Annotated in this window: 54 protein-coding genes and 1 tRNA gene (2 of these 55 only partly in view); 29 read left to right on the top strand and 26 right to left on the bottom strand. The window is 72.1% G+C overall.

The features are described from left to right. Together ACWC2T_RS23050 and ACWC2T_RS23045 are read left to right on the top strand one after the other, a co-directional pair. On the top strand, positions 1-178 hold the 3' portion of the coding sequence (locus ACWC2T_RS23050) for a hypothetical protein (protein ID WP_450672218.1). Its footprint begins 155 nt before the window's first position; only the last 178 of its 333 coding nucleotides appear in the window; its start codon lies beyond the left edge, outside the window; it ends in the stop codon at positions 176-178. A gap of 93 nt (positions 179-271) precedes the next feature. Further along, entirely contained in the window at positions 272-604 is a 333-nt protein-coding gene (locus ACWC2T_RS23045; RefSeq protein ID WP_450672217.1) for a hypothetical protein, read from the top strand. 138 nt (positions 605-742) lie between these two features. Here ACWC2T_RS23045 and ACWC2T_RS23040 read toward each other — a convergent pair whose 3' ends face one another. Further along, a complete protein-coding gene (locus ACWC2T_RS23040) occupies positions 743-1,036 on the bottom strand; it encodes a hypothetical protein (protein ID WP_450672216.1) in 294 nt (97 codons plus the stop codon). A 286-nt stretch (positions 1,037-1,322) separates the two neighbouring features. Between ACWC2T_RS23040 and ACWC2T_RS23035 the strand changes: the two genes are divergently transcribed. The 7 genes from ACWC2T_RS23035 (at position 1,323) to ACWC2T_RS23005 (ending at position 9,823) form a co-directional block, all read left to right on the top strand. Continuing rightward, complete coding sequence (locus ACWC2T_RS23035) at positions 1,323-2,507, top strand: glycosyltransferase family 4 protein (RefSeq protein WP_450672215.1); 1,185 nt, start codon at positions 1,323-1,325, stop codon at positions 2,505-2,507. Between the two features lie 112 nt (positions 2,508-2,619). Beyond that, positions 2,620-3,960: an O-antigen ligase family protein gene (locus tag ACWC2T_RS23030; RefSeq protein WP_450672214.1), complete on the top strand. Its 1,341-nt coding sequence runs from the start codon at positions 2,620-2,622 to the stop codon at positions 3,958-3,960. Next, a complete protein-coding gene (locus ACWC2T_RS23025) occupies positions 3,957-6,125 on the top strand; it encodes a lipid II flippase MurJ (RefSeq protein ID WP_450672213.1) in 2,169 nt (722 codons plus the stop codon). The genes ACWC2T_RS23030 and ACWC2T_RS23025 overlap by 4 nt, the downstream gene beginning before the upstream one ends. After that, positions 6,115-6,906, top strand: coding sequence for a polysaccharide deacetylase family protein (locus tag ACWC2T_RS23020; protein ID WP_450672212.1), 792 nt, complete (start codon positions 6,115-6,117; stop codon positions 6,904-6,906). The genes ACWC2T_RS23025 and ACWC2T_RS23020 overlap by 11 nt, the downstream gene beginning before the upstream one ends. Positions 6,907-6,916: 10 nt before the next feature. Beyond that, a complete protein-coding gene (locus tag ACWC2T_RS23015; RefSeq protein ID WP_450672211.1) occupies positions 6,917-8,047 on the top strand; it encodes a glycosyltransferase in 1,131 nt (376 codons plus the stop codon). A gap of 7 nt (positions 8,048-8,054) precedes the next feature. Beyond that, a complete protein-coding gene (locus ACWC2T_RS23010; RefSeq protein WP_450672210.1) occupies positions 8,055-8,714 on the top strand; it encodes a lipopolysaccharide biosynthesis protein in 660 nt (219 codons plus the stop codon). Next, positions 8,711-9,823, top strand: a complete 1,113-nt coding sequence (locus ACWC2T_RS23005; protein WP_450672209.1) for a GNAT family N-acetyltransferase — start codon at positions 8,711-8,713, stop codon at positions 9,821-9,823. The genes ACWC2T_RS23010 and ACWC2T_RS23005 overlap by 4 nt, the downstream gene beginning before the upstream one ends. Positions 9,824-9,992: 169 nt before the next feature. Here the strand turns inward: ACWC2T_RS23005 and ACWC2T_RS23000 are convergent, their stop codons facing one another. The 3 genes from ACWC2T_RS23000 to ACWC2T_RS22990 form a co-directional block, all read right to left on the bottom strand. Continuing rightward, positions 9,993-11,246 carry a glycoside hydrolase family 26 protein gene (locus tag ACWC2T_RS23000; protein WP_450672208.1) on the bottom strand — a complete coding sequence of 418 codons (1,254 nt, stop codon included), beginning with the start codon at positions 11,244-11,246 and terminating at the stop codon, positions 9,993-9,995. 150 nt (positions 11,247-11,396) lie between these two features. Then, positions 11,397-12,053 carry an LPXTG cell wall anchor domain-containing protein gene (locus tag ACWC2T_RS22995; RefSeq protein ID WP_450672207.1) on the bottom strand — a complete coding sequence of 219 codons (657 nt, stop codon included), beginning with the start codon at positions 12,051-12,053 and terminating at the stop codon, positions 11,397-11,399. A 281-nt stretch (positions 12,054-12,334) separates the two neighbouring features. Continuing rightward, complete coding sequence (locus tag ACWC2T_RS22990; protein WP_450672206.1) at positions 12,335-14,260, bottom strand: AMP-dependent synthetase/ligase; 1,926 nt, start codon at positions 14,258-14,260, stop codon at positions 12,335-12,337. 206 nt (positions 14,261-14,466) lie between these two features. Between ACWC2T_RS22990 and ACWC2T_RS22985 the strand changes: the two genes are divergently transcribed. The 10 genes from ACWC2T_RS22985 to ACWC2T_RS22940 all read left to right on the top strand — a co-directional run bounded on the left by ACWC2T_RS22985 (position 14,467) and on the right by ACWC2T_RS22940 (position 21,260). Continuing rightward, a complete protein-coding gene (locus ACWC2T_RS22985) occupies positions 14,467-14,982 on the top strand; it encodes a hypothetical protein (protein ID WP_450672205.1) in 516 nt (171 codons plus the stop codon). Between the two features lie 385 nt (positions 14,983-15,367). After that, a complete protein-coding gene (locus ACWC2T_RS22980) occupies positions 15,368-15,643 on the top strand; it encodes a hypothetical protein (RefSeq protein ID WP_450672204.1) in 276 nt (91 codons plus the stop codon). Further along, entirely contained in the window at positions 15,643-16,242 is a 600-nt protein-coding gene (locus ACWC2T_RS22975; protein WP_450672203.1) for a vitamin K epoxide reductase family protein, read from the top strand. Before ACWC2T_RS22980 ends, ACWC2T_RS22975 begins: the two co-directional genes overlap by 1 nt. A 130-nt stretch (positions 16,243-16,372) precedes the next feature. Continuing rightward, on the top strand, positions 16,373-16,870 hold the full coding sequence (locus ACWC2T_RS22970; protein WP_450672202.1) for a tyrosinase family oxidase copper chaperone: 498 nt from the start codon (positions 16,373-16,375) through the stop codon (positions 16,868-16,870). Beyond that, positions 16,854-17,720: a tyrosinase family protein gene (locus tag ACWC2T_RS22965; protein WP_450672201.1), complete on the top strand. Its 867-nt coding sequence runs from the start codon at positions 16,854-16,856 to the stop codon at positions 17,718-17,720. The genes ACWC2T_RS22970 and ACWC2T_RS22965 overlap by 17 nt, the downstream gene beginning before the upstream one ends. 201 nt (positions 17,721-17,921) lie before the next feature. Further along, positions 17,922-19,334, top strand: coding sequence for a condensation domain-containing protein (locus ACWC2T_RS22960; RefSeq protein ID WP_450672200.1), 1,413 nt, complete (start codon positions 17,922-17,924; stop codon positions 19,332-19,334). Positions 19,335-19,582: 248 nt separating this feature from the next. Then, positions 19,583-19,828, top strand: a complete 246-nt coding sequence (locus ACWC2T_RS22955; protein WP_351213002.1) for a hypothetical protein — start codon at positions 19,583-19,585, stop codon at positions 19,826-19,828. Between the two features lie 129 nt (positions 19,829-19,957). Then, positions 19,958-20,296, top strand: coding sequence for a hypothetical protein (locus ACWC2T_RS22950; RefSeq protein WP_450672199.1), 339 nt, complete (start codon positions 19,958-19,960; stop codon positions 20,294-20,296). A gap of 151 nt (positions 20,297-20,447) precedes the next feature. Continuing rightward, positions 20,448-20,702, top strand: a complete 255-nt coding sequence (locus ACWC2T_RS22945; RefSeq protein WP_450672198.1) for a hypothetical protein — start codon at positions 20,448-20,450, stop codon at positions 20,700-20,702. 198 nt (positions 20,703-20,900) lie between these two features. Then, positions 20,901-21,260 (top strand): hypothetical protein, encoded by a 360-nt coding sequence (locus tag ACWC2T_RS22940; RefSeq protein ID WP_450672197.1) that lies wholly within the window; start codon positions 20,901-20,903, stop codon positions 21,258-21,260. A gap of 156 nt (positions 21,261-21,416) precedes the next feature. Here the strand turns inward: ACWC2T_RS22940 and ACWC2T_RS22935 are convergent, their stop codons facing one another. The 3 genes from ACWC2T_RS22935 to ACWC2T_RS22925 all read right to left on the bottom strand — a co-directional run bounded on the left by ACWC2T_RS22935 (position 21,417) and on the right by ACWC2T_RS22925 (position 22,900). Continuing rightward, the gene (locus ACWC2T_RS22935) at positions 21,417-21,710 is read right to left on the bottom strand and encodes a hypothetical protein (RefSeq protein WP_450672196.1); all 294 of its coding nucleotides are present in this window, start codon (positions 21,708-21,710) and stop codon (positions 21,417-21,419) included. 217 nt (positions 21,711-21,927) lie between these two features. Then, positions 21,928-22,221: a hypothetical protein gene (locus tag ACWC2T_RS22930; protein ID WP_055705018.1), complete on the bottom strand. Its 294-nt coding sequence runs from the start codon at positions 22,219-22,221 to the stop codon at positions 21,928-21,930. 217 nt (positions 22,222-22,438) lie between these two features. Continuing rightward, positions 22,439-22,900 carry a hypothetical protein gene (locus tag ACWC2T_RS22925; RefSeq protein ID WP_450672195.1) on the bottom strand — a complete coding sequence of 154 codons (462 nt, stop codon included), beginning with the start codon at positions 22,898-22,900 and terminating at the stop codon, positions 22,439-22,441. Between the two features lie 502 nt (positions 22,901-23,402). Here ACWC2T_RS22925 and ACWC2T_RS22920 point away from each other — a divergent pair. After that, positions 23,403-24,194, top strand: a complete 792-nt coding sequence (locus tag ACWC2T_RS22920; protein WP_450672194.1) for a hypothetical protein — start codon at positions 23,403-23,405, stop codon at positions 24,192-24,194. Between the two features lie 83 nt (positions 24,195-24,277). Then, positions 24,278-24,559 carry a hypothetical protein gene (locus ACWC2T_RS22915; RefSeq protein ID WP_351212988.1) on the top strand — a complete coding sequence of 94 codons (282 nt, stop codon included), beginning with the start codon at positions 24,278-24,280 and terminating at the stop codon, positions 24,557-24,559. 113 nt (positions 24,560-24,672) lie between these two features. On the opposite strand, the gene ACWC2T_RS22910 is transcribed toward ACWC2T_RS22915, so the two are convergent. The 6 genes from ACWC2T_RS22910 to ACWC2T_RS22885 form a co-directional block, all read right to left on the bottom strand. Beyond that, a complete protein-coding gene (locus ACWC2T_RS22910) occupies positions 24,673-25,779 on the bottom strand; it encodes a glycosyltransferase family 4 protein (protein WP_450672193.1) in 1,107 nt (368 codons plus the stop codon). Then, positions 25,769-26,467: a sugar transferase gene (locus ACWC2T_RS22905; RefSeq protein ID WP_450672192.1), complete on the bottom strand. Its 699-nt coding sequence runs from the start codon at positions 26,465-26,467 to the stop codon at positions 25,769-25,771. The genes ACWC2T_RS22910 and ACWC2T_RS22905 overlap by 11 nt, the downstream gene beginning before the upstream one ends. A 173-nt stretch (positions 26,468-26,640) precedes the next feature. Continuing rightward, positions 26,641-26,796 carry a hypothetical protein gene (locus ACWC2T_RS22900; protein WP_450672191.1) on the bottom strand — a complete coding sequence of 52 codons (156 nt, stop codon included), beginning with the start codon at positions 26,794-26,796 and terminating at the stop codon, positions 26,641-26,643. A 399-nt stretch (positions 26,797-27,195) separates the two neighbouring features. Further along, a complete protein-coding gene (locus ACWC2T_RS22895; protein ID WP_450672190.1) occupies positions 27,196-28,116 on the bottom strand; it encodes a glycoside hydrolase family 16 protein in 921 nt (306 codons plus the stop codon). A gap of 356 nt (positions 28,117-28,472) precedes the next feature. Beyond that, positions 28,473-29,432 carry a D-2-hydroxyacid dehydrogenase family protein gene (locus ACWC2T_RS22890; protein WP_450672189.1) on the bottom strand — a complete coding sequence of 320 codons (960 nt, stop codon included), beginning with the start codon at positions 29,430-29,432 and terminating at the stop codon, positions 28,473-28,475. A 258-nt stretch (positions 29,433-29,690) separates the two neighbouring features. Beyond that, positions 29,691-29,763 (bottom strand) — tRNA-Arg (locus ACWC2T_RS22885). Between the two features lie 273 nt (positions 29,764-30,036). Between ACWC2T_RS22885 and ACWC2T_RS22880 the strand changes: the two genes are divergently transcribed. The 4 genes from ACWC2T_RS22880 to ACWC2T_RS22865 all read left to right on the top strand — a co-directional run bounded on the left by ACWC2T_RS22880 (position 30,037) and on the right by ACWC2T_RS22865 (position 36,960). Beyond that, entirely contained in the window at positions 30,037-31,641 is a 1,605-nt protein-coding gene (locus tag ACWC2T_RS22880) for a dynamin family protein (RefSeq protein ID WP_450672188.1), read from the top strand. Between the two features lie 924 nt (positions 31,642-32,565). Next, positions 32,566-34,446, top strand: coding sequence for a GTPase (locus tag ACWC2T_RS22875; protein WP_450672244.1), 1,881 nt, complete (start codon positions 32,566-32,568; stop codon positions 34,444-34,446). 344 nt (positions 34,447-34,790) lie between these two features. Next, positions 34,791-35,273 (top strand): single-stranded DNA-binding protein, encoded by a 483-nt coding sequence (locus tag ACWC2T_RS22870; RefSeq protein ID WP_450672187.1) that lies wholly within the window; start codon positions 34,791-34,793, stop codon positions 35,271-35,273. 274 nt (positions 35,274-35,547) lie between these two features. After that, positions 35,548-36,960, top strand: coding sequence for a Cys-Gln thioester bond-forming surface protein (locus ACWC2T_RS22865; RefSeq protein ID WP_450672186.1), 1,413 nt, complete (start codon positions 35,548-35,550; stop codon positions 36,958-36,960). 12 nt (positions 36,961-36,972) lie between these two features. Here the strand turns inward: ACWC2T_RS22865 and ACWC2T_RS22860 are convergent, their stop codons facing one another. Then, on the bottom strand, positions 36,973-37,221 hold the full coding sequence (locus ACWC2T_RS22860; RefSeq protein WP_450672185.1) for a hypothetical protein: 249 nt from the start codon (positions 37,219-37,221) through the stop codon (positions 36,973-36,975). Positions 37,222-37,407: 186 nt separating this feature from the next. On the opposite strand from ACWC2T_RS22860, the gene ettA reads away from it, so the two are divergent. Genes ettA through ACWC2T_RS22845 form a run of 3 tightly spaced genes read left to right on the top strand, consistent with a single transcriptional unit; the run spans position 37,408 to position 40,169 of the window. Further along, a complete protein-coding gene (gene ettA / locus ACWC2T_RS22855; protein ID WP_351212968.1) occupies positions 37,408-39,072 on the top strand; it encodes an energy-dependent translational throttle protein EttA in 1,665 nt (554 codons plus the stop codon). 6 nt (positions 39,073-39,078) lie between these two features. Beyond that, positions 39,079-39,492, top strand: a complete 414-nt coding sequence (locus ACWC2T_RS22850; RefSeq protein WP_450672184.1) for an acyl-CoA thioesterase — start codon at positions 39,079-39,081, stop codon at positions 39,490-39,492. Further along, positions 39,489-40,169, top strand: coding sequence for a hypothetical protein (locus ACWC2T_RS22845; RefSeq protein ID WP_450672183.1), 681 nt, complete (start codon positions 39,489-39,491; stop codon positions 40,167-40,169). Before ACWC2T_RS22850 ends, ACWC2T_RS22845 begins: the two co-directional genes overlap by 4 nt. 80 nt (positions 40,170-40,249) lie before the next feature. Here the strand turns inward: ACWC2T_RS22845 and ACWC2T_RS22840 are convergent, their stop codons facing one another. Continuing rightward, positions 40,250-40,663: a globin gene (locus tag ACWC2T_RS22840; protein ID WP_450672182.1), complete on the bottom strand. Its 414-nt coding sequence runs from the start codon at positions 40,661-40,663 to the stop codon at positions 40,250-40,252. Between the two features lie 89 nt (positions 40,664-40,752). Here ACWC2T_RS22840 and ACWC2T_RS22835 point away from each other — a divergent pair, with 89 nt between their 5' ends. Continuing rightward, a complete protein-coding gene (locus ACWC2T_RS22835; protein ID WP_450672181.1) occupies positions 40,753-41,730 on the top strand; it encodes a methyltransferase domain-containing protein in 978 nt (325 codons plus the stop codon). 54 nt (positions 41,731-41,784) lie between these two features. Here the strand turns inward: ACWC2T_RS22835 and ACWC2T_RS22830 are convergent, their stop codons facing one another. From ACWC2T_RS22830 to ACWC2T_RS22780, 11 genes are all read right to left on the bottom strand, one after another. Further along, positions 41,785-43,425: an FHA domain-containing protein gene (locus ACWC2T_RS22830; RefSeq protein WP_450672180.1), complete on the bottom strand. Its 1,641-nt coding sequence runs from the start codon at positions 43,423-43,425 to the stop codon at positions 41,785-41,787. A gap of 33 nt (positions 43,426-43,458) precedes the next feature. Continuing rightward, positions 43,459-44,799, bottom strand: coding sequence for a vWA domain-containing protein (locus ACWC2T_RS22825; protein ID WP_450672179.1), 1,341 nt, complete (start codon positions 44,797-44,799; stop codon positions 43,459-43,461). Positions 44,800-44,907: 108 nt separating this feature from the next. Beyond that, positions 44,908-46,248: a PP2C family serine/threonine-protein phosphatase gene (locus tag ACWC2T_RS22820; protein WP_450672178.1), complete on the bottom strand. Its 1,341-nt coding sequence runs from the start codon at positions 46,246-46,248 to the stop codon at positions 44,908-44,910. A gap of 3 nt (positions 46,249-46,251) precedes the next feature. Next, positions 46,252-49,044, bottom strand: coding sequence for a tetratricopeptide repeat protein (locus ACWC2T_RS22815; RefSeq protein ID WP_450672177.1), 2,793 nt, complete (start codon positions 49,042-49,044; stop codon positions 46,252-46,254). Further along, on the bottom strand, positions 49,041-50,318 hold the full coding sequence (locus ACWC2T_RS22810; protein ID WP_450672176.1) for a hypothetical protein: 1,278 nt from the start codon (positions 50,316-50,318) through the stop codon (positions 49,041-49,043). The genes ACWC2T_RS22815 and ACWC2T_RS22810 overlap by 4 nt, the downstream gene beginning before the upstream one ends. A gap of 42 nt (positions 50,319-50,360) precedes the next feature. Next, the gene (locus ACWC2T_RS22805) at positions 50,361-51,395 is read right to left on the bottom strand and encodes a glutamate ABC transporter substrate-binding protein (protein WP_450672175.1); all 1,035 of its coding nucleotides are present in this window, start codon (positions 51,393-51,395) and stop codon (positions 50,361-50,363) included. 14 nt (positions 51,396-51,409) lie between these two features. Beyond that, complete coding sequence (locus tag ACWC2T_RS22800; protein WP_450672174.1) at positions 51,410-52,849, bottom strand: hypothetical protein; 1,440 nt, start codon at positions 52,847-52,849, stop codon at positions 51,410-51,412. Between the two features lie 168 nt (positions 52,850-53,017). Then, complete coding sequence (locus ACWC2T_RS22795; RefSeq protein ID WP_450672173.1) at positions 53,018-54,001, bottom strand: N-acetylglucosamine kinase; 984 nt, start codon at positions 53,999-54,001, stop codon at positions 53,018-53,020. After that, on the bottom strand, positions 53,992-55,257 hold the full coding sequence (locus tag ACWC2T_RS22790; RefSeq protein WP_450672172.1) for a 6-phospho-beta-glucosidase: 1,266 nt from the start codon (positions 55,255-55,257) through the stop codon (positions 53,992-53,994). The genes ACWC2T_RS22795 and ACWC2T_RS22790 overlap by 10 nt, the downstream gene beginning before the upstream one ends. A gap of 7 nt (positions 55,258-55,264) precedes the next feature. Next, positions 55,265-56,161, bottom strand: a complete 897-nt coding sequence (locus ACWC2T_RS22785) for a carbohydrate ABC transporter permease (protein WP_450672171.1) — start codon at positions 56,159-56,161, stop codon at positions 55,265-55,267. Between the two features lie 2 nt (positions 56,162-56,163). Further along, a protein-coding gene (locus ACWC2T_RS22780; protein WP_450672170.1) for a carbohydrate ABC transporter permease crosses the window boundary here: on the bottom strand, positions 56,164-56,181 show its final stretch. It continues 924 nt past the right edge of the window; the window shows 18 of its 942 coding nt (coding positions 925-942); its start codon lies beyond the right edge, outside the window — the gene reads right to left on this strand; its stop codon occupies positions 56,164-56,166.

Raw genomic sequence — 56,181 nt, 5'->3', positions numbered from 1 at the left:
CATCTCCAACGGCACGCTCGTCGACCTGCGCTGCGTCGCGCCCTGGTCCAACGGCGCCGTCGGCGCCGCCATCGGCGGCGCCGCGACCATCGCGCCGAACTCGCACTACGCCGCTTGCAACACGGCGAGCGTCAACCAGGCGCAGAACGCCGGTTACCAGGGCGGCCTGCTCTTCTGAGCCCCCTTTGCGCTCCGAACCATCCGGAGCAGGGCGGGGACGTCCGCTGACGTTCCCGCCCGACCTTCCCCTCCCATCCCGAAAGGCGCATCTATGCGTAAGAAGGTTACGGCCCTGTCCGTCCTGGCCGCGGGTCTCGTCCTGGCGGCCGGTGGCGCCGCTGCGGCCGACGACAACAACACCAACGTCACCGGCGGCAACGGCTTCTCGGAGTCCCCGGTCGTCGTGAACTCCCCTCAGCAGGGCCTCCTTGTCTCCAATGGCTCGCTCGTCGACGGCCGCTGCATCGCGCCGTGGTCGAACGGCGCCGTCGGTGTCCTGGGCGGCGCCGCGACCGTCGCGCCGAACTCGCACTACGCCGCTTGCAACACGGCGGACGTCAACCAGGCGCAGAACGCCCCCTACGTCGGCGGCCTCCTGTTCTGAGCAGTTCACAGCCTGGCGGCCCGTCGATGTTCGGTGGGCCGCCAGCTGCTTTTCCTCCGCACTGCTTTTCCTGCACATGAAGAAGGCCGGCTCCGCGGCAGACGGAGCCGGCCTTTACGGCCCGGCAGGGCATGTCCTCTACTTGAGGGCCGGAAGCGCGGCGGGGGGCTTGCCGTTGAGGGGGTTCGGCAGCATGCCGCCGAAGACGGGGGTCTTGACGACGCCGGACTTCTTCACGCCCTGCGCCGTCTCCTTGACGTTGCCGGCCAGGCCACCCGTCGGGATCTCGGCTGCGTTGGGGAGGGTGCGGGCGACCGACTTCCCGTCCTCGAGGATGCCCTGTCCCGGCAGGTCCGCGGCGACGGCGGGCGCCGCAGCGCCGGCGACGACGAGGGCTCCGGCCATGAGGGCGGCAGCCTTCAGATTCTTCATTGGGTTCCTTTCATCTGGCTTCCGCTGGGCTAACGAGTGAAAGGCGCCGCGGGAAACTCCACGCCGACAAGTTCCCGGAACTCATACATCCTGAATGACTACGCGACCTTCTTATCGGATTAATCCCCTGAATGAGGGCGTGTTTTCGACACGGTTGACGGCTTCCCCAGAAAAAGACGGATAAGCGGCTAGTGTTGCCGACTGAATCCGATGCGTTTATGCCGAACTCGAGTTCACACCGTCTGTGACGGGTTCGGAATGTTTCTTCGGAAGGGAAGCCCTGGTCATGCGCATTCCCCTCGGTTCCGTCCCGCGCCGTGCGACGCGGTCCGCCGCCCGCGAGCCACACGTCCTGCACGTCACCCAGCCCGTGGAGGGCGGTGTCGCCCGGTTCGTGACGGACCTGGCGGCGGCACAGCTCGCCGCGGGGGTGCGTGTCACCGTGGCCTGCCCGCGAGGCGGCACCCTGACGGACGCCCTGCGTGCGGCCGGCTGCAGGGTGCTGCCCTGGGACGCGACCCGCGCACCGGGGCCCCAACTACCCGGCGAAGTGGGGAGGTTGGCGCGGCTCCTGCGCGAGGTGCGGCCCGACGTGGTGCATGCGCACAGCGCGAAGGCCGGGCTCGCGGCACGGCTCGCGGTGCGCGGCCGACTCCCGACCGTCTTCCAGCCGCACGCCTGGTCCTTCGAGGCCGTGGACGGCGTCATGGCCCAAGCCGCCCTGCGCTGGGAGCAGTTCGGGGCACGATGGGCGACGCGCGTCCTGTGCGTGAGCGAGGCGGAGCGGCGTACCGGGGAGCAGAGCGGCATCACCGCCCAGTGGCACGTGATTCCCAACGGCGTCGACACGAGCAGGTTCCGGCCCGAAGGCAGTGTCGCCCGGCCCGGCGCGGGCCCCCTTGTCGTATGCGTGGGACGGTTGTGCCGGCAGAAGGGCCAGGACGTCCTGCTGAAGGCCTGGCCCGCCGTCGTGCACCAGGAGCCCGCCGCCCGGCTGGTGCTGGTCGGCGACGGGCCGGACGCGGACCGACTGCGCGCCTTCGCGCCCGCGTCGGTGGAGTTCGCCGGCCCGGCACCCGACGCCGCCCCCTGGTACCGGTCCGCCGACGTCGTGGTCCTGCCGTCCCGCTGGGAGGGCATGGCACTCGTCCCGCTGGAGGCCATGGCCTGTGCCCGGCCCGTCCTGGTCACGGATGTGGACGGAGCACGCGAGAGCCTGCCGCCCGGGCACCTGCCGCACTGCCTGGTGCCGCCGGAGGACCCCGACCTGCTGGCCCGGGCGCTGACGGCGCTGCTGCGCCGCGGGCCGCTGCGCGCGGCACTGGGTGCGCAGGGCCGTGCGCACGTGCTCGCCGCCCACGACGTACAGCACACCACGGGCGCAGTGATCGACGTGTACCGCGAACTGCTCGGCACCGTCGCCACGCCGGTCCTGGTGCCCAACCAGAGCAGGGAGTCCATCACCACATGACCGCGGCTTCAGCCAGGCCCCCGCGGGTTGCCCGGCGCGCCACCGGATGCGGAGCGGTGCCACCGGGCTCCGAGCGGTCCTGTTCGTACGGCCGACGGGGAGCTGAGTGCCGGTGAGCACGCCCCCGACGGCCTTGCCGCCCGCGGCGAGGCCGCTGGCGCTGCCGGTGCTGCGCCACGTCACGCCGGTCCTGCCCGTCGTGGCGATCGTCCTCATGCTGTGCCTGCCGGCCGCACCGGACAGCAGGGCCACCCCCGCCGACGCGGTGTCGGGGCTGGCCGTGCTGTGGGCCGTCGTACGGACCTCGCGGCGGGCGCTGCGCCCCCTGACGCGGACGGCCGCGGTCGTCCTGGGGCTGCCGGTGGTGGGCATCGCGGTCGCCGCGAGCGGGGCGGCGACGCCCGGTGACGCCCTCACCGGACTGGCCCGGTATCTGCAGGCGTTCGTGCTCGTCCCGGTCGCCGTGGTGCTGCTGGTGCGGGACCGGCGCGACGCCCGGCTGGTGCTCTGGTCACTGGTCGGCCTCGCGCTCTGGCAGGGCACGATCGGGGTGCACCAGTACCTCACCGGGACCGGGGCCTCGCACCAGGGGGCCGACATCCGGGCGGTGGGCACGTTCGGGCCGACGAACGTGATGGACATGGCCACCTCCGTGGCATTCGGGGTGGTGGCCGCGACCGGCCTCGCCCTCGGCGCGCGGGCGCGGCGGCAGCGCATCGTGGCGGCCACGTGTGCGCTGGTGCTGCTCCTGCCGCTCACGGTGTCCTTCAGCCGGGGTTCCTGGATCGCCACCGGCCTCGCGTGCGGGGCGCAACTGCTGTCGACCGGGGCACGGCGCGCGGCGAAGGTGTGCGTGACGGCGGTCGCGGCCGGGGTGGTGCTGGTGGGCGGGTTCGGCGTGGGCATCGCGGCGCTGCAGGAACGGCTCACCAGCATCACCCGGGTCACCGACGCACCGGACCAGTCCGTGACCGACCGCTACAGCCTCTGGGCGGCGGCCGCCGGCATGTGGCGGGAACACCCCGTGACGGGCGTCGGGCTGAAGGCCTTTCCCGCGTACCGGGACGGGCATGCCCCGCTCGCACTGTCGTCGGGCAGCGACACGGAGGGAGCGGGCCGGCGCTACAGGCGCCAGCCGCTGCTCTCGCCGCACAACATGTATCTGCTGATGCTCAGCGAGCAGGGCCTGCTGGGCCTGGTCACCGTGGCGGGCAGCTGGCTGGCGCTGCTGGTCTGCGCGATCGGACGGCTGCGGCGTACGGAACGCGCCCCGGACTGTGCCGTCGCGATCTGCGGACTGCTGCTGTGGCAGCTCGTGGACTACGTGTACGCCGACATCGGCGGCCCCAGCACCGCCCTGACGGCCGTGGTCCTGGGACTCGCCGCCTGGTGGGCCCTGGCACCCGGCGCGACAGCCGCCACGGCCCTGCCCCCACCGGAGACCCCCCGATGAGGCCCACACCCCCGGCGGCCCAGGACCACGTCGCGCCCGACACGGCGCACGGCTACGACCCGGCGGACCCCGGTGCCGCCGCCGCGCACCCGGTACCGGAGCCGGGCGCGGTGTGCGAGTACGTCCCGGCGGATGCCGGTGCCGTCCCGGCGCACCCGGTTCCCGAGCCGACCACAGTGCCGGGCTTCGACCCGCCGGGCATGGCGCACGGCTACGGCCCGCCGGGCGCGGGGCACGAATACGACCCGGCGGATGCCGGGGCTGCCGTCGCCCGTCCTGTGCCCGAGCCGGGCACGGCGCGCGAATACGACCCGGCGGACCCCGGTGCCGCCGTCGCCCACCCGGCGCCGGAGCCGGGCACGGCGCACGGTTGCGATCCGCCGTACACCGGAGCCACCGTCGCCCACCCGGCACCCGAGCCGGGCCCGGTGCACGGCTGCGACCCGGCGGACACCGAGGCCGCGGTCGCCCACCCAGCGCCCGAGCCAAGCAAGGCGCGCGCAACCGACCCGGCGGACACCCAGGCCACGGTCGGTGCCCGCAGCGGCGCCGGGACGGACGCGGTGCCGGAGACGTTTCCGGGGGCGGCCTCGGGGCGGTTTCTCGCGAAGGCGACCCTGATCTCCGCCGTGCTGTCCGTGGCCGGGGCGTTGCTCGGGCTCGGCCGGGACCAGGCCCTGGCCCATTTCTTCGGGGCCGGGGCGGACACCGACGCCTTCCTGGTGGCCTGGACCGTGGCCGAGACGGCGGCGACGCTGCTGATCGACGCCGGGATGGCGTACGTGCTGGTGCCCGCGTTCAGCGTGGCACTGGCCCGGCGGGGCCGCGTGCCGGAAGGGCGCGACCCGGTGCGCGCGCTGGTCGCCGCCTCCCTGCCCCGGCTGTGCCTGGGCCTCGCCGCCGCGGCCCTGGCGATCATGGCGGGCGCACCGCTGCTGGTCTCCCTCCTCGCGCCCAGCCTGCCCGACGCGTCGCTCGCCGCGGACTGCACCCGGCTCACCTCGACCTGCGTGCTGACCTTCGGCCTGGCCGGGTACTGCAGTGCGGCGCTGCGCGCGCACGGCTCGTTCGTCGCTCCGGCGGCCACCTCGCTCGCGCTCAACATCGCGATCATCGCCACGTTGTTCGGCCTCGGCGAACGCTGGGGCGTACGGGGCGCCGCGCTGGGCGTCGCGCTCGGCGGATGCCTGATGATCGCGGTCCAGGTGCCGTCCCTGTGGCGCAGGATCTCCGCGCGGCCCCGCCCGCAGCCGCGGCCCACGGCGGACGGAGACGGCCGGCGTCCGCTGACGCCGGCCCTGGTCACCTCGGTGCTGTTGTTCGTGCTGTGCCGCCAGGCACAGGTGTTCGTCGAGCGCTACCTCGCCTCGGCCCTGCCCGCCGGCGCCATCTCGCACCTCAACTACGCCCAGAAGGTCGCGCAGTTGCCCATGTCGCTGTCGCTGATGGTGTGCGTGGTCACCTTCCCGGTGCTGGCGAGGGCCGTCGCCGAGGGTGACCTGCGGGGGGCCCGGGACCGGATGGAGGGTGACCTCGTCCTGGTGGGCTGTCTGGTGCTGCTGGGCACCGCCGTGATCGAGGCCTGCGCGCCGCAGGTCATCCAACTCCTGTTCCAGCACGGCGCGTTCACTGCGGCGGACACCGCCGCGACCGCCTCCACGATGCGGGTGTACGCCCTCGGGCTGCTCGGCCACGCCCTGGTGGGGGTGCTCGTGCGGTCGTACTTCTCGGCGGGCCGCGCCACCTGGTACCCGCTGGGTGCGATGGCGGTGGGCCTGATCGTCAACATCGTCGGCGGCGCCTGGGCCGTGGGGTTCTGGGGGGCGCGCGGCATTGCGGCCGCCAACGCCGCCGGCATCACCCTCACCGCGCTGCTCCTGCTGCTCGGGATGGGTGCGCACAGCGTCCCCGTGCGCGTCCGCCGGGTCGTCGCCGAACTGACCAAGCCGGTGCGGGCGGCCCTGTGCGCCGCCGGCGCCGGGGCGGTGTGCGCGCGGTCGTTCGCCTCATCCCCGGCCGCCGTCGCCATGGGCTGCGTGAGCGCGACGGCCGTCTTCCTCGCGCTGGTCTGGGCTCTCGACGTGGCGGACGCCCGGACCGTCCTTTCCCGTGCCACATACACCGTCCGACATGTCGTCACTGGAGGGGCCGATCATGGCCGTTGACGTTCCGCCACCCCCACAAGCCACCGAGCCGGACCGCGAACCGGTCGTACGAGAAGGCCGGAGGCGGGGGCCCGCCGCCTGGGTGGCCATGTACCACTCCGTCTCGGACCACCCGGAGGACCCGTACGACATCACCGTCACCCCCGCCCGGCTCGACCGCCAGCTCGCCTGGATGCGCGGCCGCGGCCTGCGCGGGGTCAGCATGCGGGAGCTGCTCGCGGCCCGCGCACGCGGACGGGAGCGCGGCCTCGTCGGGCTCACCTTTGACGACGGCTACGCCGACTTCGTCACCGCGGCGCTGCCGGTCCTGCGCCGCTGGCAGTGCGGGGCCACGGTGTTCGTGCTGGCCGGGCTGCTCGGCGGCGAGAACGACTGGGACCCGCTCGGACCGCGCAAGCGCATCCTCGACGCCGACGGCGTCCGCCGGGCCGCGGCCGCCGGCATGGAGATCGCCTCGCACGGCCTCACCCATGTCGACCTCACCCGGGTCGGCCCGCGCGAACTGGATGCCGAGGTCCGCCGCAGCCGCACCTTACTGTCCGAGCTCATCGATGCCGACGTGCAGGGTTTCTGTTACCCCTACGGCCGGGTCGACGCGGACGCCCTGGCCGCCGTGCGCGGCGCCGGGTACGGCTACGCCTGTGCCATCGCTCCACATCCCGCCCTCGCCGGCGACCTGGCCCTGCCCCGGCTGCACATGGGGCGGGCCGACACCGCCGCCCGCCTGGAGCTGAAGACGCGCCTCGCCCGCATCTGCGGGCGGGGCCTGGAGGCACCGTGAAAGAGGCACAGTGAAAGCCCTGCACGTCATCACCGGTCTCGGCGTCGGCGGCGCCGAGCAGCAACTGCGTCTGCTGCTCGCGCACCTTCCCGTCCGGTGTGACGTGGTGACGCTGGCCAACCCGGGCCCGGTCGCCGACGGGCTGCGGTCCGACGGCGTCCGGGTCACCCACCTCGGCATGGGCGGCAACCGCGACCTGAGCGCCCTGCCCCGCCTGGCCGGGCTGATTCGTGCCGGCGGCTACGACCTCGTGCACACGCACCTGTACCGGGCCTGTCTGTACGGCCGGATCGCGGCGCGCCTGGCCGGGGTGCGGGCGGTGGTGGCCACCGAGCACTCCCTGGGCGAGACCCAGATCGAGGGCCGTCGGCTGACCGCGGGCGTCCGGGCCCTGTACCTGGCCGGCGAGCGCCTCGGCCGGGCCACGATCGCCGTCTCGCCGACGGTGGCCGAACGACTGCGGCGATGGGGTGTGCCCGGTCGTCGCGTCCGGATGATCCCGAACGGCATCGACGCTCCCCGGCTGCGGTACGACGCGGTGCGCCGCGAGGAGGCCCGCGCGTTCTACGGAATTCCCCAGGACGCGTACGTCGTCGGCGGCCTCGGCCGCCTGGACCGGGGCAAGCGCTTCGACCTGCTCGTCCACGCGCTGTCCCAACTCCCTGCGGATGTAAGGCTGTTGCTGGTCGGCGGTGGATGCCAGGAGGCGGCGCTGCGGCGCACCGCCCACGACCTGGGGGTCGCCGACCGCGTGGTGCTGACGGGCGAACGGCCGTATCTGCCGGCCCCCCGGGACCGCGCGCCCGCGCTGGCCTCCCTGCTGTCCGCGATGGACGTGCTCGCCGCCCCCTCGGCGGAGGAGTCCTTCGGCCTGGCCGTGCTGGAGGCGCTCGCGGCCGGGCTGCCCGTGCTCTACACGACCTGCCCCGCCGTCGACGACCTGCCCCCGGACACCGCACCGTCCGCCCGACGTGTCAGCGGCGGCAGCGACGCCTACGTCCGGGAACTACTGCGGCTGCGCGCGGCGGGACCCGGCGAGCGTGCCGTCCCGGACGCCGTGCGGCACTACAGCATCGAGCGAACCGCCCGGCAGCTGATGGACGTGTACACGACCGTGCTGTCCGGCTCAACCTGGAAGTGAGGCCCCGATGTCCGACAGCCCCTCGTCGCCCGTACGACTGCCGCGCCGGATGCTCGCGCGTGCCGGGCGGCTGCTGCGGTGGATCACCCCGGCGGGCGCGCTGGTCGGCGCCGCCGCCGGGGGTGTGTACGGAGCGGTGACACCGGCTCGGTACACGGCCACCAGCTACGTCATCGCCGTACCCGCCGACCGGGCGAAGGCCGACTCCGCGACCGCACTCGGATTCGCGCAGGGGTACGGCCGGGTGGTGACCGAGCCCGGCGTGCTCGGGCAGGCACAGGCGGAGTCGGGGGTACCGGCGGAGAAGCTGCGCGGCAGCGTCCAGGCCGCGACCTCGCCCGACGCGCCGATGATCGCGATCTCGGCGACCTCCGAGCGCCCCGGCCGGGCCGCCGCCATCGCCAACGCCGTGTCCGGCGCACTGGCCCAGCAGGCCAACCGGACCAAAAAGGACACCGGCGTCGTGCTGGTGCGTCTGTCCCGTGCCCTTGGACCCACCGAGCCGTCGTCCGAGTCCCCGGCGCTGACCTCGCTCGTGGGCGCCGGCGCCGGTGGCCTGCCGGGCGGCCTCGCGCTGCTGGCCCGCCCACGCCGGGCGGCGGTGGACGACGACACGGGACGGGCGCAGCTGCCGACGCCGGCTCGCGCCGCCGAGGCCGTGCGATGACCACCGCGTCGGCACCCGCTCTGTCGGTGGAGGTGTGCACCGACGAGGAGGCCTTCGCCGGGCTGGCGGGGGAGTGGGAACGCCTGTACCGGGCCTGCCCGTCCGCGACCACGTTCCAGAGCCACCCCTGGCTGCACTCGTGGTGGCTGTCGTACGGGAAGCCGGGCAGGCTCCGGCTGGTCCTGGTGCGTGCCCACGGTGAGCTGGTGGCGGTGGCACCGCTGATGCGCCTGCCCGGCCCGTTGCCGGTGCTGGCGCCGATCGGCGGCGCCATCACCGACTTCTGCGACGTGCTCCTCGACGAGGCGGCGGCCGAGCAGGGCGCGGCCGCGCTGGCTGACGCCCTGACCGACCTGGCCCGCACCGCCCTGATCGACTTCCGCGAGGTACGGCCCGGCAGCGCGGTGGAACGTGTCTACGCAGCCTGGCGCGGGCCGCGCCGGTGCCTGAGCGACTCCGTGTGCCTGGAAATCCCCGTCCTGCCGATGGAGCAGCTGGTCAGGCGGTTGCCCAAGGCGCGCGCCCAGCGGGTGCGCAACAAACTGAACAAGCTGAGGAAGCTCGGTGCCGAGTGGCGCACCGTGGACCACCTGGAGGCGGGGGCGGCGCTGCGGCGGATGCTGGAACTCCACCGGCTGCAGTGGATGGGCAGGAAGGTCAACCCGGAGCATCTGCGTCCGCGCTTCCTCGACCACCTGGTCCGGTCCGTGATTCCCCTGGTCCGGTGCGGCGAGGCCGTGGTGAAGGAGTTCCTGTTGGACGACGAAATCGCGGCCGTCGATCTGACCTTCCGGTCGGGGAGGTTGGCGGGCAAGTACCTCTACGGCGTCCACCCGCGACTGCGTGAGCGCAAGCTGGACGCGGTGACGATGATGATCGGCGCGGCCGTGGACGACCTCGCAGCCGACGGGATCGCCGTGCTGAGCCTGCTGCGCGGCAGGGAATCGTACAAGTACCGCTGGTTTCCCGAGACCGTCGTCAACCAGCGTCTCCTGCTGGCCCGCCGGCGCACCGCACCGCTGCTGGCGGCCGCCGTCTGCGGCGCCGCGGCGCGGGAGGGCGCGAAGCGGCTCCTGCGCCGGACCACCGCCCCGGCCAGGTCCGCCTAGGCGCCTAGTGCCCCAACAGGCAACGTTCGCCCCGTCGCGACGCCCGGCACGCACTCTCGCCGCACCGGGCACAAGCCCAAGTACATCCAGTACGAGGACTTGCACCCGGCACGCCGAGAGCACGCACCGGACGCCGCTCCTTGACGGGCAAACGTTGCCTGCCGGGGCACTAGCTCGGGTTCCCCGCCCGCCGGCACAGGCCGCAGGGGTGCGGCGGGGGCGTCGGCGTCGTGGGGGCGGGCTGCGGAGGTGTCGGCGCTGCGGGGGCGGGCGGCTGGGGCGTCGGGTCCGGGGTGGGACTCGGCGCCGGGCCGCCGGACAGCAGCGCCCGGTAGATGGCGGACGAGCGGGGGTTGGCGGAGCACAGCCACACGCCGTGCGGGCAGTAGTCGCTGATCGTGTGATAGAGCGGCTTGTGCTCGTCCATCCACGCGAGCATGCGCAGCACGTACCTCGGGTCGTCGCCGTTGCGGAACAGACCCCACTCGGGGTACGAGAACGGCTTGCGGTGCGTCCGCGCGAAGTCGACCTGGTACTGCAGGCCGTAGGGCTCGGACACCTGCTGGTCGAAGGTCACGCCTTCCGGCTGGTCGTAGGAGTCCATGCCGATGATGTCGACGACGTCGTCGCCGGGATAGCACTGCGGCCACGGCACCGCGTCCGCGCCCCGGTTCGGGGTGAAGTCGAACCGGAACTGCTGCCCCGGCACCGAGCGCATGACGGTGACGATGCGCCGCCAGTACGTCTTCCAGTCGGCCGGGTCGGGGCCGCAGCGGTGGGTGTAGGTGATGCCGTTCATCTCCCAGCCGGGCACGAGGATCGTGTCCGGCACCCCCAGGGCGACGAGCCGTTCGGCGAGCACCCGGAAGTGCTGGTCGAACTCGCCTCTCGCGGCGCGCTGCAGCAGTTGTCCGACCTCGGCGTCCGACAGGTGTGCCTCGTTGCGTTCCATCATCGGGACGTTGACCACCAGGAGCCTGTCGTCCTTGGCGCGCCGCCACTGGGCCCACCTGTCGAGGAAGTTGTGCGCGCCCTCGATGTTGCTCCACAGGTCGCCGGGCAGATAGGTGTGGCCCACGCGCACCTCGGCGTGGTCGAGCCAGTCGCTGAGGCCCTGGATCTCCTGCACGCCGAGGGGCCCGTAGTTGAGGTACGCGCCGAACGCGGGCGGCAGCGTCGCCGCCCCCGGGGAGGGACCCGCTGCCCCGTCGGCAGGGCAGGCCGAGGGGAGGGGACCGGCGGGCCGTGCCTGCGGGGACACGGCCGGCGGCATGGACCGCGCCACCGGTGCGCAGGGTCGCGCAAGCAGGTTCGCCGCGGAGTCGTCCTTGAGAACCGGACTGGGAATGAAGGCCGCCGCCGCGCACACGCCGGCGGCGATGAACGCCATTCGCCTCAGGGGCCGGCGGCACTCGGACGTCATTCCCCACTCCTTTGGTGCGGCTGTACCCCAAATGTCAGGGCACAGCCATATATACGCTCATTGCACCAATGGAGTTGAGCGACTCGGCGCCGATCGACCACAAGGGGGAGCGGGGGGTGCCGGGCGCGGAGCGTCCGGCACCCGGGCGCACTACCGACGGGAAGCGGCTCGGCCCCGCCGGTAGAGGACGGTTCCGGCGGCCAGCAGCAGACCGCCGGCGGCCGTGGCCGCGATGGTGTCCTCGGTTCCGGTGTGGGCCATCTCCGGGGGCCGGTGGTGGTGGTGCTTGTGGTGGTGCTTGTGGTGGTGCGGCGGCTTGTGGGGCTTGTGCTCCGGCTTGTGCGGCGGCCGGTTCACGTGGTGGCGGTGCGGCGGCTTCTCCTCCTCGCCGTAGCACCCGCAGTGCTCGTCGTCGCCGTAGCTGCTGCCGTAGGACGACTCGTCGTCGCCGTAACTTCCGGAGTTGCCGTAACCCGTCTTGTCGTCGTCGCCGTAGCTCCCGGTCTTCCCGGGCTTCCCGGAGCTGCCGTGGCTCTGCTCGTCGTCGTCGCCGTAGCTCCGGGAGGGCTTGTGGCTCGGCTCGTCGTCGCCGTAGTCCCCGCCCCCCAAGGAGTGCTGGTGACTCGGTTCGGCCGCGGAGGCCGGGGCCTCCGGGGTCATCGCCGCGGCCTCCCTGTGCGCCATCTGCACGGCGTCCTGGGCCTGCTCGATCGCCCTCATGGCGCTCGCCATGCCCGGGAAGTCCTCGTCGGCGTCGTCCTCGTCGGCCATGTTGGCGGTCAGTGCAGCGGCGCGTGAGCCCGTCACCGTCGAAAACGGATCGGAGTCCGCGAACGCCCATGGTGTGTACAGAGTCAGGGCGCTTGTCGCGGCGGCAGCCACGACCAATCCCTTGCTCAGGGTCTGTCGCACTCTCGTTGTCTTCCTCTCAGGGGGAATCGGAAGCCGGCCACGGAGCCCGGTGGAGGGGGGCTTCACGCGTGCCACGACCTGCAGACTGTGAACGAGATATGGACACCCGAAGAAACCGGAAGAGGGGATATGCCGGTTAATTCACCCGAACGGCACTTCTGAGCGGCCCGAAAGGCTCATCCGCCGTACAGTGCCTCGATCTCCTCCGCGTACGCGGTCGCCACCGCCTGCCGCTTCACCTTCAGGGACGGGGTCAGCAGCCGGTTCTCCTCGCTGAACTCCCCCTCGACCAGCACGAAGGCGCGGATCGACTCGGCACGTGAGACGGCCTCGTTGGCGTAGTCCACGGCCCGCTGCACATCGGCGCGCATCCGCGGGTCCCGGACCAGCTCGGACATCGGCGTGTCCGCGGGCAGCCCGCGGACCGACAGCCAGTGGGCCACCGCGTCCGGGTCGAGCGTGACGAGCGCGGCGACGAAGGGGCGCCCGTCGCCGACCACGAGGCACTGGCCGACGGGCGGGCGGCTGCGCAGACGGTCCTCCAGCACGGCCGGGGAGACGTTCTTGCCGCCGGAGGTGACGAGGATGTCCTTCTTACGGCCGGTGATGGTGAGATAGCCGTCGTCGTCCAGCGAACCCAGGTCGCCGGTGGCGAACCAGCCCCCGGCGAGCACCTCGGCCGTGGCCGCCGGGTTGTTCCAGTACGACTCGAAGACCACCCCGCCCCGGATGAGGACCTCCCCGTCGGCGGCGATGCGGACCGCGGTGCCGGGGACCGGCAGGCCGACCGTGCCGGGGCGCGGCCTCAGCGGCGGGACGATGGTGGCGGCGGCGCTCGTCTCCGTCAGGCCGTAGCCCTCGTAGACGATGATCCCGGCCGCGTAGAAGAAGAGGTTGAGGTTGCGGTCGAGCGGGGAGCCGCCACTGATGGCGTATCGCATCCGGCCGCCGAGCTCCTTGCGGATGCGCCGGTAGACCAGCAGGTCGTACAGCGCCCAGGCCGCGTACAGCCCGATCCCCGGGCCCTTGCCCGTGCCGAGGAACTTGTTCAGGTACGCCTCCCCGAAGCGCACCCCGACGCGGTCCGCGCGGTCGAAGGAGGCACCCCGGCCGATCCGCTCGGCGGTGGCGCGAGCGGTGTCGTGGATCTTCTCGAAGAGGTACGGCACGCCGACCAGGAAGGTGGGCCGGAACTCCCTGAACATCGGGCGCAGTTCGTCCGGCTTGAGGCTCGGGCAGTGGCCCAGCTCGATCCGGGCCAGCAGGCAGGCGATCTGCAGGGTGCGGCCCAGGATGTGCGCGAGCGGCAGGAAGAGGAGCGTGGCCGCGACCTGGCCGGTGACCTCCTTGAAGACCGGGTGGAGCAGCTCGACCGTGTTGGCCGCCTCGGCGTACAGGTTGGCGTGGGTGAGCACACAGCCCTTGGGCCGTCCGGTGGTGCCGGAGGTGTAGCAGATCGTGGCCACCGCATCGGGCGCAAGGGCCGTACGGCGCTTGGTGACCTCCTCGTCGGGCACGTCCCGGCCGAGGGCGGTGAGGTCGGCGAGCGCGCCCGCGTCGAGGGTGAGGACCCGCGGCGGTGCGGGGTGGCGGGCCGTGGCGGTGGTGACCGTCCCGGCGTTCTCGTCCGTCTCGGTGACGACGAGACGGGCGCCGGAGTCGCGGACGATCCACTCCACCTGCTCGGCGGACGAGGTGGCGTAGACCGGGACGACCTGTCCGCCGGCGGCCCAGACCGCGAAGTCCAGAACCGTCCACTCGTAGCGGGTGCGGGACATCACGGCGACGCGGCCGCCCGGTTCGAGACCGGCCGCGATCAGCCCCTTGGCGACGGCGGTGACCTCGCGGGCGAAGGCCACGGCGGTCACCCGGTGCCAGGTGCCGTGCTCCCGGCGGCGCAGAACCACGGCGTCGGGTGCCTGCGTCGCGTTGGTGAAGGGGATGTCGGCGATGCTGCCACCGCCGTCGGCGCCGCCGGGCGCGAGCGCGGCGGTACGGACCTCGCGCACCGTGCCGCTCTCGTCCCTGATCAGCTCGATGCGCGCCCGCGCCGCCAGGTCGGTGCGCTGCTGAGCCCGTTTCAGATCCCTGCGTACGCCCATGACGGCTCCCGGTCGCGGCTCGGCTGACGCGGACTTACCGAAGAGTCAACTTACTCATGCGTAGCGGATGGTCAATGGGCCCGGCATGCGGAAGTCGTGCCCCGAACGGACGGGTGGTTCACCGGAACGCGCTCGATCGGTTGCGGGGCGCGTCGGGCGATTTCACGGTGGGCACAAGATCCCGCTCACCAGCGAAAGGAACGTCCATGGGGGTTCCACCCGTTCGACGCATCGTGTCCACCGCCCTCTGCGCCGCCGTGCTGGCCGGCGTCGCCGGCCCGGCCGCCTTCGCGGCCGACTCCACCCCGGACCACACCCGGACCACGGTGCAAGCGCCCGTACCCGGTTCGGACAAGCTCCTCGTGAACGTCAGCAGCCTCGGCCGCTTCGGGACCGTGCTCGAGCCGGTCAGCACCCTGCTCAACACCGTGCTCAAGGCCGACAAGGGCCAGCTCCCCGCCGACCAGGCGAAAAAGCTGGTCCAGGCCGCCAAGGAAGCCGTGGCCAAGGCGGCCGCGACGGCGCCCGCCGCGGGCTCGGCGGGCTCGCTCGGCAGGACCGACAGCGACCAGAGCGTGAAGGACGCGCAAGCAACGCTCGACAAGGCGCTGGACACCCTGCAGAAGGCCGCCACCGACGGCGACGGCGACCAGGTGACCGGAGCGGCCCACGGAGTCCTCTCCGGCCTCCTCGGCCTCCTCACCCACCTGCTGGGCCTGTAGGCCCGGGCCACCCCATCCCGTCGGGCCGGCTCCCCGGCACATTCCGCCTCGCCGATCCGAGCCGACCCGACCCGACCCGGGAGGCAGGCCCCGCGGCTTGCCGGGTCTGGGATGCGGGCGCCGCGAGGTGGCCTGCCTGATGCGATAGGTAGGCCGCCCCGGGGTGGCCGGCCGGCCCCGGGAGATAGGCCCCCGCGGCCTGCCTGGTCCCGGTCGGGCAGGTTGGCCGGTGCAGCACCGGACGTCCGTGCGGTGCCGGAACGTCCCGGCGGTGACACGGGACGCTCGTTCGGCGTCCCCCGATCGTGTGGAGCGCCGGTCGTGATCCACCGGTCGGGTGAGCCGTAGGCCGAGCCGTCCCGCGGGGTGCCGATAAGGTCGCGCGGTGACCTCAACCTCCGGCGACCCGCGCTGCTTCCGCCCCGCCGGCCAGGGCAGTCCCGTCCGGCCGGGCCCGAGGGTCCCGCTGCCGCCGGAGGCCGGCCAGGCGGTCGACGCCCGACGGTGCGGCATCCCGTCTCGGCGACCGGCCGCGGTCGCCGACGCCGGGCGGTCCCCTCAAGGACTCGCCGACGCCGCGCAGTGCCCTCAAGGACTCGTCGGCGCCGGGCAGTTCTCCAGGGCACCGGTCCACGCCCCTGCCCTCGGCCCGGACGCCTGATGGCGTCGGCGCAGGCACCCGGAGTGGCGGGTGGCAGCCGTGGTTTCGGGCTCCTCCTGGTCCTTGCCGGCGCGGCCGGGCTGCTGGCCTCCTGGGTCATCACCCTCGACGAGTTCAAGCTGCTGAAGAACCCGAACTTCACACCCGGGTGCAGCCTGAACCCCGTGGTGTCCTGCGGCAGCGTCATGAAGAGCGCGCAGGCCTCGGTCTTCGGCTTCCCCAACCCGATGCTGGGCCTGGTGGCGTACGGCGTCGTGATCTGCGTGGGCATGAGCCTGCTGGCCGGTGCCGCCTTCCCCCGCTGGTACTGGCTGACCTTCGACGCGGGCTGTCTGTTCGGGATCGGGTTCGTGACGTGGCTGCAGTTCGAGTCGCTGTACCGGATCAACGCGCTGTGCCTGTGGTGCTGTCTGGCATGGGTCGCCACGATCCTGATGTTCTGGTACGTCACCTCGTTCGCCGTACGACACCGCTTCCTGCCCGCGCCGGCCCCGCTGCGGGCGTTCCTCGCGGAGTTCACCTGGGTGCTGCCGCTGCTGCACACCGGAGTCGTCGGCATGCTGATTCTGACCCGCTGGTGGGGTTTCTGGACCAGCTGAGTACTCCGGCGCCCGTCCACCCCGGCGCCGGCTTCCGCGCTTCCCGTCACCGGTCCGGCCGCACTGCGGTGACCGCGAGGGCAGTCCGGCGGTTACCGCTTCGGACACCTGACCGGACGAGGAGTGAGCAATGATTCCAGAGGTCGGCGCGGCCCCGGCGAACGGGCAGCGCGGAACGCCGGTCGCGGGCGGAGCGCGGCCAGGGCGGAGCACCCGGCGGGAGGTGACGCGCAGGCTGCTCGGCTCGGCCGTCGGCGTCGCGTTCGTCCCGGCGGCCGTGGCCTGCGAGCGGTCCCCGAGCGTCCCGGACGACGACCGGCAGGCCGGTGCCTTCGACGAGACCTACCGCGGGCGCCACATCCGCGGCGTCGAGAACCACACCGGCCACCGGGCCGCCGCCGGTCAGTGGGAGGTCACCATCGATGGCCGCCCGCTCCATCTGATGCGCCGCGCCGACGGCAGCTGGCTGAGCATGGTCGACCACTACCGCTCGTACCCGACCCCGCTCGCCGCGGCCCGCGGGGCGGTCGACGAGCTGGGGCCCGAGGAGCAACTGCGCGACCTGGCACCGGGACCGATGGGCGGGATGCCGATGCACGAAGGAGGCGGGCATGACGTACACGCGTAAGAACGTCAGCAGACTCACCCGCACCGAGCGGCGACGGTTCGTGGAAGCCCTGCTGGCGGTCAAACGGCGCGGCGAGTACGACGAGTTCGTGCGGATGCACATGGAGTACAACGCCCCCGACGGTGAACGCGGCCTGCGCACCGCCCACATGGCGCCGTCCTTCCTGCCCTGGCACCGCAAGCTCGTGCTGGAGCTGGAGCGGGCGCTGCGCCGGGTGGACGAGTCGGTGACGGTGCCGTACTGGGACTGGACCCGCGACCGCTCGGCCACCTCGCTGCCGTGGACCGACGACCTGATGGGCGGCAACGGGCGGCGCTCGGACAAGCAGGTGACGACCGGCCCGTTCGCCTACAGTGCGGGCCACTGGAAGATCACCGAGAACGTGACCGACGTGCACTACCTCACCCGCGACCTCGGCCACCCCCGCAGCCCGATCCAGCTGCCGACCGGCCCGGACCTGGAGTCGGCGCTGGCCGATCCCGTCTACGACGCCGCGCCCTGGGACTCGACGGTGCGCAGGGGTTTCCGCAACAAGCTGGAGGGCTGGGGGCCGGGCCGGGGCAGTGTCTCCTGGCGCAACCACAACCGGGTGCACCGCTGGATCGGCGGGATGATGCTCGGCGGCGCCGCCGTCAACGACCCGGTCTTCTGGCTGCATCACTCCTTCGTCGACCTGCAGTGGACCCGCTGGCAGCAGCGGCACCGGGGCCACCACTACCTCCCGGCCGACCCGCCCGGCGAGGACGACGCCCAGTACGACCGGGTCGTGGCCCGGTACGAGCGGATGCCGCCGTGGGACGTGACGCCCGACGAACTGGAGGACCTGAGCGGGATCTACCGGTACGAGTGAGGCCGGCTCCGGACGCGCGCCACGGGAAGGGCTCCGCCGCGCCAGGTGCGGCTCTCTTCCCCGGGTGCCCTGAACCGGCGCCGCTCGCTTCGCCGTTCGAGCCCTCACACGTCCCGCTGAAAAACCGGCGACACGGCAACCGCCGCTCGCGCGCGGCCTCCCCGTGATCAAGTCTGAGTCTTCTGCGAAGGAGACGCCCCCGTGCGAATTTCTGACATTCAGCGCTGCGAAGTCCGGCCCGGACGCCTCGTCGAGTGGACGTACAGCCCGGCGACGGTCGCGGCCGCGGCAGCGCTGCCCCCCGACCCGCGGCCGCCGGCGTACATCCAGGAGTCGCACATCAGAACCGCGCGCTCGGTGCGCGACGACGGTCTGTTCGTGCCGACCTGGATCGGTACGGCGTTCGATCTGCCGGGCCGAGCCGATCTCGACGCGCTGGAACAGGCGTTGCGCGGCTGGACGCTGCGGCACGAGACGCTGCGCAGCGGCTTCAGGTGGGCCGGTGAGGACATGCACCGGTTCACGCTCGACGAGGACGACGTGACGCTGCGCCGCGAGGTGGTCGGTGACTTCTCCGACGCGGACACACTGGTCCGCTACCTGCAGGACCGGTTCGACGTCGCGGCGGACGCGCTCGGCTGGCCGAACCTCATCTACGCGGCCGTCGTACGCGACGATTCCACCAGCGTGTACCTGGCGTTCGACCACACCAACGTCGACGCCTACTCCCTCTACCGCATCCCGGACGAGATCCACGAGTTGTACCTGGCGGGCACCACGGGCCGGTCCACGGCCGGTACGCGGGTGGGCAGTTACGTCGACTTCTGCGAGCAGGAACGGGCGAACGCCGACGACATCGACGGCACCCACGCGATCGTCGCGCGCTGGCGGGAGTTCATCGGCCGGTGCGGCGGGAAGCTCCCGGACTTCCCCGTCGACCTCGGGGTGCGGCCCGGTGACGCACTGCCCACCCAGAAGCTCCTGCGCGAGCCGCTCGTCGACGCGGAGGCCGCCGCCGCGTTCGAGGCGTACTGCCGGCCCCACGGCGGCAGCATGGTGGGCGTGCTGGCCGCGACCAGCCTGCTCGTGCACCAGCTCGGCGGGCAGCCGGTCTACCGCACGGTCGTGCCGTTCCACACCCGGGTGAAGTCGGCGTGGTCGGACTCCGTGGGCTGGTACGTCGGCGGCGCACCGATCGAGGTGCCGACGACCGGGGACTTCGACGGCGCGCTCGCCGCGGTCCGCGCCGAGTTGCAGGCCAACCGGTCGCTGGCGCGCATCCCGCTGGCCCGGGTACTGCGCCTGCTCGGCGCGGACTTCCGCCCGACCTCGCCCGACATGTACTCGATCGTCTCGTACACGGACGCCCGCCTCGTCCCCGGCTCGGCCCACTGGACCGAGCAGAAGGCGTACGGGCTGATCCGGGTGTCGTACGGCGACCAGGTGTGCGCCTGGGTCACCAGGCTGCACGAGGGGCTGTGGTTCGCCTGCCGCTACCCGGACACCGACGTCGCGTACAAGAACATGCGCCGGTACATCGAGGGGTTGCGGGACCTCGTGGTGTCCGTGCCGACGGGCCGCTGTCATCGGGCAGTGGAACCGACCTTTTCGTAATACCGGGGCGGGGCGTGATTCCGGCCCCCGGACAACTGCCTTTTCTCCCGTTCCCGTTGGGACGCCCGATGCCAATCCGCGGCGCTCCGACGGCAGTTGTCGTATCCCGGAAGAGCCCGTGCGCTCATGTCCCCTTTTAGACACGGATATCCGCCAAAGTGGAATACGGCACTTGGCTACTGGTAGTGTTCACCAAGTCACGGTAGGCAATCAGCCTCGACGTCAAGCAATGAAGAACCGAGGGTTCCATGCGCAAGCTTCAGCAGGTCGTGATCGCAGCAGTCGCGGCGGCCGGCGGTCTCTCCGCCGTCGGTGCCGGCGCCGGTACCGCCTACGCTCACGGCGGTCTTGAGGTGAACGACCTCTACCGTCCCTACCAGGAGTGCAGCCCGCAGACGGTGGCCGAGAACGATCTCCCGATCGGCGTGCTCGGGCTTGCCCAGACCCTGGACACCACCTGCGGCCAGTTCAACAACGCTTTCACCGGCCACTGAGGTCGACGGCGTCCTGCTGTACGACGCCTTCCGCGGAACCCTTCGGGTCACTCCCCGAGGGGTTCCCTTCACGCCCGGCTGGTTGGCGGCGCACGGTGCCCGGCGCCCCTCACAAAGGAAACGCAAGCCATGTTCAGCACGAAGAAGATCGCGGCCGTCTCGGGGCTCATCGGCGGTCTCGCCGTGACCTGCGCCGGCGTGGCCCAGGCGCATACCGCGGCGGGACCGGGTACCTGCACGCGCGACATCCTGGGCAACGTCAGCTGCGTCCAGCGGATCCAGGGTGAGATTCCCGAGGACGGCCAGATCCCCCACTACGAGAACTGCCTGCCGACGCAGCCCTTCACCGTGCCCGCCGCCCTGGGGGGCGGGTCGGTGAAGATCGGGCCCCAGGTGACCTGTTCCAACACGACGTCGGGAGCGCCCGACAAGGCTGACGGAAACGGGGAGTTTGCCGGTCTGGTCTGATTATCGGGGCGGAACCCGGTGGCCGATGCCATGTGATGAGCCGACACGACGTATGGGGCGAAGATCCCAAATTGCTACGGAATGTGTGTATAAGCTCACAGCACGTAGTCAAAACCAGGGCTGTCCGCCCGGGTTAAGAAAGGGTCAAACCATGCGTAAGTTTCAGCGTGCTGCGGTCGTGATGGCAGCGGTTGCGGGGCTGTCCACCCTCGGCATCGGCGTCAGCTTCGCCGGCGGCCAGGACCACGACACCGAGCCTCCGACGATCACCGCCGTGGCCAACTCGTCGGCCAACGCCGTGGCCACATGGGGCGGTTACAACACCGGCGAAAAGGGTGGCGAGCACAGGGACGCCGCGCCCGAGGAGGGCTACGGCCAGTACGCCGCTCCGAGCGACGCCCAGTAATTCACGACGACTGGCACATCGCTGGAACTGGAGCTTCCTGTCCCGGACCAACTCGGCTTGTTCACCGGTGTGCTGAGTAACACCCCCCATGCGTAGGCAGCCCGGACGCGCGGCAGATCCCTCAGGGAGCGCGTCCGGGCTGCGCCAATTACCGGCGCCGGCCAGCCTCCTGCACTCAATTGCAAAGGAACGCAACACATGATCACTCGACAGAAGGCCGCGACCATCTCGGGGCTCGTCGGAAGCATCGCCGTGCTCTGCGCCGGTGCCGCACACGCGTACGCCGGCGAACCCGGCGGCGAGTGCAGGACCACCGCCAGCGGCGGCGTCGTCTGCATGCGCAAGAGCGACACCCGCACCAACGAGCACGGCAAGCACGTCATCGACCAGACGCAGGACTGCCTGACGGCCGACCGGCCGCGCGTGGTGTTTCCCGACGGCTCACTGCTGGACGGCGGATCCGCGCACGTCGGGCAGGCGGTGGACTGCTCCAACCATGTGAAGCTGCCCAAGGGCTTCAAGAAGCCTCGGTTCGACAAGCTGCACTTCGGGTTCTGATGCGCGACCGGCACATGCCGGACCGGGATCGCACCCGGTCCGGCATTTTGCTTTTCTGGTCGGCTGTTTCGTTCCCTGGGGGAGAGAGCCGGCCGGTGACATGAAAGTCCCCGGTACCCCGGCCTGTTGCCGGGGTACCGGGGACGAAAGCCCGGCCTACTTGCCGACGCTGTTGTTGCAGCCCATGGACGAGCCGAGGTTCGACGCCTGGGCGCCGGCGTTGCCCTCGCCGTTCAGCAGGTTGCCGCCCAGACCGTTGGCGATGCCGACCTCGCCGAGGACGTCGGCGTTGAGGTCGTGGGACCTGCAGCTGGTGCTCTGCAGGACGCTGAAGCGGGGACCGTTGCCGCCCTTGCCCCAGCCCTGATCGGCGTGGGCGGCGCCGGCACTCAGGAGTCCGACGCTCCCGAGGGCGGCGACCAGGACGGCAGCCTTGCGCAGCTTGTGCATGTCTTCTCCGGTGGAAAGTGAAGTGGATGCGATCCGTGAGAGATCGACTTCGTGCGGTAATGGAGGCTAATAGGAAATATCCGAGGGCAACCAGCGACGCGCCGAATTCCGAATTCTTGTCACCCTGAATGCTCACAGACGCACAAAAAGGCCCGGCATCGGGCCTGGGGCTCGATGCCGGGACTATTTTCTGCTTTGTCGCTGATGCGACGGAAGCTTAGAAGGCGCTGTTGTTGCAGCCCATGGTCGAGCCGATGTGCGTGGCCTGGGCGCCCGGGTCACCCTCGCCGTTGAGCGCGTTGCCCAGCAGGCCGTTGAGGATGCCGACCTCGCCGAGGACGTCCAGGTTCAGGTCGTGCGACTTGCAGTTGGAGCTCTGCAGGACGCTGAAGCGGCCACCCTCGCCGCCCTTGCCGCCGCCTTCCTGGCCGCCGGCGTGGGCGGTGCCGCCCACGAGCCCGATGCTGCTGACGGCGGCGATCAGAACGGCGGCCTTGCGAAGCTTGTGCATGTCTTCTCCGGTGGAGTGAAGGTGATCACGATCTGTCGCAGATCGCTTTCTTACAGTCACGGAGATTAATAGGAAATAACCCAAAGCGGACAGCGACGCGCCGGTTTCTTGATCTCCACGTGAAAGCACCCGAAAGCCGTACGCATACCGACGGGCCCCTCGAGGGTGCTCCTCGAAGGGCCCGTAGGGGGCGTCGGCCTGCGGCCGCCCGGTGGTCCTAGTGCGCGCTGGCGTGAGCGAGCGCGTTGGACTGGTAGTTGGCCTGCGTGCACTCGATGCCGTGCGTCTCGGACGCGGCGAGCAGGGCGACCGGGACGGCCGCGTTGAGCAGGGACTGCGGGCTGCACTCCTGGGACGGACGGAAGAGGTTGGTCTGGCCCGCCAGGCCGCCTCCCGAACCGGGGGTCGCCTGAGGGGAGATCTGCGGGTTGATCTGCGGGCTCAGGGTCGGGTTCACCTGCGGGGTGACGTCAGCACCCCGCTGCGGGGCCGTCGGTGCGCCGTAGGACTGCACACTGGCCTGGGAGGAGGTCGCCGAGGCCGCCTGTGCGTCCGGCTGCGAATAGGGGAGCGGAGCACCACCGCCGTAGACGGGAGCGGCGTCGCTCGGGCCCGCGCCGACGGCGGACAGACCGCCGGCTGCGGCGACGACGAGCGCGACCCTGTGAAGCTTGCGCATGAAACCCTCGGCCCTTCATTGACCTGTGTACGGAACGTATGGGAAATGCTGACGAGTTGGTGTCGGTGTTGCTGTTTCCTGCTGCCCTGTACGGCTGCGACGGACCATCGCCCTGGCCCAGTGGGGAACGAGGGAAGCGGCGGAACGGATACGGATTCCGGGCCCTGGTCACCCATTTGCCCCAGGCCCCGTGTGCCCCGACATCGCGTTCCGGGCCCCTCTGTCATCCTGGTCCGGCGCATCCGCCGGTCAATGGCAAATGGGTGACGCGGATTCGGGTCCCGTGACCGGGGCGGGGGAGAAGTCGTTGCCAGCAGGGAGAGGGCAGCGATCATGGATCACGGAGGACACGGGAATTCGCTGCCGGCTCCGCCGAAAGTCCGCGTGCAGCCCGCAAGTTATCGCCGCGGTGGTGCAGTACGAACATCAGACTGTGCGCACGTGAGACCGCACCGAATACAACGGATTTCCCTGTACAGGTATTTGAAGGGCCGAGGGTTCCATGCGCAAGCTTCACAAGGCCGCGCTCGTCGCAGCAGCGGCCGGCGGTCTGTCCGCCATCGGCGCCGGCGTCAGCCAGGCCGCCGACTATCCCGCGGGGTACAGCGGTGCCGCTCCAGCATCGGCTCCCGAGTACCCCGCACCGATGTACGCGGCGCCGCAGTACCCGCCGCCCCAGTACGCGCCGCCGCAGTACGCGCCGCCGCAGTACGCGGCGCCCCAGTACCCCCAGCCCCAGTACGCGCCGCCGCAGTACGCGCCGCCGCAGTACGCGGCTCCTCAGTACGCGGCGCCGCAGCCGAGCGGTCCGCAGGCCGAGGCGGTGTCCCGCTCGATGGGTAACGCCCAGGCCACCGCTCCGCAGCCGTACTCCCCGCCGATGATGCAGGCCCCTCCGCCGCCGCCCCCGGCGCCGCCGCAGGAGCACACCGCCATCGCCTCCGCCTCGGCCTCGTCGGGAGGGGCCGCGCAGGCCTCCGGCCCGTCGTACGCCCCGCAGCAGGCCGCCGCCCCCCAGCAGTCGGCGCCGCAGGTCGTGCCGCAGGTCAGCCCGCAGTCGGCGCCGGAGGTCATGCCGCGGGTCGCCCCGCAGGTCGCCATGCCCCAGACCTTCGGCGCGGCGGACGGCCCGCCGCATGTCGCCCCGCAGGTGAACCCGTCGGTGAACCCCCAGGTGAACCCGCTGGTCAACCCGCTGGTCGCGCCGACCGACACACCGCAGGTTCCCGGGCTCGGCCTCGGACAGGTCGCGGCGCCTCCTGTCGGCTCACTGGGCCTGCCCCGACTCGGCTGACCGCTCGCAGCGATGTCCGCCGCCCCCACTCGATCTGCCGCTCCTGACGCCCAGATCGCATCCGCTCGACCAACGGAGAAGTAATGCGCAAGTTCCACAAGGCCGTCCTCGTGGGTGCTGCCGTCCTCGGCAGCGTCGGTACGCTCGGCCTCAACACGGCCTTCGCCCACGGTGAGCCGGGCCATGACGATCTCGACGTCACCCAGGGCATCGAGTGCCGCTCGCACGACATGAACATCGATGTGCTCGGCGAGGTCGGCGCCGTCAACGGCCTGGCGGGCAACCTGCTGAACGGCGAAGGGTCGCCGGGTGCGCAGCAGAGCCACCTCGGTTCGGACATGGGGTGCAACAGCAAGGCGCTCTGACCCGGTCGCCCGCACCGGCAGGGAAAGCGCCGGACTCCTCCCGCGACCGCGGGAGGAGTCCGGCGCTCCGCTGCGTCCCGCCGTAGCACCGTCCGGTGCACGGCCGGCATCGGTCATTGCCCGTACGCGTACCGCAGCATCATGCGCTGCCGTTCCGGGGTGTGCTCGGCGAACAGCCGGTCCAGCCGCGCGTCGGTCTGCTCGCCGGGACCGCGGGTCAGCACGGCGACGGCCGCCGCCGCCAGGTCCCGCGGCGTGTCGACCAGACCGGTCAGGCCCAGGGACTCCAGGGCCGGGATGCGCCGCGCCACCACCGGCCGCCCCAGCCCCACCGCCTCCAGGAGCGTCATCGGCGCCCCTTCCCACAGCGCGGTGTGCGCGTACACGTCCGCCTGGCCGAGCAGTCGCTGCAACGAGCGGTGGTCCAGCCAGCCGGTGACCGTCACGCCGGCCCGCTCCAGCGGCGCGCGGTGGGCGGATTCGCCGCCGCCGAGCCAGATCCAGTTGCTCGACGGCATCAGCCGCCGCCCTTCGGCCGCCGCCTCCGCGAAGAAGGCGGGGTCCTTCTGCGGGCACAGCCTGCCGACGGCGGCAACCGTCCGCGGCGGCAGCCCGTTGCCGTCACCGGTGCGCACCTCGCAGTCCGTCCCCGGCTGCGGCGGGAGGGCCGTCGCAGCCTCCTGACGGGGCACCAGGTTGGGTACGTGGACGGCTCGCTGGCGTTTGCGCAGCGAGCGGGCGAGCTCGACCTCACGGGGGCTGACACCCGCCACGGTGCCCGTACGCCGGGACAGCACACGCTCGACCGCCTGCACCGCCGCCGCCGCGTACCGCGCGAGGTCGCCGCGCTCCATCGCGTAGCAGTGCGGGGTGTAGACGATACGGTCCGTAGGCACGGTCGGGGCGAGGCGCACATAACCCCCCGCCAGGGAGGAGTGCGCGTGGACCACGTCCGGCCGCAGCTCACGGAAGAGCCGGCCCACTGCGCGGACGCGCGCGACATGGCCGGGCGGCATCCGCCAGACGCCGTCGAAGAGCGCGTCCGTGTCGGCGACCTGGCAGCCGGGGCGCTCGGACATCAGCAGCAGGTGCCGTACCTCCGGAACGGACCGCACATAGTCGCAGACCGCCGTCTGCACCCCGCCGCCCCACGCCTCCGCGACATGCAGGACGGCGGGCCGCCCGCCGTTCCTCGGCGCGCCGCGCGGGTCACCGGGCATTGCTGGTTCTCAGCACGGCGGGCAGCGTACGCAGGAGGATCAGCAGGTCCAACCGCACGCTCCAGTGGTCGACGTACCGCAGGTCGAGCCGGATCGCCTCGTCGGCCGTGGTGCTGGAGCGGCCCGAGACCTGCCACAGCCCCGTCATGCCCGGCTTGACGGACAGGCGCCTGGCCCGGTGCTCCGGGCGCAGCAGCTGGTTCTCGGGGCGCACGTTGGGGCGCGGTCCCACCAGCGACATGTCGCCCCGCAGCACGTTGATCAGCTGAGGGAGTTCGTCCAGCGAGGTCTTGCGCAGGAAGCGGCCGACCGGCGTGATGCGCGGATCGTGCCGTGGCTTGGTGCAGATGGACATCTCGCTGCCGTCGGCCAGCAGCAGCGCCGCCACGTCGACGGTCGAATTGTGGTACATCGTACGGAACTTCAGCATGGTGAAGGGCCGTTGCCCGATGCCGTCCCGTGCCTGCCGGTAGATGACGGGTCCCGCACTGCTGACGGCCACGGCGAGAGCGATGAGCGCCATCAGAGGAAGAAAGGCGATCAGCAGAAGCGCGGAGAGCGCGACGTCGAGCGTGCGCTTGGCGCGGGCGCCGGCGGAACGCTCGACGCGGGTCTCGCCGGTGAGCGGAGGCGGTGAGGTCACCGCCGAGCCTTCGGCACCGCTCAGCGCCTGGGCTACTCCTACCAAAGCACTACTCCTCCCGAATTAGAAGCAAATAATGTGACAGGTGCATCAGAAATGTAGGAGTGCCCGGTGCCGCGGAACGGCTGCGACATACCGCGGCCCATTCCGTCGCCGGGGCAAGAACACCCGTACGACGCATCGCGGACCACCGCCGCGGATTGATGTCCTTGCCCGCGTCAGGAGTTCAGGCCGCTCCAGGCACTTGGAGCAGCCAGGTCGGTGGCGCGGACCGCGCCGACGTCGATCAGGGCGTCACGGGCCTGGCCGGCGAGGGTGTCGCGGGATGCGTCGGCGGAGGCGTGGGCGCGGGCTGCCGTCGGTGGTGCCCTCACCGATTTCTGCGACGCGCTCCTGGGCGAGGAGGCGGCCGGGCGGACGTCGACGCCGATGGCGGGTGGCGCACGCGCACGAGCGCGGCCGCGACCACCAACTCGCCGCGCCTGCGCACAGTTCTGGCAGCGGCGTCACGGACGGACACGCCCGCCGCAACCGCGCCCACCGCGCAGGCGCGTCCCAACTACCCCTGGACATCGCGCGGCGGCCGGCGTCCCTCAGCCCCCGGCCGATGCGCCGCCCCAGCGCCCCCCCGGACCCCTGTCGGCAGCTGACGCGGAAGCCGGCGCGGACCCCCGCTCACCGGAAGACGTGCACGTAATCGGCGCTGAAGGTGATCGGCTCGTTGGTGCGCGGGGCGGGGTGGAGGCCACCCGAGGAAATCGAGAGGTTGACGTTCAGGTAGGCCGACCAGCCCGGGCCGACTCCGCGCCCGTCCTCGTAGACAAGGACGCCGTCGACGTACCAGTCGACGGAATCGCTGCCCAGCCGCACCCCCACACGCGTCCAGTCCCGGCTGCCCGGAGGACTGATGACGTCGTAATTGGCGGCCTCCCGGACATGGTTCGCCATCTCCAGGAGGTCCGGGCGTCGGGGTGATACTCGAATACGTCGATCTCCTGGCCGCCGTCGACCCAGGTCCACACCGCCGGCCAGGCGCCGACGGCGGAGGGCAGCTTCACCCGCGTCTCGAGGTAGTCGCCGGGCTGCAGACGGAATCCCTCCCGGGACCCCTCCGTGGTGATCGGCCCGGTCTCCCAGGCCCGCCGGCCGTTCTCCAGGGTGTGCGGGCCGGGTCGGGCGGTGAACGTCGCCGTGCCCTCGGCGATCCGCACGTTCTCGGGATTCACCCAGTCCAGCTTGGAGTACCGGGGGTTGTGGGTTCCGTATTCATAGGCGGAACTGGTATCGCGGGTCCAGCGGTCACCCCATGTGAAGGGTGCGGTGAAGTCCTCCGCCCAGGCGAGTCTCTTCCCCGCGGCGGGATCCGCGTTCTGGCTAGGGGCGATTACCCGGAGCTTGGTCTTTCTCAGAGGGTGGTTGCCGGTCTCGTCCACGTAATAGGCGTACTGGGTGCAGGTGCCCGCGCGGAAGGCGCGGGGCCGGGTGGTGAAGGCGAAGCCGTCGGGACAGATCCGGGCGATCTCGGCCACGCCGGGGTAGTCGAGGTGTTCTCCGAGTCCGTCCTCGACCGCCACGCCCACCTTTTTGACCGTGATGCAGGTGGCCGCGTGCAGCCGTACGGTGGCGGCCACCGCGGTCCCCGGCTGTGTGCCGGACGGCGTGAGGCCGTCCTGGACGATCCCGTCGCTCCGCATCGCCCTGTCATGACGGTGTCCGTGGGGCGTGGTGGCGGATCCCTGACACCCCGACAACACCATCCCGGCCATCATCAGCGCCACGACGCGCTCGTCGACCTCATGCGCCGGACCTCCTCCGCCCGACCGCTTGCCGTTCGCATGTCCTGTGCGTTCAGGGCGGCGATCAGGGGCAGTAGATCACGTCACGTGGACACGTGCCCGTTGCGGCCGGTTCTGATGGCCGGGTGTCGGATTGATGGGAAAGTCATATTGTGCCATGACGGTTTCCCGTAACGGCATTTACCCGATGTAACGGTGGCCGACGGCGTGCGCCGGCTCGCTGGGGGCTTTCGCTGGGGGCTTTCGCCGGGGTCTCAGGACAGGAGCCGTATCGGGGACCCGGCCAGGTAGGCCTGGATGTCCTCCACCGCCTGGCGGTAGTACGTCGTGTAGTTGGCGTGCGAGACGTAACCGAGGTGGGGTGTGGCGAGGAGGCGGGGCGCGGTGCGCATCGGGTGGCCGGCGGGCAGTGGCTCGATGTCGAAGACGTCCACGGCGGCACCCGCGATCCGGCCCTCGTGCAGCGCGGCCAGCAGGGCGTCCTGGTCCACGACGGCAGCCCGGGAGGTGTTGATGAGATAGGCGGTCGGTTTCATCAGGGCGAGTTCGGCGGCGCCGACGAGTCCCCGGGTGCTCGCGCCGGCAGCCGTGTGCACGGATACGAAGTCGCTCTCGGCAATCAACTCCTCCTTGGAAGCGGCGAGTTCGACGCCCGCCTCCTCGGCGCGCTCCTTGGTGAGCCCCGGGGTCCAGGCGCTGACCCGCATGCCGAAGGCGAGCCCGACCCTGGCCACCCGGCTGCCGATCCGGCCGAGTCCGAGCAGACCCAGCCGACGGCCGTGAAGGTCGGCGCCGACGGCCGACTGCCAGGGGCCGTTCGTGCGCAGCGCGGTACTCTCCTCGACGATCCCGCGGGCCAGCCCGAGCAGCAGCGCCCAGGTCAGCTCGACCGGCGGGGTGCCCGAGCTCTCCGTGCCGCACACGGTGACGCCGTGGGCCTCGGCCGCGGCGTAGTCGATGACGGTGTTGCTCATGCCGGAGGCGATGAGGAGCTTCAGCCGGGGCAGGCGGGCGAGCAGGGAGCCGGGGAAGGGGACGCGTTCACGCAGAGTGACGACGATGTCGTAGTCCGCGAGCGCCGAGGCGAGGGCGTCCTCGCCGTCCAGGTGCTCTCGCAGCGAGACGACCTCCACCTGGTCCTCGATCACCGACCAATCGGCCAACTCGGTGGCCACACCCTGGAAGTCGTCCAGCACCGCACAGCGAAGTCGCACGTCGTCTCTCCTCCCGGACATCCATCGCCGTTCCCGGACGGGAGAAGCCTCCATCCCCCACCCGGAGGGTCTGACACCCGGTGAGCAGGCGATATTCCGGGGGATTCCGGGGGCCGGATTCCAGGGGCCGGCGAAGAGCCCCGCCCCACCGCCGCACCTGTCCGATGCGCAGGCAGAGGGCGTCCGGGGCTTCGTCGTGATCAGTGACACCCACCCTGACCAGCAAAAAGCCCTCCCGACGGGAGGGCTGAGGCTGGGCGCCCCCGGCAGGACTCGAACCTGCGGCCAAGCGCTTAGAAGGCGCCTGCTCTATCCACTGAGCTACGGGGGCCTGGTGGCGGGACCAAGGATAAAGCTCCCTGGTCCTCGACCCTGTCGCTTCGCCTCCGTGGCTCGATGTGGAGGTTTGGTGAAGCGATCCCGATAATCGCAGGCAGGTACGAATCGTGCATCGCTTTTGGCCTCCGGCGCACCGGGTGTTGTGCACTCGTTATGCCTGGACTGTGCTCGTGTCCCGGTCGCCCCATGAGTCCGTTCTGTTCTGTCGGCGCGCAGACATGTCCATATGCTTCAGAATCACCCTAAAATTGGGCATTCTTCACATGTGGTGACCTTGGACGTTCGGCCTCAGCTGCTCGAGACACTTTCCGCACTGCGCGACCGTGTCGCCGCCGCACGCTTTCCGCTGCCCCTGCCGGGAGCCCCACGCGCGCGTGCCAACCGCGACGAACTCCTCGCGCAACTCGACGACTACCTGGTGCCCCGCCTACGGGACCCCGAGGCGCCGCTGCTGGCCGTCGTCGGCGGATCCACCGGCGCCGGCAAGTCGACGCTCGTCAACTCGCTCGTCGGCCGGCCGGTGAGCGAGGCAGGGGTGCTGCGGCCGACCACGCGGACGCCGGTGCTCGTCTGCCATCCGGAGGACCATCACTGGTTCGGCACCACGCGCGTGCTGCCCACGCTCACGCGCGTGTGGGCGCCCCAGGAGGACCCCGACGACCTCCTCCTGGCCGGCGAGCCCCCCACGCGCGTGCTGCGCGTCGAGACCGCGGACACCGTCCCGCCCGGACTCGGCATCCTCGATGCCCCCGACATCGACTCCCTGATTGCCGACAACCGCGTCCTGGCCGCCGAGCTGATGTGCGCGGCCGACATCTGGATCATGGTCACCACGGCCGCCCGGTACGCCGACGCCGTCCCCTGGCACCTGCTGCGCACCGCCAAGGAGTACGACGCCACCCTCGTCACCGTCCTGGACCGCGTGCCCCACCAGGTCGTCTCCGAGGTCTCCCGGCAGTACGGCGCCCTGCTCACCAAGGCCGGCCTCGGCGACGTACCCCGCTTCACCGTGCCGGAGCTGCCGGAGTCCGCCTGGGGCGCCGGCCTGTTGCCCGCCACCGCCGTCGCGCCGCTGAAGAACTGGCTCGCGCAGCACACCCAGGACTCCGCCGCACGGGGGCAGATCGTGGCCCGTACGGCCTACGGCCTCCTCGACTCGCTCAGGTCCCGCCTGCCCGAGCTGGCCGGCGCCGCCGCCGCCCAGTACGCGGCCGCGCTTCGGCTCACCTCCGCCGTGGACACCGCGTACGACGGCGAGCACGCGCGCGTGCGTGGCAGGCTCCAGTCCGGCGCCGTGCTCGCCGGGGACGCCCTCAAGCGCTGGCGGGCCTTCCCCCTGGACTGCGCCCCCGGCGAGCTCCTCGACGCACTCGTGGCGAGCCTGGCCGCCCTGCTGCTGTGCTCCGTCACCGCGGCCGACGAGCGCATCGACGAGGCCTGGCGGCGCGAGCCGGCCGGAGCCGACCCGGCCCTCGCCGCCGGGGAGTCCTCCGCGGAGAGCACCGAACACCGCATCGGTGTCGCCGTACGGCGCTGGCGGCGCGAGCTGGAGGAGTACGCCGAGGACGAGGTGCGCGGCCTGGAACGGACCACCGCACCCGACCCGGAGCTCATCGCCGCCCTGGTCGCCACTGCGCTGCTCGGTGGACGCAGGGCGCGCAGCGCGGGCGAGGGGCTCGCGGAGCGGCTCGGGGCGCACGGTGCGCTGCGGCTGCGCGACCGGGCCGGGCGGCTGCTCAACGAGCACGTGGACCGTGTCATGCACGCCGAACGCGAGCGGCGCCTCGCCCCGCTCGACGCCCTGGACGTCCACCCCGAGCCCCAGGCCGAACTCATCGCCGCGCTGTCCGTACTGCAGAAGGAGAGGTGACCGGTGACCGCCGTCACTGACCAGGACAACACGGATACGGATCACATCGACCACACGAGGCGCGTGGGACGCATGAGGGACATCGAGCACGGCAGCCACGGCAGCGACGCGGGTAACGGCCACAGGGAACGCGGTGGTCACTTCGAGCCCGGGCTTGTGGAGCACGTGGAGCACGTGGAGCACGTGGAGCACGTGGAACACATCGAGCACGTGGATCGAGTGCAGGAGCGCGTCGAGTACGTGGAGTACGCGGAGTGCGCGGAAGGCGTCCCATACGGGTTCGGGGTCGCCGACATCTCCGATGCTGCCTCCAACGCTTCCTACGCCTCTGATGCCTTCGACGAGCCCGGCAGCGCGGCTCTCGCCGGACCCGCTGTTCGCTCCGGCGGCGCGGGCACCGGCGACGAGCAGGCGGAAGGCGGGCACGTCGCCGCCTGGGGTCCCGAGAGACCGGCGATCGAGCGGCACGCGCGCGTGCGGGACGAGGAGGAGGCCGAGGGCACGGACGAGGGGGACGGCGAGTACGCCGACACCGGGTACGGCACGCAGCTCTGCCTGCCGCACCCGCTCCCCGAACCCACACAGGACGCCTCCGCCCCCGGAGCCAGGGCCATCCCCGATGTCTCGTCGAGACCCGGCGTCACGTCGACACCCAATGTCACGTCGGCACCCAAAGTCATGTCGGGACCCAATGTCACGTCGGCACCCAAAGTCATGTCGGGACCCAATGTCACGTCGGCACCCAAAGTCACGTCGGCACCCACCGCCAAGCCGACCCCGATCGCCGAACCGACTCCGTTGGCGAAATCCGGCCCCAGGACCATTCCCGTCTCCAACGCCGAAGAGGTCCCCCAAGCCACATCAGCCCCCGTCGCCAAACCCGCACCAACACCCTCGCTCCCTCCCAGGCCGCCGCTCCCGCCCATGCCCACGTTCGCGCCGAGCCCCGTCTCCCGCGCACCCGGGGACGCGGACGCCGCCGCCCTCAAGCGCCCCAAGCCGGCGGGGCCTTCCGGGGGAACGGGGTCCTCGCAGCCGCCGTCCCGCGAGTCAGCCGAATCCGCCGAGCCCGCTGAGTCCTCCGAGTCCTGGGACGACGGCCTCATCGCCCGGCGCGTCACGGAGGCGACGGCCGCCGCCCTCGCCGCCGAGCGGGCCTCCGCCCTGGAGAGCAGCAGCCGCGGCCCCGCCAGCCAGACCCCGGCCCCCCTGGCGTACGACGGCAAACTGCGTTCCCGGCTGGACGCCCTGCGCGAGCTGGTCGGCCTCTCGCGGACCCGCCTGGAGAGCGACACCCTCGCCGAGGCGGGCCGGGTGCTGGACGAGGCAGCTGCCCGCCGGAAGCTCTCCGGCCGGCACACCGTCGTGGCCATCGCGGGCGCGACCGGCAGCGGCAAGTCGCAGCTGTTCAACGCCCTGGCCGGAGTGGCCATTTCGGAGACCGGCGTACGACGTCCGACCACGGCCGCGCCCATCGCGTGCAGCTGGAGCGACGGCGCGGCGGGCCTCATCGACCGGCTCGGCATCCCGGGCCGGCTGCGCCGCCGTCCGCTGCAGAGTCCGGAGGCCGAGGCGCAGTTGCGCGGGCTGGTCCTGGTCGACCTGCCCGACCACGACTCCGCTGCGGTGGAGCACCGTAAGCAGGTCGACCGGATCCTGAAGCTGGTCGACGCGGTGATCTGGGTGGTCGACCCGGAGAAGTACGCCGACGCCGTACTGCACGAGCGCTATCTGCGGCCCATGGCCGGCCACGCCGAGGTCATGTTCGTCGTCCTCAACCAGGTCGACCGGCTGCCCGAGGAGGCCGCCGACCAGGTCCTGGACGATCTGCGCCGGCTGCTGGACGAGGACGGGATCGCGCTCGGCGAGTACGGCGAACCGGGCGCCACCGTGCTCGCCCTGTCCGCGCTCACCGGCAACGGCGTCGGTGAACTGCGCGAGCTGCTGGGGCAGTTCGTGGCGGAGCGCGGCGCGGCGGCCCGCCGGGTGTCGGCCGACGTGGACGCCGCGGCGGCCGGGCTGCGGCCCATGTACGCCACGGGTCGGCGCGTCGGCCTCAGCGAGGAGGCGCGCGACGAGTTCGCCGCGCGGCTCGCGGACGCGGTGGGCGCCACCGCGGCGGGCGAGGCCGCCGAGCGCGCCTGGCTGCGCAACGCCAACCGGGCCTGCGGCACGCCCTGGCTGCGGCTGTGGCGCTGGTACCAGAGCCGCGGCGAGTCCACCACGGGCCGCATCCCGGTGCGCACGGCCCAGCCCGACGAGGAGACCACGGCCCGCCAGCGCGTGGAACAGGCGGTCCGTACGGTGTCCGAGCGGGCCTCGGCCGGGCTGCCGACGCCGTGGGCACAGGCGGTGCGCGAGGCGGCCGTGCGCGGGTCGCAGGGGCTGTCCGAGGCGCTGGACGAACTGGCGGCGCGGGCCGGACTCCCGCCGGGCCGGCCACCGCGGCCCGGCTGGTGGCCGGCTGCGGTGCTGGTCCAGGCGGCGATGACCCTGTTGCAGGTCCTGGGCGGACTGTGGCTGTTCGGCCAGATCGTCGGGGTCATGGCGCCCAACCTCTGGGTGCCGGTGCTGCTGATGGTGTGCGGGATCATCGGCGGACCGCTGGTGGAGTGGGGCTGCCGGATGGCGGCGAGGGGCCCGGCCCGGCGCTACGGCCAGGAGGCGGAACGCCGGCTCCGGGAGGCGGCCGCCGGCTGCGGCCGGGCCCGGGTGCTCGATCCGGTGGCGGCGGAGCTGTTGCGGTACCGGGAGGTACGGGAGCAGTACGGGCGCGTCGTGCGCAGCGGGGCCGGAGTGGGGTGAGAGCCGCAGCGGACGATGCGTGAACGCGAGGGGCCCCGGGTGATTCCGGGGCCCCTCGCCCGTGTTCCGGGGGCAGGCTCGGGTGGGTGAAGAGGGCCGCCGCCGGCCGGGGTCACCCCTGCGGGTGGCGGGGTTTTCCACAGGTGGGGTGGTCGTCCACAGCCCTCAGCGGGTCCGGCCCGGCGGAGGCAGTCTGGGTTCGCGGCGATCGCACGGCGGTTCCGGCCGCAGACACGCATGAAGACCAATGCGACAGACACACACGACAGACACGGCTGTACGGGACGGACCCGTGCGCGTGTCCGCCCGGTCGGAAGGGACCGGGCGGGGGAGGGGAGCGAGACATGAACGAGACCATCGTGTGCGTGGTGGGCAACGTGGCCACCCAGCCCGTGTACCGGGAGTCGGCGGCGGGCCCGTCGGCCCGGTTCCGGCTGGCCGTGACCGCGCGCTACTGGGACCGGGAGAAGAGCACCTGGACCGACGGGCACACCAACTTCTTCACCGTGTGGGCCAACCGCCAGCTCGCGGTCAACGTGGCCGCGTGCGTGGAGGTGGGCCAGCCGGTCGTCGTACAGGGCCGGCTGAAGGTGCGCACGGAGGTGCGTGACGGGCAGCAGCAGTGGGCGTCCGCCGACATCGACGCCGTGGCGATCGGCCACGACCTCGCACGCGGTACGGCCGCCTTCCAGCGCTCGGCCAAACCGGACGTGCCGCCGACGGCGACCCGGCCGGAACCGAACTGGGAGACACCGCGCCCCCATGACACTCCGGACGAGGGCGGCAGCATGCCTCAACAGGCCGCGGGAGCAGTGGCAGTGACGTGAGGTCAGCACCCTGTCGGTGGCAGGGGGTTCGGCGACCGGGCCAGGGCCGCCCGGTCGCCGAACCCCCCGTACGAACCGGTGCATTTGTCGATATGCCCAGCTCATGGACGGTCCCGGCGATAACGATTACGGATCGGATCGCCCATCGGATCATCCGACCAGCAGGAGAGACTCCGGCTGATCCATAGGATGCCGGGCATGCCCCTAGGGGCTGCCGATTCTGCAGGTGGGACCGTCCCCCACGTCCAACGGGTCCTGCTCGAAGGGGAATTCTGTGCTTGCTGCGTTCTGTGGGTTCCGCCGTTCCAACGGAGCGGCCCGCCTGGCGGCCGCCACGACGGTGACCGGCCTCCTGGCAGCCGGTGTGCTGTCCGGCGCCGGTACGGCCGTGGCCGACGGGACCGACGGGATACCGCAGACCCAGGGCGGGGCGACGGCCACGATCAACGGCCTGAAGACCTACGGCGAGGCAGTGATCCACGAGAACGGCAGCGACCAGCGCGTGGAGGCGGGCCTGTTCGAGATGTCCGTCGACGGCGGCGGCACGCTGCAGACATACTGCATCGACCTCCACAATCCCACCCAGCGTGACACTCTCTACCAGGAAACGCCCTGGAGCGGCACCTCGCTGAGCGGCAACAAGGACGCCGGCCGGATCCGCTGGATCCTGCAGAACTCCTACCCCCAGGTCAACGACCTCGCCGCGCTCGCCCGTCAGGCCGGCGTCGGTGCCCTGACCGAGCAGGACGCGGCGGCCGGCACCCAGGTGGCCATCTGGCGTTACTCCGACCACGCGAAGGTCGACGCCGTCGACGCGCAGGCCGAGAAGCTCGCCGACTATCTGCAGAAGAGCGCCCGCGACCTCGGCGAACCGCGGGCCTCGCTGACCCTGGACCCACCGGCGGTCTCCGGTCGGCCCGGGGACCTGCTCGGCCCGGTGACCGTGCACACCAACGCGGCCACCGTCACGGTGAGCCCGCCGCCGGACGCGGCCACCAGCGGGGCACGGATCACCGACAGGACCGGCAAGGTGATCACGTCCGCGCAGGACGGCACCCAGCTGTACTTCGACATTCCCGAGAACGCCTCGACCGGCTCGGCGCAGCTGACCGTGCAGGCGTCGACCACGGTGCCGGTCGGCCGGGCGTTCGCCTCCGACAGCCGCAGCCAGACCCAGATCCTGGCCGGCTCCAGCGAGTCCACGGTCTCCGCGACCGCGACCGCCACCTGGGCGGCCGGGGGTCCCATACCGGCGGTGTCGGCCCGGAAGGACTGCGCCAAGGGCGCCCTGGACATCTTCGCGGCCAACAAGGGCGACAAGCCCTTCACCTTCGAGCTGATGGGCGCCGAGCACACCATCCCCGCGGGCGCCTCCCGCACGGTGACCGTCCCGCTGCAGGAGGACCAGGCCTACGACTTCACGATCACCGGACCCCACGGCTTCAGCCATCGCTTCGCCGGAGTCCTCGACTGCAAGACGCAGGGTGCGATCACCACGCAGTCGGCCCAGGTCCACAATGAGCCCAGCCCCGCCTCGGTCGGCGGTACCACGGCCCCCGACACCAACCTCGCCGCGACGGGCGGCTCCGCCATCACCCCGCTGATCGCCGGGGTGGCCATCGGCTTCGTGGTGATCGGCGGCGCGGTCCTGGTCCTGCTGCGCAAGCGCGAACAGGCCGACGGCTGACCCGGTCCGGCGTCACACCTCGTCGTTCTGGGCGCCGGTCTCGTCCTGGGCCGTGCCGGGCTCGTCCTGGGGAGCGTCCGGAAAGACCAGCCCTGCCGAACCGCTGATCATCCCGACGGCCCCCAGGCCGGCGAACACCAGCCGCCCGACGGCCTTGGCACCGTGCCAGTCGTGCGGAGCCCCGAAAACCACCCAGGCCCCCAACGCGATGCCAGCGATCAGGACTGCGAGTCCGCCGATACGACGTAAGCCGTGACTCATGCGCTCATGATCGGCCCCCACCGATCGGCGCTCAACTGTCACAGAGTCAAACGAGCCACCCCATGACAACAGCAAACGCCCAGGTCAGAGCGGACCGAGCTAACGGGTTTCCGCCCAGGGGTGGCCGTACGGCAAGATGGGGTGTATCTGCCCACTGCCAGATTTCAAGCTGCCGGACGGTTTCTCTTGGCTGAGTTCATTTACACCATGCGCAAGACGCGCAAGGCGCACGGCGACAAGGTGATCCTCGATGATGTCACCCTGAACTTCCTGCCGGGAGCGAAGATCGGCGTCGTCGGGCCGAACGGTGCCGGTAAGTCGACCGTGCTGAAGATCATGGCGGGGCTCGAGCAGCCGTCGAACGGCGACGCGTTCCTGTCCCCGGGCTACAGCGTCGGCATCCTGCTGCAGGAGCCGCCGCTGAACGAGGAGAAGACCGTCCTGGAGAACGTCCAGGACGGTGTCGCCGAGATCAAGGGCAAGCTCGACCGGTTCAACGAGATCGCCGAGCTCATGGCGACCGACTACTCCGACGCGCTGCTCGACGAGATGGGCAAGCTGCAGGAGGAGCTGGACCACGCCAACGCGTGGGACCTGGACGCGCAGCTGGAGCAGGCCATGGACGCCCTCGGGTGCCCGCCCGGCGACTGGCCCGTCACCAACCTCTCCGGTGGTGAGAAGCGCCGCGTCGCGCTCTGCAAGCTGCTGCTGGAGGCCCCCGACCTGCTGCTGCTCGACGAGCCCACCAACCACCTCGACGCCGAGTCGGTGAACTGGTTGGAGCAGCACCTCGCCAAGTACGCGGGCACCGTCGTGGCCATCACCCACGACCGGTACTTCCTGGACAACGTGGCCGAGTGGATCCTCGAGCTCGACCGCGGCCGTGCGTACCCGTACCAGGGCAACTACTCCACCTACCTGGAGACCAAGGCCTCCCGTCTGAAGGTCGAGGGCCAGAAGGACGCCAAGCGGCAGAAGCGGCTCAAGGAAGAGCTGGAATGGGTGCGGTCGAACGCCAAGGGGCGGCAGGCCAAGTCCAAGGCGCGTCTCGCCCGGTACGAGGAGATGGCCGCCGAAGCGGAGAAGATGCGGAAGCTGGACTTCGAGGAGATCCAGATTCCGCCGGGCCCGCGGCTCGGCAACATCGTCGTCGAGGTCGACAAGCTCAACAAGGCCTTCGGGGAGAAGGTCCTCGTCGACGGGCTCAGCTTCACGCTGCCGCGCAACGGCATCGTGGGCGTCATCGGCCCGAACGGCGCCGGCAAGACCACCCTGTTCAAGATGATCCAGGGGCTGGAGACGCCGGACTCCGGTGACATCAAGGTCGGCGAGACCGTCAAGATCAGTTACGTCGACCAGGGGCGCGCCAACCTCGACCCGAAGAAGACGCTGTGGGAGGTCGTGTCCGACGGGCTCGACTACATCAACGTCGGCCAGGTCGAGATGCCGAGCCGGGCGTACGTGTCCGCGTTCGGCTTCAAGGGCCCGGACCAGCAGAAGCCGACCGGCGTCCTCTCCGGCGGTGAGCGCAACCGGCTCAACCTGGCGCTCACCCTCAAGCAGGGCGGCAACCTGCTGCTCCTCGACGAGCCCACCAACGACCTGGACGTGGAGACCCTCAGCAGCCTGGAGAACGCGCTGCTGGACTTCCCCGGCTGCGCCGTGGTCGTCTCCCACGACCGGTGGTTCCTCGACCGCGTCGCCACGCACATCCTCGCCTACGAGGGTGAGTCGAAGTGGTTCTGGTTCGAGGGCAACTTCGAGTCGTACGAGAAGAACAAGATCGAGCGGCTCGGCCCGGACGCCGCGCGTCCGCACCGCGCCACCTACAAGAAGCTGACCCGGGGCTGATCGATCTTGCGCCACATCTATCGCTGCCCGCTGCGCTGGTCGGACATGGACGCGTACGGACATGTCAACAACGCGATCTTCCTCCGCTATCTGGAGGAGGCTCGCATCGACTTCCTGTCGCTGCGCGGCACGGAGTCCAAGCAGGGGTCCGTGGTGGCGCGCCATGAGATCGACTACCGGCGCCAGCTCGTCCACCGGCCCACGCCCGTGGACATCGAGCTGTGGGTCACGGAGATCAGGGCCGCGTCCTTCACCGTCAGCTACGAGGTGAAGGACGCGGACGCGATCTACGTACAGGCTGCCACCGTGGTCGTCCCGTTCGACTTCGAGACCCAGCGGCCGCGCCGGATCACCGCCGGGGAGCGGGAGTTCCTCCAGAAGTACCGGGACGACTCCGACGAGGAGGCCGTCGCCGCATGACGGTGCTGCACCTGGCCGACGAGACGGAGGCGGCCGACCTCGCCGCCTTCCTCTCCCGGCTGCTCCACTACGACCGTGGAGCCGCGGTGCGCCTGCAGGCGGCCGGCACGGCGCTCGCCGTCTTCGGCCGGCCGCCGTCCTTCGAGGTGCTGGCCGTCCGTGCGGTACGGCTGGCGAAGCCCTACGAGAAGGGCCTCGACGCCACCCTCGACGTGACCGTCTCCGCCGGTGAGTTCCTTCAGTCCGTGGACGAGCGCGGGGCCACCGCCGCCGTGCCGGGCGCGGTCACCGGTCCGCCGTGGGCCGGTGTACTGCCGCCGCGCGGCGGTTGGCAGCCCGAGCCGGGGCTGCCCTCGCCGGACGCGCTGCGGGCCACCGTCGCCGCGGCGGTCACCGAGTTCCGGTCCCGTACGGAGGAACTCGCGCCGGACGGCCGTACCCGCGCGGAGCTGGACCGGATCGGGCGGGACATCTGGTCCCGGGAGATCGGGCGGACCGGGCTTCCGGTGCGGGCCGTGCACGCGGCCCAGTCCCTGGGCTTCCTGCGGCCGGGCGCCGATCCGGCCGACACCGCGCTGTTCTCCTCGGGGGCGTGGCTCAGGCTGCGCACCCCGTACGGGTCCGTCGCGGTGCGGCGGACGGCCGGGCTCGGCCCGCTGGGCGTCAGCGTGCGCTGAGCCCAGGTGGCTCCTTCCGGCTCATCCCGATCCCCGATCCTCTGTTCGTCACTCCGGATGTTCGTCCCTCCGGGGTTTCGTCACTCCGGAGTGTTGACCATCGACGCCGCGGCGTACGTCAGGTAGTTCCACAGCGTCGTCTCGTGCTCCTCCGACAGCCCGAGTTCGTCGACGGCCACCCGCATGTGCCGCAGCCAGGCGTCGTGCGCCGCCCGATCCACGGTGAAGGGGGCGTGCCGCATCCGCAGCCGGGGGTGGCCGCGGTTCTCGCTGTAGGTGGTGGGGCCGCCCCAGTACTGCATCAGGAACAGGGCGAGGCGCTCCTCGGCCGGGCCCAGGTCCTCCTCGGGATACATCGGCCTGAGGAACGGGTCCTCGGCGACTCCCTCGTAGAAACGGTGGACCAGCCGGCGGAAGGTCTCCTCCCCGCCGACCTGCTCGTAGAAGGTCTGCTCCTGAAGCGTGCCGCGCCGAATCTCATTCACGTCCCCCATGGTCTCAGACCGGGTGACCGAGGACCCGAGCCTTAGGACCTGCGAGAGCTTGAGGACCCGCGGGCCGGCCCGCCCCTACTGTGGACCCCATGGGTGCCTACGACGCCGAGACCGAGCGCCTGGCCGCCGCCGCGCGGGACGCGCTGGTGCGGGAGATCGACGCCGAGGGGTCCTGGGCCTCGGACCCGGTGTGGCGGGAGGCGTTCGCCGTGGTGCCCCGGCATCTGTTCGTGCCGTACTACTACGTCGCCGGACCGCGCGGCTACGAGCGCCGCTGGGGCGAGAGCCCCGACCCGGAGGCCCGCGAGCGCTGGGTGCGCGGCGCCTACGCGGACATCCCGCTGGCCACCCGGCTGCGCGACGGCGAGCTGGTCTCCTCCAGCAGCCAGCCCTCCCTGATGGCGCGCATGCTGGCCGCGCTGGAGGTCGAGGGCGGAAACCGGGTCCTGGAGGTGGGCGCGGGCACCGGGTACAACGCGGCCCTGCTCGTCCACCGGCTCGGGCACGACGGCCTGGTCACCACCGTCGACCTGGAACCGGAGATCACCGAGTCGGCCCGCCGGCATCTGGATGCGGCCGGATTCCACCCGGCCGTCGTCACCGGCGACGGCGCGCGCGGTGTGCCCGAACGCGCCCCGTTCGACCGGATCATCGCCACCTGCGAGCTGTCCACGGTCCCGCGCGCCTGGCTCGCCCAGTGCCGCCCCGGCGCCCGCATTCTGACCCCGCTGGCCACCGGCCTGCTCGCGCTCACGGTGCGGGACGCGACACACGGCGAGGGCCGCTTCCTGCCCACGGCCGCCTACTTCGTGCCGCTGCGCGGCGAGGGCCGGTCAGGCGCGGAGGGCGTGTCGCTCGCCGGTCTGCCGAGCCGGGCCCGCGAGCAGGAGACCTTCCGCTTCCTGCTCGCGCTGACCCGGGGCACCCTCGATCCGCACGAGGCCTGTGCACTGTGGGAGCGCGAGGGCTGCCCGGAGCGCGAGCGGTACGGCGTCACGGTCGACGGCGAGCACGCCTGGGCGTGGCTGGACGGGCCGGAGGGGCCGTACGCCTGGCCCCTGCCCTGACTCCTGCTGCCGACCGCGCTCCTGCCGACCGCGCTCCTGCCGGCCGCGCTCCTGCTAGCCGCGACGGATGGTGATCGTCGTCCAGGCACCCACGTGCACCCGGTCGCCGTCCTGAAGCGGAACCGGCACGAACGGCTGGATCGGTTCCTCGGACATGTTGACCGTGGTGCCGTTGGTCGAGTTCTGGTCGACCACCGCCCAGTTGCCGTCCGGCTGCTGCACCAGCACCGCGTGCTGGTGCGAGACGCCCGGGTCCTCCGGCGGCACCGCCAGGTCGATGTCGGGGGTGTCGCCGGTGGAGTGCCGGCGGCGGCCGATGGTGACCTGGTTGCCGCTGAGCGTGCGCTGCTGCTCGGGCGAGTACGCGGGCAGGTTCAGGCCCGCGGCCTCGGGACCCGAGCGCTGCATCATCGCCATGAAGTAGTCACGGTCCGGGCCGATGGTCGCCGTCCAGGTGACCGGTCCCGCGGGCTGCTGCGGGAAGCCGGGGCCGCCGGGCGGGGCCTGGGTGGCGCCGGGCTGGGGGTAGCCGTAGCCACCGCCGCCCTGTCCGCCACCGGGACCGCCGGAGGGGCCGGTGGACGACGGCGGGGAGATGACCCAGTCGTCGTCACCGCCGCCGAAGGACGGGCCGCCGGAGGGCGCGCCGCCGGGCGGCCGGCCGGTCTCGCGCGGGAACGCGGGCGGCGCGGGCGGGCCGGACTGCTGGAACGCCTGCGGGGCCCCGCCGGGACCGGCACCGGGACCGGCGGGCGGGGTCGGAACGGGCGGCGGCGGTACCGGACGCGAAGGGTCGCCGCCGAAGCCGGAGGGACCGCCCTGGGTCGGACCGGGGGGCGTGGGGCCACCGGGAGTCGAGGGCTCACGGCCGAAGGGCCCACCGGGACCGGACGGCTCACGACCGAAGGGCGGCGGACCGGAGGGGCCGCCGGAACCCGGGCCCTGAGACTGACCGGGACCGCCACCGAAGCCGGACGGCCCACCGGAACCCTGGCCACCCTGACCCGGTCCGCCACCGAAGCCGCCCGGCGCGCCCGGACCGCCCGGACCCTGCCCCTGAGGCTGCCCCGGACCGCCACCGAAGCCGGAGGGGCCGGGACCACCGGCACCCTGACCCGGACCGCCACCGAAGCCCGAAGGACCGCCGGAACCCGGGCCGCCCTGCCCCGGACCGCTACCGAAGCCGCCAGGAGCGCCCGGACCGCCCGGACCGGGCGAGGTCGGCGGGCCCGCCGGGCCGCGCTCGCCGGTGAACGGCGTCGGGCCCGACGGCTCGCTGCCGAAGGACGGGATCGGCTCGGCGGGCCGGTTCATCTGCGAGGGCCGGGAGCCCTGGTACTCGTATCCGTCATTGCCGCCGTACGTCGCGCTCGGCGGCTGGAACCGCGGCTGCGGCGGGCGCGGCGCGGCCGGGGTGTACGAGGTGGCCGTGTTGGTCAGGAAGTTCCACCGGCACTCCTCGCAGAAGGGCGCACCGCCCTCGCGGGGCGTACGGCACTGCGGGCACAGTTCCGGCTCCGGGGCCGACGCGGCCGGCGGGCGTCCGCCGGTCTGGGTGCCCTGCGGGGGCGGGAAGCCGTAACCGCCCGGGGGCGGGGGCGGCGGGGGCGGAGGTACGGCACCGGCCATGCGGTGACCGCAGACCTCGCACCAGTCGTCGGAACCCGACTGGTGTCCGTTCGGGCAGGTCGGCATGTCGGTGCTTCCCCTTCTCCTACGCTTCCAGGGTCACTTCTTTACACGAACAGTCTTTGTGGACCGGGTCTCCAGAGTCATCTCATCCGCCTCTGCGACCTTCGTCTTCAACCGCACAGTACCTGTCGCGGCGTCGACCACGTCCACCACCTTCGCAAGCAGTTTCGCAGTATCGGCGTTCCCGGAGGCGTTGGCGAGCTGAACGGCACGCCCCAGTTTGGCCGTTGCGCCATCGAAATCGCCCGCTTTACGGAGATCGAGACCTTGCTTGATGGCTTGTGCCAGTTCGGCCTGCCCGGTGTAGTGGGCGACTTGGGGGTTGATCGAGGTGGAGGCCGCCATGTCGTCGGTCCACACCGCCCGCACGAGCCCCTGCGCGCCGAGGTTCTGTACCGATCCGTCCGATTGGGGCACCACCAGGGAGACCCGCGCGGCGAGCATCTCCTGGCCCAGGCCGGCCGCCGGCACCTCCACGCACAGGTGGTAGTCGCGGGACTCGTCGCCCCAGGACCCGGTCGGATAGTCCCCGGCGCGCGGCCCGGCCTCGGTGCGGCGGGCGGTCAAGTCCTCGACGGTGGGGGCGACTTGCTTGACGAACCGGATGGTCGTGCCGACCGGCGTCCACACCCGCAGGGAGACGTCCGCGACCTCCTTGCCCATCGCCGTCTCCATCATCTGCGTGAAGTCGGCGGCGAGGCCGGCCGGGTCGGCGACGATGTCGGCGGTGCCGAGCAGCGCGGAGGCGATCTCTGTGACTTCTTTCACTTCCCAGTCGGTGCCCACGCCGCGCGCGTCACAGGTGAACCGTCCGGCACACGCCTCCAGCGCCGCCCGCAGATCCTGAGGCGACTCGTGCTCGTTGCGGCCGTCGGTGAGCAGGATGCCGTGCCGGATCGTGACGGCCGCCGAGTTCAGCAGCCGGTCGGCGAGCCGCAGCCAGGTGCCGATGGCCGTGCCGCCGCCCGCGCTGAGCCGTCGTAGCGCCTGCTTGGCCTGCTCGCGGGTGGCGGGGTCGGCGACCGCGAGGCCCCCGCCGCCCGGGTAGACCTCCTTGGCCACGTGCGTGCCGCCGATCACCGCGAAGTGCGTGCCATCGCGCAGGGTGTCGATCGCGGCGGCCGTGGCGTCCCGGGCGTTGCGCATCTTGGTCGGCGGGTAGTCCATCGAACCGGAGCAGTCGACCATGAGCGCCACGGCGGCGGCCGGGCCCCGGCCCTTGGGGTACACCGGGGTCACGGCGGACCCGACGGTGCCGCCGCCGGTCGCCGTCACGGTGACGATCGCGTTGACCTCGCGCCCGCCCTCCGGCAAGTACTCGTTCTGATAGACGTCCATCGAGAACTGCGGCACATGCGACTTCGCGAAATTGGCCATGCGTACTCAAATCCCCCTTGACCGCCCCGCTGACACAGGGCGACGGCTGTGAACGGACCGGTCCCCGACGGCCCGTGTGAGGCTTTCCCCGCTCCCGCTCCCGCGGCCTCAGGCCGATCCTGCCCCCTGCGGCGGCGCCGGGAACGGCACGACGGCCACTGTTACGTTGTCGTGGCCCCCGCCGTCCAGGGCGTGGCCGACCAGCACCCGGGCGCTGTGCAGCGGGCGCGCGGCCGCGTCCGCCGGCACGACCTCGGACATCTCCTCGGCCGTCTCGGCGTAGTTCCACAGGCCGTCGGTGCACACCACCACGACTCCGGGCCGGTCCGGCTTGAAGGAGGTCGTGTGCGGCTCCAGCTCGTAGGCGTCCGCGCCGAGCCAGCCGGTGATCGCGTGGGCGCGCTCGTCGGCGTACGCCTCGGCCTCGCTCATCAGACCGGCGGCGACCATCTGTGCGGCCCAGGAGTCGTCCTCGGTCAGCCGGGCCGCCGGCGCGGTGCGGTCGTCGGGCACCCAGTAGACGCGGCTGTCGCCGACCCAGCCGACGACCAGCAGCCCGGAGGCGACCACCGCGCCCACGATCGTGCACGCCGGGGCGTTCTGGTGCGGGGCGTGCTCGCGGGCCGTGGCGGGTTCCTCGGCGAGGGCGTTCACGGCCTGTGCGGCGGCGACGATCGCCTCGTGCATGGCCGTCTGCGGATGCGTGCCGCGCGGCAGGGAGGTCAGCAGCGTGTCACCGGCCGCCTGCGAGGCGGCGGTCGACGCGTCGTCGGGGCGGGTCGCGGAGGACACGCCGTCGCAGACGATCGCGACGCAGGCCGGGGTGCCGTCGGGCAGCGCGGTGTGGCCGACGGCGAAGGCGTCCTCGTTGCGGTGGTGGCGCAGGCCCCGGTCGCTGACGGCGGCCACCGGGCCCGACTCCCGCTCCATGTGGTCGCGTTCGCGGGGCTGGGCGTGCCCGCAGTTCTCGCAGTAGCCGTCGCTGTCCACCCGGCCGGCCCGGCAGGCCACGCACACCTGCGCCGGCTCCTCGGGCGGGGCGAGGTTCTCGGCCACGCGCGGGTCGGGCGCCTGCAGCGGGTACTCCTCGGGCTCCGCGAGCCGGTCGAAGCGCACCCCGGAGCCGGTCGGCTGCCCCGGACCTCCCTGAGGGCCGGGCCCGTGCTCGGGCAGGGGGGTGCCGCCGGAGTCGGTGCCGGGCAGGTCGGCCGGCAGGTGCGGCGCCGGCGGGGTGCCGGAGCCGTCCGGCTCGGGGACGGGCCAGCCCACGCCGTCCCCGCCGGAACCGCTCGCGGAGCCGTTCATGGTCAGCGTCGGATGGTCCTGCGGCGGCTCGGGTACGACGGAGAGGTCGTACCCGCACGCTCCGCAGAAGAGGTCGCCCGACTCCACGGGCTCCGCGCAGCTCGGGCACTTCGCCAGTGCGGCCTGCTGGGGCATCTGCGACATCAACTACACCCACGTCCGGGGGCGGTAACGGTTGGCCCGTTCCACCAGTTCGATCCTCTCCTCGCCGCCGGGCGCCAGCCGGGCCAGCGTGCGGTAGGCGCGCTCCAGGCCGAAGCGGAGTCCCCGCTCGTCCAGACCGCTGCCCAGCAGCACCCGCCCACCGACGGCGGGCCGGCTGTCCTGGCCTCCGGAGAGTATCCAGTCCAGCGCCGAGCCGAGCACTTCTGCGGCCAACTGCTCGCGTCGCGCCGGGTCCAGGCCGTACGCGTCCAGCGCCTCGACCTGCCCGGCGGCGGCCGTCAGGTCGTCCAGGAACGGTATGTCACCGGCGGTCGCGGTGCGCCCTCTGAGCCGCGCCCGTACGGCGGCGACCCGGGCGGCCGTGTAGTGGATGGAGGACTCCGGCACCGACTCCAGGGTCGTTACGGCACCGTGCCGGTTCCCGGCCGCGAGCTGCACCCGGGCGAGCCCGAACGCGGCGCTCACGAAGCTCGGGTCGGTCGCCCACACCAGGTGGTAGTACTCGGCCGCGTTGTCCAGCTGGCCCAGCACCTCCGCGCACAGGCCGAGCGCCAGCTTGGGCACGGCCTCGCCGGGGAAGGCGTCGTAGATCGCGTCGAAGGCGAGCGCGGCACCCTCGAAGTCTCCGGTGACCAGGGCGGCCACGCCCCGGTACCACACCACCCGCCAGTCGTCGGGCCGTTCCTCCTCCAGCTTGGCCAGGCTCATCAGCGCGGCCTGGTGGTCGCCGCTCTCCAGCCGGGCGCGGACCTGCCGGAGCCGGGTCTCCACGGTCTGCGTCGGCGCCGCGTCCAGGGCACTGATCAGCTCGGCCGGCGCGGAGGTCATCAGGCCTGCCAGGAAACCCGCGTTGGGGTCGCCCGGATCGACCAGCGGGACCGGCAGGGCGAGCGCGGTGGCGGGGGTGTCGACGGGCCTGACGAGGGCGGCCGGGGGCAGGCCGGACGCCGCGGACCCGTACGGCCCGGCCGCGGGCCCGGCGAGCGCCGGCGCGGCCACACCGGATCCCGGTCCGGCGGACCCGACCGGCGTACCCGCTCCCGCCGCCGGTCCGGCGGCCACGGCCGCGCGGGCCCCGGCTGTGGGGCCGGCTGTCCCGGACGCGGGCCCGCCGACTCCGGAACGCGACGTGCCGAGTGCCCCGGCCGCCGACTCCGGCAGGGCGCCGGTGGTGGGCCCGTGTGTCCCGTGCGCGGGCGTACCGGTTGCGGGACCCGCCGTGCCCTGCGCGAGCCCGCCCGCTCCAGGGCCGTTGGCCGTCCCCGGCGCTCCGGTGCCCCGCCGCCTGCGTCCCCGCGCCTCCCGCGCCCCCAGCCGGGACACGTCCCCGTCCAGTCGGGGGAACAACTCCCGGTCGGTGACCCTCACCTCGGGGCCGAACAGGGTGGACAGGGCGGGCCGGGCGTGGCCGGTCTGCAGGGAGACGACCTCGCGCAGAACACCCGTCAGCTGCTCGGCCATCTCCTGCGCGGAGGCGAACCGGCGGGCCGGGTCGGGGTCGGTGGCGCGCACGAGCAGCCGGTAGAAGGACTCGTAACGGCGGAAGACGTCGATGGTGTCGGGGTCGGGCAGCGAGTCCACATAGACGTTCGTGTAGCCCTGGAAGTCGAACGTGAGCACCGCGAGGGTACGGCCGACCGTGTACAGGTCGCTCGCCACCGACGGGCCGACCTCGGCGACCTCGGGCGCCTGGTAGCCGACCGTGCCGTAGATCGCGGACTCGTCGTCGTCCATGCGGCGCACGGCGCCCATGTCGATCAGCTTGAGCTGGTCCTCGGTCTGGATGGCGTTGTCGACCTTGAAGTCGCAGTACAGGAGGTTACGGCTGTGCAGGTGGCCGAGGGCCTCCAGCGTCTCGATGCCGTACGCGCAGGCCTGCTCCACCGGCAGCGGGTCGCGGCGGCCCTCCGGCGTGCGGCGGGCGTTGGCGATCTCCTTCAGGGACTTGCCGCCGACGTACTCCATGACGATGTAGCCGTCGAGGGAGCCGGTGCGCTGGTCCAGGTGCTCCACGAAGTTGTAGATCCGCACGATGTTGGCGTGCTCGATCTCCGCGAGGAAGCGCCGTTCGGAGATCGCGGCGGCCATCGCGTCCTGGTCGCCGGTGTCCAGCAGGCCCTTGAGCACCACCCAGCGGTCGGAGACGGCCCGGTCCACGGCGAGGTAGATCCAGCCGAGCCCGCCGTGCGCGAGACAGCCCACGACCTCGTACTGGCCGTGCACGATGTCCCCGGCCTTCAGCTTGGGTACGAAGGAGTACGGGTGCCCGCACTTGGTGCAGAAACCCTCCGTACGGCCGGGACGGTCACCGCGCGCCCGGCCCACCGGCGCCCCGCAGTCCGAGCGCGAGCAGAACCGCTTCCGCTCCGGCACCTCCGGGTTCTGCAGCACCATCGAGCGCGGATCCGGCCGCGGCACCTGCGGCACGCTCACGAGCCCGGCCCCCAGCCGGCCGCGCGTCGACGTCCCCGACGACGAACCGGAACTGCGCACCGACACCGAGCGGCCGGTGGAGCGGCCCGACGCCGAACGCGACAGCCGCCCGGACACCGAGCGGCGCGACTTCGACGACTGCGAGGACGTGCGCGAGCTGCTGCGCGAACTCCCGCTGTCCGCCGCGCCCCTGGTCACCCCGGTCGCCGGCGACCCGACCAGCCCGCTCGCCGAGACGACCGGGGCGAGACCGCAGGTGTCGCAGTACAGCTCGCCGCCGCCCACGTCCTCGTACGACCCCTCGCAGCCCGGCCGTTGACAGGTCTGCCCCGGCTGACTCATGACTGGTCCCCCTTACGGTCCTCGGGCGCGCCCGCGCCGCCGCCGAGCAGCTCGGCCGCCAGCTGCTGGTAACGCAGCACGGCCTGTTCGGCCACCCGCAGGTCGCAGGGCGCGCTCCACAGCATCCGCCGGGCCGCGTCGTACCGCTCGACCAGGAACGGGTCCTCCGCGAGCCCGTGCCGGGCGACCTTCGCCTTGTACGCGTCGAGCCGGCCGCGCAGCTCGGCGCGGACCGCGAGCGGCGCGGTGACCGCGGTCAACGACTCACGGGCGCGCAGCAGTTCGTCCTCCGCCTTCTGCTCCAGGGACTCCAGGAGCGGGGAGAGCCGGTGCCACTGCCCCTGCCTGCGGTACTCGGCCGCCGTCGCCAGCTGCTCCTGGAGCACGGTAGGCGGGCCGCTGACCACCGGCACCTCGGTCGCCGCGATCTTCGCCAGCACCTCGCCGCGCGCGGTGCGGGCCTCGGCGAGGGTGCGGTCGGCGCGCGAGAGCACGTCCCGCAGCCTGATCAGCCGCGCCTCCGCGTCCTGCCGGACCGTCAGCACGGCGTCGATCTCCCGGCGCACGTCCTCCAGGGCGCGCGCCTCACGGTCGTACACCGTGGTGTCCGGACGGCCGCCGCCGGGCGCCGAACTGCCCTCGGCCGGCACCCAGAACGCGAGCGGGTCCGAGACGACGTCCTCCCGGAGCCTGGTGAGCGTGCGGGTGATTCGCTCCAGGTCGTCGCCGGAGGGGTGCTCACCGGGGCGTACCCCCACGGAGTGGGCGAGTTTGCGGGTGCGCTGCAGTTCCGCGGCGAGTAAATCGATCCGCGCGGGCAGCGCCGACCACACCGCGTCGCAGGCCACGACCAGGTCCAGGCTCGTCGCGTACAGCTCGTTCATCCGGTCCACCAGCGCGGACAGCGAGAAGGACTCGCTGAGTACGCCGTTCCCGGCCACGGTGACGGACTCGCCGCGCAGCAGCTCGGTCAGCTCCACCAGGTCCTCGCGGCTGGCCCAGCGGCGCCGGGCGCGGATCTCACGGGCGGAGCGCAGCGCGGCCGCGTAGGCGTCGAAGTACCCCCACAGCCGCGTGATCCGCGCCTCCGTCTCCTGCCAGCGTTCCCTGGTGACACCGGTCAGGTCGGCGCCTTCGAGGAGTCTGCGGCCCGCGTGGTCCTGCAGCGCCAGCAGCGAGGTCTCGATCGCCTCGTGCTCCTGGTCGAGCCGCGCCAGCGCACGGTCCACCTCGTCCCGGTCCATCACCGGCCCGGCGGGGTCCGTGACGCCCATCGATCACCTCTCGCTGCTTGGGGGTTTCCGGTCGGATACGGCTCAACTCGTCCGCAGATACTGCGGCGCGGGCGGCTTGGACGCGCTGGAGTCCTTCCCCAGTGTCGCCGACAGCCATGTGTCGTAGGACGCCTGCCAGCCGCTGGCTCGGTAGCCCACCAGAATGCGATTGACCCGGCGTACCAGATCGGAGGCGTCCTTCTTCATCGCCACGCCGTAGTACTCGGTGGTGAACGCCCCGCCCTTGAGTTCGACGGTGGGGTCCTGCGCGGCCTGGCTGGCGGCGAGCGCGCCGTCGGTCACCACCGCGTCCACCTCGCCGAGTTGCAGCCTGACCAGGCAGTCGAGCTGGTTGGGGACGGTGGTGGAGATGTCCGTGGAGGAGGGCAGGGTGCCGTCCTTCCGGTCGGCGTCCAGCTTGGTGTACGCCGTCGAACCGGCCGCCGTGCAGATCCGCTTGTGCGCCAGGGTGGAGTTGTAGCCCGTGATGGACGACGACTTGGGCGCGAGGACCTGCTGTCCGGTCTTGAAGTACGGCGCGGAGAACGCCACCTGGGACAGCCGCTCGCAGGTGATCGTCATGGTCCGCACGACCAGGTCCACCCGCCCGTCCTGTATCGCGGAGATCCGCTGGCTGGTCGGGATCGCCTTGAACTGCACCGCGCCCGGGTCGCCGAGGATGTCCTGCGCGATCCGGTGCACCAGGTCGATGTCGAAGCCCTCCAGCTCCGCGCCCTGGGTGTTCGGGTTGCGGTAGCCCCAGTGGTAGCTGTTCTGGTCGACGCCGACGATCAGCTTGCGCTTGGCGCCCGTACGGGCCTTGATCGCGTCGATGGCCGGGCCGTCCGCGTCGGACGGCGACAGGGTCTGGTTCTGCGCCTCGTCGGGCTTGCAGTCCTCGGCGCGGGCCTGCACACCGCTCGCCACGGCCTGACCGGTCCGTACCGGACGGTGCTGCGGGGGCTGCTGGGTGCATGGCAGGAGCAGGACGAACGCCAGCGCCAGCGCGCACAGCACCGCCATCGCGCCGACCCCGCCCCAGCCCCGCAGGGAGGCCCGTACACGTGCCGCGTACATCGTCATGCCCCCTGTCACCGGTACTCCGAAAGCCTGCGGCCGATGCCGAACAGCGCCCCTGCCGCGCCGAGCACCGCGAGCACGGCCGCGCCCACCGGCAGCCCGGCCATGGCGTCCCGGCCGTCGCCGGCGGCCTGCTGGAACTCGGTCTGCTCGTGGTCGATGGCCCGGGCGAGGTTGGCGTCGACGCTGTCGAAGCACTCGCCGGTGGCGCCCTTGGCGCCGATCACCATGTCCAGCGCCTGCTGGTAGTTGCCGTCCTCGTCCTCGGTGCGGGCCGCGGCGTGGCGCTGCTTCCACACCGCCATGTTGGCCTCCGCCGCCTTCACCGGTGCGCTGCCGCCCTGGTCGTCGGCGAGCTTCGCGGCCCCGGTCAGGCCGTTGCCGAGGGTGGTCATGTCCTTGTCGAAGTCGTAGTAGTACGCGTCGTACGTCTGCCCGCCGACCGTGATGGTCTCGGCGCCGCGCGCCACCAGACTCAGGTTCTCGTTGCCGCGTGCCTTCAGGGAGGCGATGCGGGCGTCGTGCAGCACGGTCAGCGATCTGATGCCGTGGTCGTAGGAGCCGTTCAGCTCCGAGCGGGCCACCGCGTGCCCCACGACCAGCCACAGCAGGGCGACGGTGGTGGCGGCGGAGGCGGCGACCAGGCCGTGGTTGAGAACGCGGTTGGTGCGCCGGTAGCTGCGCTGCTGGGCCCAGCCGAGCGCGGCCAGCGCGAGCACGCCGAGTGCGATGGCGACCCACGGGTACGGCGTGGCGGAGCCGTAGTCGGCGTCCAGCCGCTGGTTCTCCTTGGTGTAGAGATCCTCCGCGGTCGGGAGCATCTCCTTCTGCATCTTCTCGTTGGCGTAGCGCAGATACGCGCCGCCGACCGGGTAGCCCTGCCGGTTGTAGGTCCGGGCGCGCTCGATGAGCCCCTTGTACTCGGGCAGCAGCTTGTTCAGCCTGGCGATGGTCGCCTCGGAGGCCGATCCCGGCTCGGCGTTCGCGGCGGCGGTCACCAGGCCCGCGGCGGCCGTCTGGATGTCCTTCTCGTACCGGTCCCGGGAGGCGGCCGTCTCCTGCCCGCCGGCCAGGAAACCGCTGGAGGCGGCCGTGTTGGCGTCCGCGAGCGAGCGGTAGATGCCGGCCGCGCCGGCACTGAGCGGCTGACTGCGGTGCAGCACGTCGTCGGCGGCGGCCGCCCGCTCGCTGGCCTGCCAGGCGGTGACCGCGCCGAACGCCACGACCAGCAGCGCCAGTACGGCCCCGATCATCCGCAGCCGCCCCGGCTCGGTGGTCGCCGCGTCCCGCAGCCGGTCGACGCCCTCGGCGAACGCGGTCCGCCGGGCTGACGGGCCCGGGGAGCCGGGGGGAGCCGGGCGGGCGGGCTGCGCGGGGATGCCGGGGACGGCGGGCAGGCCGGGGCCCGCCGGCGGTGGTGGTGCCGTGCTGCTCTGCGGCGGGTGTGTCACTCGACCTCCCCCAGGGTCATCCGTTCGCCGCCAAGTATCGCCGCCGGGACCGACATCCGCACCGGCCTTCACTGGATCTTGATCGGATCGCAGCGTGCGCTGCCCATGAATACGCCCTGTGCACCTGTTCGGTTCCAGCGGGGCCGGCTCCCGCTCCCCGCGCCCCGCTCACCCCTCCCAGTGCCCCCGCGCGCGCTCCCGCGCCCGTGCGTCCGCCCCCAGCCTGTCCAGGCCCAGCAGGGCCGCGCCCAGGACCGGGCTCGCGGTGACCACGCGGACGTCGGCCTTGGGGGCGCGAGCGGCCAGCAGGTCGCGGACGCCGTCGTCGAGCAGGGCGTGACCGGCGGTCAGGACGCTGCCGCCCAGCAGGACCGGCGTCTCCTCGTCGAGCAGGTCCAGGCGGGTCAGCGCCACCGTGGCCATCACCGCGACCTCCTCCGCGAGCCGGGCGACGATCGAGCGGGCCACCGCATCGCCCTCGGCGGCGGTCGCGAAGAGCACCGGGGTCAGCTCGTGCCGGCGGTCGTGGCCGATCTGCTCCAGGTGCAGGGCTTCGATCAGTGCGTACATGGTCGGCAGGCCGAAGTGGCCGGGCAGGGTGCGGGCCAGCGCCGTCGGTCCGCCCCGGCCGTCCTCCGCGCGCGCCGCGAACCACAGGGCCTCCTCCGCCAGCCCCCAGCCCCCGCCCCAGTCCCCGGAGATACGGCCGATGGCCGGGAAGCGCGCCGTACGGCCGTCGGGTCGCATGCCGACGCAGTTGATGCCCGCCCCGCACACCACCGCCACCCCGCGCGGCTCGGCGACACCCGCGCGTAGGACCGCGAAGGTGTCGTTGCGCACCTCCACCGACGCGCCCCAGCCGCGCGCCCCCAGCGCCGTCGCCAACTGCTCCTCCTCGACGGGGAGATCGGCGTTGGCCAGGCACGCCGAGACGTGCGAGACGGACGTGACGCCCGCGTCCGCGAAGGCACGCCCCACCGGTTCGGCCAGCGCCTCCAGCGCCGCCGGCACCCCGACCACGGGCGGGCGGAAGCCGCCGCCGCGAGCCGTGGCCAGCACCTCCCCGGCGGCGGTGACCACGGCCACGTCGGTCTTGCTGTTGCCCGCGTCGATGGCGAGTACCCCTGCGGGAACGGGTGAGGTCAGGCCCACGCGAGGTGCTCCCGGTTGTGTGCGATCAGCTGGTCGGTGAGGGCGTCGGCGTACGCGTACTGGCCGATGAGCGGATGGGCGAGCAGCGCTTGGAAGACGCGGTCGCGGCCGCCGCGCAGCGCCGCCTGAAGAGCAAGCTCCTCGTACGCCGTCACGTTCGCGATCAGACCGGAGAACAGGGGGTCGAGCTCGGGCACCGGCAGCGGGGCCGGGCCGGCCGGGCCGACCGCGGCCTGGACCTCGATCACCGCGTCGTCGGGGAGGAAGGGCAGCGTGCCCCGGTTGACGGCGTTCACCACCTGGTACGGGCTGCCTCCCCCGCCCAGCAGGGCCGCCGCCAGGTCCACGGCCGCCTCCGAGTAGTAGGCGCCGCCCCGCCTGGCCAGCAGCGCCGGCTTCTCGGCCAGGGCCGGGTCGCCGTACATCGCCAGCAACTCGCGTTCCATGGCGGCCACTTCGGCGGCCCGGGACGGCTTGGTGCGCAGTTCGCGCACGACCTCGTCGTGGGCGTAGTAGTAGCGCAGATAGTAGGAGGGGACCACGCCCAGGCGGTCCAGAAGGGGGCGCGGGAGGTGCAGGTCGTCGGCGATGGTGTCGCCGTGCTGGGCCAGCAGCTCGGGCAGGACGTTCTCGCCCTCCGGGCCGCCCAGCCGTACCCCCGTCTCCCACGTGAGGTGGTTGAGGCCCACGTGCGCGAGATGGACGTCGGCCGGCGCCACGCCCAGCAGGCCGGCGAACTTCCGCTGGAACCCGATCGCCACGTTGCACAGCCCGACCGCCCGGTGCCCGGCCTGGAGCAGGGCGCGGGTGACGATGCCGACCGGGTTGGTGAAGTCGATGATCCAGGCCCGGGGGTTGGTACGGCGGACCCGTTCGGCGATGTCGAGGACCACCGGGACCGTGCGCAGCGCCTTGGCCAGGCCGCCCGCGCCGGTGGTCTCCTGGCCGACGCAGCCGCACTCCAGCGGCCAGGTCTCGTCCTGCTCGCGGGCCGCCTGGCCGCCGACGCGCAGCTGGAGCAGTACGGCGTCGGCGCCGTCGACGCCCGCGTCCAGGTCGGCGGTGGTGACGATCCGGCCAGGGTGGCCCTGCTTGGCGAAGATCCGCCGGGCCAGCCCGCCCACCAGCTCCAGGCGCTCGGCGGCCGGGTCCACGAGGACGAGTTCCTCGACGGGCAGGGTGTCGCGCAGGCGTGCGAAGCCGTCGATGAGTTCGGGCGTGTAGGTCGAGCCTCCGCCCACCACAGTGAGTTTCACAGTCGGATCAACCCTTTACTCCGGTGAGGGTGACGCCCTCGACGAACGCCTTCTGGGCGAAGAAGAACACGAGGATCACGGGGGCCATGACCAGCACGGTCGCGGCCATGGTGAGGTTCCAGTCGGTGTGGTGGGCGCCCTTGAAGGACTCCAGGCCGTAGGACAGGGTCCAGGCGCCGGGGTTCTCCGAGGCGTAGATCTGGGGGCCGAAGTAGTCGTTCCACGCGTTGAAGAACTGGAAGAGGGCGACGGCGGCGATGCCCGGCTTCGCCATCGGCAGGACGACCTTCAGCAGGGTCCTGAGGTCACCGCAGCCGTCGACCCTCGCCGCGTCCAGGTACTCGTTCGGGATCGTCATCAGGAACTGGCGCAGCAGGAAGATGGAGAACGCGTCGCCGAACGCCAGCGGGATGACCAGGGGCCACAGCGTGCCCGAGAGGTCCAGCTGCTTCGCCCAGAACAGGTACATCGGGATGATGATCACCTGCGGGGGCAGCATCATCATCGAGATCACCAGCATGAGGGAGAGATTGCGGCCCCGGAAGCGGAACTTGGCGAGCGCGTACGCCACCGGGATGGACGACACCACGGTCAGGACGGTGCCGAGGCCGGCGTAGATCAGGGTGTTCTTCCACCAGGTCAGGAAGCCGGGCGTGTCGAAGACCTTCCGGTAGTTGCCCCACTCCCAGGTGTGCGGGATCAGGTCGCGGCTGAGCGCCTGGGTGTCGCTCATCAGCGAGGTCAGGAACACGAAGACGAACGGCAGGGTGAAGAACAGGGCGGCGGCGACGCCGAGGGAGTGGATTGCGATCCATTCGAGGAGCGCGCGGCGCCGGGCCGAGCGCTCGGCCACGGAGACGACCGGGGGTGCCGGCTTCACCGGCTGGTCGAGTACTTGGGTCATGGTCAGTCACCTGCCTGGAT

This window comes from Streptomyces sp. NPDC001393, from assembly GCF_053597455.1.
This window is presented reverse-complemented; position numbering and strand designations above follow the sequence as displayed.

Bases quoted from the DNA above. Each gene is read 5' to 3' on its own strand.
- ACWC2T_RS23045 (WP_450672217.1), top strand. From the start codon at position 272: ATGCGTAAGAAGGTTACGGCCCTGTCCGTCCTGGCCGCGGGTCTCGTC.
- ACWC2T_RS23040 (WP_450672216.1), bottom strand. From the start codon at position 1,036: ATGAAGAATCTGAAGGCTGCCGCCCTCATGGCCGGAGCCCTCGTCGTC.
- ACWC2T_RS23035 (WP_450672215.1), top strand. From the start codon at position 1,323: ATGCGCATTCCCCTCGGTTCCGTCCCGCGCCGTGCGACGCGGTCCGCC.
- ACWC2T_RS23025 (WP_450672213.1), top strand. From the start codon at position 3,957: ATGAGGCCCACACCCCCGGCGGCCCAGGACCACGTCGCGCCCGACACG.
- ACWC2T_RS23020 (WP_450672212.1), top strand. From the start codon at position 6,115: ATGGCCGTTGACGTTCCGCCACCCCCACAAGCCACCGAGCCGGACCGC.
- ACWC2T_RS23010 (WP_450672210.1), top strand. From the start codon at position 8,055: ATGTCCGACAGCCCCTCGTCGCCCGTACGACTGCCGCGCCGGATGCTC.
- ACWC2T_RS23005 (WP_450672209.1), top strand. From the start codon at position 8,711: ATGACCACCGCGTCGGCACCCGCTCTGTCGGTGGAGGTGTGCACCGAC.
- ACWC2T_RS23000 (WP_450672208.1), bottom strand. From the start codon at position 11,246: ATGACGTCCGAGTGCCGCCGGCCCCTGAGGCGAATGGCGTTCATCGCC.
- ACWC2T_RS22990 (WP_450672206.1), bottom strand. From the start codon at position 14,260: ATGGGCGTACGCAGGGATCTGAAACGGGCTCAGCAGCGCACCGACCTG.
- ACWC2T_RS22985 (WP_450672205.1), top strand. From the start codon at position 14,467: ATGGGGGTTCCACCCGTTCGACGCATCGTGTCCACCGCCCTCTGCGCC.
- ACWC2T_RS22975 (WP_450672203.1), top strand. From the start codon at position 15,643: ATGGCGTCGGCGCAGGCACCCGGAGTGGCGGGTGGCAGCCGTGGTTTC.
- ACWC2T_RS22970 (WP_450672202.1), top strand. From the start codon at position 16,373: ATGATTCCAGAGGTCGGCGCGGCCCCGGCGAACGGGCAGCGCGGAACG.
- ACWC2T_RS22965 (WP_450672201.1), top strand. From the start codon at position 16,854: ATGACGTACACGCGTAAGAACGTCAGCAGACTCACCCGCACCGAGCGG.
- ACWC2T_RS22955 (WP_351213002.1), top strand. From the start codon at position 19,583: ATGCGCAAGCTTCAGCAGGTCGTGATCGCAGCAGTCGCGGCGGCCGGC.
- ACWC2T_RS22950 (WP_450672199.1), top strand. From the start codon at position 19,958: ATGTTCAGCACGAAGAAGATCGCGGCCGTCTCGGGGCTCATCGGCGGT.
- ACWC2T_RS22945 (WP_450672198.1), top strand. From the start codon at position 20,448: ATGCGTAAGTTTCAGCGTGCTGCGGTCGTGATGGCAGCGGTTGCGGGG.
- ACWC2T_RS22940 (WP_450672197.1), top strand. From the start codon at position 20,901: ATGATCACTCGACAGAAGGCCGCGACCATCTCGGGGCTCGTCGGAAGC.
- ACWC2T_RS22935 (WP_450672196.1), bottom strand. From the start codon at position 21,710: ATGCACAAGCTGCGCAAGGCTGCCGTCCTGGTCGCCGCCCTCGGGAGC.
- ACWC2T_RS22930 (WP_055705018.1), bottom strand. From the start codon at position 22,221: ATGCACAAGCTTCGCAAGGCCGCCGTTCTGATCGCCGCCGTCAGCAGC.
- ACWC2T_RS22925 (WP_450672195.1), bottom strand. From the start codon at position 22,900: ATGCGCAAGCTTCACAGGGTCGCGCTCGTCGTCGCCGCAGCCGGCGGT.
- ACWC2T_RS22920 (WP_450672194.1), top strand. From the start codon at position 23,403: ATGCGCAAGCTTCACAAGGCCGCGCTCGTCGCAGCAGCGGCCGGCGGT.
- ACWC2T_RS22915 (WP_351212988.1), top strand. From the start codon at position 24,278: ATGCGCAAGTTCCACAAGGCCGTCCTCGTGGGTGCTGCCGTCCTCGGC.
- ACWC2T_RS22910 (WP_450672193.1), bottom strand. From the start codon at position 25,779: ATGCCCGGTGACCCGCGCGGCGCGCCGAGGAACGGCGGGCGGCCCGCC.
- ACWC2T_RS22895 (WP_450672190.1), bottom strand. From the start codon at position 28,116: ATGCGGAGCGACGGGATCGTCCAGGACGGCCTCACGCCGTCCGGCACA.
- ACWC2T_RS22875 (WP_450672244.1), top strand. From the start codon at position 32,566: ATGCCCACGTTCGCGCCGAGCCCCGTCTCCCGCGCACCCGGGGACGCG.
- ACWC2T_RS22870 (WP_450672187.1), top strand. From the start codon at position 34,791: ATGAACGAGACCATCGTGTGCGTGGTGGGCAACGTGGCCACCCAGCCC.
- ACWC2T_RS22860 (WP_450672185.1), bottom strand. From the start codon at position 37,221: ATGAGTCACGGCTTACGTCGTATCGGCGGACTCGCAGTCCTGATCGCT.
- ACWC2T_RS22845 (WP_450672183.1), top strand. From the start codon at position 39,489: ATGACGGTGCTGCACCTGGCCGACGAGACGGAGGCGGCCGACCTCGCC.
- ACWC2T_RS22840 (WP_450672182.1), bottom strand. From the start codon at position 40,663: ATGGGGGACGTGAATGAGATTCGGCGCGGCACGCTTCAGGAGCAGACC.
- ACWC2T_RS22835 (WP_450672181.1), top strand. From the start codon at position 40,753: ATGGGTGCCTACGACGCCGAGACCGAGCGCCTGGCCGCCGCCGCGCGG.
- ACWC2T_RS22830 (WP_450672180.1), bottom strand. From the start codon at position 43,425: ATGCCGACCTGCCCGAACGGACACCAGTCGGGTTCCGACGACTGGTGC.
- ACWC2T_RS22825 (WP_450672179.1), bottom strand. From the start codon at position 44,799: ATGGCCAATTTCGCGAAGTCGCATGTGCCGCAGTTCTCGATGGACGTC.
- ACWC2T_RS22820 (WP_450672178.1), bottom strand. From the start codon at position 46,248: ATGTCGCAGATGCCCCAGCAGGCCGCACTGGCGAAGTGCCCGAGCTGC.
- ACWC2T_RS22815 (WP_450672177.1), bottom strand. From the start codon at position 49,044: ATGAGTCAGCCGGGGCAGACCTGTCAACGGCCGGGCTGCGAGGGGTCG.
- ACWC2T_RS22810 (WP_450672176.1), bottom strand. From the start codon at position 50,318: ATGGGCGTCACGGACCCCGCCGGGCCGGTGATGGACCGGGACGAGGTG.
- ACWC2T_RS22805 (WP_450672175.1), bottom strand. From the start codon at position 51,395: ATGTACGCGGCACGTGTACGGGCCTCCCTGCGGGGCTGGGGCGGGGTC.
- ACWC2T_RS22785 (WP_450672171.1), bottom strand. From the start codon at position 56,161: ATGACCCAAGTACTCGACCAGCCGGTGAAGCCGGCACCCCCGGTCGTC.